Origin of the sequence: Iodobacter fluviatilis, from assembly GCF_900451195.1 — a bacterium.
Lineage (GTDB): Bacteria > Pseudomonadota > Gammaproteobacteria > Burkholderiales > Chitinibacteraceae > Iodobacter > Iodobacter fluviatilis.
Map to the genome: position 1 here is coordinate 1 of NZ_UGHR01000006.1, position 57,671 is coordinate 57,671.

Annotated in this window: 45 protein-coding genes and 3 rRNA genes (1 of these 48 running past the window's edge); 21 read left to right on the forward strand and 27 right to left on the reverse strand. The window is 49.3% G+C overall.

Annotation, left to right across the window (positions count from 1 at the left end; all coding sequences use genetic code 11):
• From DYD62_RS21725 to DYD62_RS21740, 4 genes are all read left to right on the forward strand, one after another.
• A 16S ribosomal RNA gene (locus tag DYD62_RS21725) occupies positions 1-1,525 on the forward strand; the annotation flags it as partial.
• 304 nt (positions 1,526-1,829) lie between these two features.
• Positions 1,830-4,719 (forward strand): 23S ribosomal RNA (locus tag DYD62_RS21730).
• Positions 4,720-4,867: 148 nt separating this feature from the next.
• Positions 4,868-4,981: ribosomal RNA gene (rrf, locus tag DYD62_RS21735) — 5S ribosomal RNA — on the forward strand.
• Between the two features lie 298 nt (positions 4,982-5,279).
• The gene (locus DYD62_RS21740) at positions 5,280-6,044 is read left to right on the forward strand and encodes a CHAD domain-containing protein (RefSeq protein ID WP_132038714.1); all 765 of its coding nucleotides are present in this window, start codon (positions 5,280-5,282) and stop codon (positions 6,042-6,044) included.
• 20 nt (positions 6,045-6,064) lie between these two features.
• Here the strand turns inward: DYD62_RS21740 and DYD62_RS21745 are convergent, their stop codons facing one another.
• Positions 6,065-7,081, reverse strand: coding sequence for a transporter (locus DYD62_RS21745; RefSeq protein ID WP_115230015.1), 1,017 nt, complete (start codon positions 7,079-7,081; stop codon positions 6,065-6,067).
• 215 nt (positions 7,082-7,296) lie between these two features.
• Between DYD62_RS21745 and DYD62_RS21750 the strand changes: the two genes are divergently transcribed.
• Complete coding sequence (locus DYD62_RS21750) at positions 7,297-8,655, forward strand: glycerophosphodiester phosphodiesterase family protein (RefSeq protein ID WP_115230016.1); 1,359 nt, start codon at positions 7,297-7,299, stop codon at positions 8,653-8,655.
• 109 nt (positions 8,656-8,764) lie between these two features.
• On the opposite strand, the gene fabI is transcribed toward DYD62_RS21750, so the two are convergent.
• From fabI to DYD62_RS21770, 5 genes are all read right to left on the reverse strand, one after another.
• Positions 8,765-9,472: an enoyl-ACP reductase FabI gene (gene fabI, locus DYD62_RS21755; protein ID WP_233702999.1), complete on the reverse strand. Its 708-nt coding sequence runs from the start codon at positions 9,470-9,472 to the stop codon at positions 8,765-8,767.
• Positions 9,424-9,552, reverse strand: a complete 129-nt coding sequence (locus DYD62_RS24280) for a hypothetical protein (protein ID WP_267896140.1) — start codon at positions 9,550-9,552, stop codon at positions 9,424-9,426. The genes fabI and DYD62_RS24280 overlap by 49 nt, the downstream gene beginning before the upstream one ends.
• 75 nt (positions 9,553-9,627) lie before the next feature.
• Complete coding sequence (locus tag DYD62_RS21760) at positions 9,628-10,809, reverse strand: acetate/propionate family kinase (RefSeq protein ID WP_115230018.1); 1,182 nt, start codon at positions 10,807-10,809, stop codon at positions 9,628-9,630.
• A 14-nt stretch (positions 10,810-10,823) separates the two neighbouring features.
• Positions 10,824-12,212, reverse strand: a complete 1,389-nt coding sequence (locus DYD62_RS21765) for a bifunctional enoyl-CoA hydratase/phosphate acetyltransferase (RefSeq protein ID WP_115230019.1) — start codon at positions 12,210-12,212, stop codon at positions 10,824-10,826.
• Positions 12,213-12,224: 12 nt separating this feature from the next.
• Positions 12,225-14,393 (reverse strand): DUF3141 domain-containing protein, encoded by a 2,169-nt coding sequence (locus DYD62_RS21770; RefSeq protein WP_115230020.1) that lies wholly within the window; start codon positions 14,391-14,393, stop codon positions 12,225-12,227.
• Positions 14,394-14,705: 312 nt separating this feature from the next.
• On the opposite strand from DYD62_RS21770, the gene pncB reads away from it, so the two are divergent.
• The gene (gene pncB, locus DYD62_RS21775) at positions 14,706-15,914 is read left to right on the forward strand and encodes a nicotinate phosphoribosyltransferase (protein WP_115230021.1); all 1,209 of its coding nucleotides are present in this window, start codon (positions 14,706-14,708) and stop codon (positions 15,912-15,914) included.
• Positions 15,915-16,034: 120 nt separating this feature from the next.
• Positions 16,035-17,378 carry a CDP-diacylglycerol--serine O-phosphatidyltransferase gene (gene pssA / locus DYD62_RS21780; protein WP_115230022.1) on the forward strand — a complete coding sequence of 448 codons (1,344 nt, stop codon included), beginning with the start codon at positions 16,035-16,037 and terminating at the stop codon, positions 17,376-17,378.
• 68 nt (positions 17,379-17,446) lie between these two features.
• On the opposite strand, the gene tyrS is transcribed toward pssA, so the two are convergent.
• The 6 genes from tyrS to DYD62_RS21810 all read right to left on the reverse strand — a co-directional run bounded on the left by tyrS (position 17,447) and on the right by DYD62_RS21810 (position 23,813).
• Positions 17,447-18,712, reverse strand: coding sequence for a tyrosine--tRNA ligase (gene tyrS, locus DYD62_RS21785; protein WP_115230023.1), 1,266 nt, complete (start codon positions 18,710-18,712; stop codon positions 17,447-17,449).
• 244 nt (positions 18,713-18,956) lie between these two features.
• A complete protein-coding gene (locus DYD62_RS21790) occupies positions 18,957-20,096 on the reverse strand; it encodes a 5-(carboxyamino)imidazole ribonucleotide synthase (protein ID WP_115230024.1) in 1,140 nt (379 codons plus the stop codon).
• Positions 20,097-20,100: 4 nt separating this feature from the next.
• Positions 20,101-20,361, reverse strand: a complete 261-nt coding sequence (locus DYD62_RS21795) for a hypothetical protein (protein ID WP_115230025.1) — start codon at positions 20,359-20,361, stop codon at positions 20,101-20,103.
• Positions 20,358-20,846 carry a 5-(carboxyamino)imidazole ribonucleotide mutase gene (gene purE, locus DYD62_RS21800; protein WP_115230026.1) on the reverse strand — a complete coding sequence of 163 codons (489 nt, stop codon included), beginning with the start codon at positions 20,844-20,846 and terminating at the stop codon, positions 20,358-20,360. The genes DYD62_RS21795 and purE overlap by 4 nt, the downstream gene beginning before the upstream one ends.
• Before the next feature lie 274 nt (positions 20,847-21,120).
• Complete coding sequence (msbA, locus tag DYD62_RS21805) at positions 21,121-22,863, reverse strand: lipid A export permease/ATP-binding protein MsbA (RefSeq protein ID WP_115230027.1); 1,743 nt, start codon at positions 22,861-22,863, stop codon at positions 21,121-21,123.
• Positions 22,864-23,096: 233 nt separating this feature from the next.
• Positions 23,097-23,813: a 16S rRNA (uracil(1498)-N(3))-methyltransferase gene (locus DYD62_RS21810; protein WP_115230183.1), complete on the reverse strand. Its 717-nt coding sequence runs from the start codon at positions 23,811-23,813 to the stop codon at positions 23,097-23,099.
• 364 nt (positions 23,814-24,177) lie between these two features.
• Here DYD62_RS21810 and DYD62_RS21815 point away from each other — a divergent pair, with 364 nt between their 5' ends.
• Genes DYD62_RS21815 through DYD62_RS21830 form a run of 4 tightly spaced genes read left to right on the forward strand, consistent with a single transcriptional unit; the run spans position 24,178 to position 29,469 of the window.
• Positions 24,178-27,267, forward strand: a complete 3,090-nt coding sequence (locus DYD62_RS21815) for an efflux RND transporter permease subunit (protein ID WP_115230028.1) — start codon at positions 24,178-24,180, stop codon at positions 27,265-27,267.
• 57 nt (positions 27,268-27,324) lie between these two features.
• Entirely contained in the window at positions 27,325-28,446 is a 1,122-nt protein-coding gene (locus DYD62_RS21820; protein ID WP_115230029.1) for an efflux RND transporter periplasmic adaptor subunit, read from the forward strand.
• Positions 28,447-28,504: 58 nt separating this feature from the next.
• Positions 28,505-29,224, forward strand: coding sequence for a hypothetical protein (locus tag DYD62_RS21825; RefSeq protein ID WP_115230030.1), 720 nt, complete (start codon positions 28,505-28,507; stop codon positions 29,222-29,224).
• Entirely contained in the window at positions 29,221-29,469 is a 249-nt protein-coding gene (locus DYD62_RS21830) for a hypothetical protein (RefSeq protein ID WP_115230031.1), read from the forward strand. The genes DYD62_RS21825 and DYD62_RS21830 overlap by 4 nt, the downstream gene beginning before the upstream one ends.
• 205 nt (positions 29,470-29,674) lie before the next feature.
• Here the strand turns inward: DYD62_RS21830 and creD are convergent, their stop codons facing one another.
• From creD to creB, 3 genes are all read right to left on the reverse strand, one after another.
• Positions 29,675-31,087, reverse strand: a complete 1,413-nt coding sequence (gene creD, locus DYD62_RS21835) for a cell envelope integrity protein CreD (protein ID WP_115230032.1) — start codon at positions 31,085-31,087, stop codon at positions 29,675-29,677.
• A gap of 421 nt (positions 31,088-31,508) precedes the next feature.
• A complete protein-coding gene (gene creC / locus DYD62_RS21840) occupies positions 31,509-32,942 on the reverse strand; it encodes a two-component system sensor histidine kinase CreC (protein WP_115230033.1) in 1,434 nt (477 codons plus the stop codon).
• Positions 32,942-33,625: a two-component system response regulator CreB gene (gene creB, locus DYD62_RS21845; RefSeq protein WP_115230034.1), complete on the reverse strand. Its 684-nt coding sequence runs from the start codon at positions 33,623-33,625 to the stop codon at positions 32,942-32,944. The genes creC and creB overlap by 1 nt, the downstream gene beginning before the upstream one ends.
• A gap of 192 nt (positions 33,626-33,817) precedes the next feature.
• On the opposite strand from creB, the gene DYD62_RS21850 reads away from it, so the two are divergent.
• The 6 genes from DYD62_RS21850 to DYD62_RS21875 all read left to right on the forward strand — a co-directional run bounded on the left by DYD62_RS21850 (position 33,818) and on the right by DYD62_RS21875 (position 41,088).
• Positions 33,818-34,804: a patatin-like phospholipase family protein gene (locus DYD62_RS21850; RefSeq protein WP_115230035.1), complete on the forward strand. Its 987-nt coding sequence runs from the start codon at positions 33,818-33,820 to the stop codon at positions 34,802-34,804.
• A 143-nt stretch (positions 34,805-34,947) separates the two neighbouring features.
• Positions 34,948-36,252, forward strand: a complete 1,305-nt coding sequence (locus DYD62_RS21855; RefSeq protein ID WP_115230036.1) for a hemolysin family protein — start codon at positions 34,948-34,950, stop codon at positions 36,250-36,252.
• A 273-nt stretch (positions 36,253-36,525) separates the two neighbouring features.
• A complete protein-coding gene (locus DYD62_RS21860; protein WP_165928754.1) occupies positions 36,526-37,914 on the forward strand; it encodes an alpha/beta hydrolase in 1,389 nt (462 codons plus the stop codon).
• Positions 37,915-37,990: 76 nt separating this feature from the next.
• Entirely contained in the window at positions 37,991-38,752 is a 762-nt protein-coding gene (locus tag DYD62_RS21865) for an ABC transporter ATP-binding protein (RefSeq protein ID WP_115230038.1), read from the forward strand.
• A 174-nt stretch (positions 38,753-38,926) separates the two neighbouring features.
• Positions 38,927-40,084: an ABC transporter permease gene (locus tag DYD62_RS21870; RefSeq protein ID WP_165928755.1), complete on the forward strand. Its 1,158-nt coding sequence runs from the start codon at positions 38,927-38,929 to the stop codon at positions 40,082-40,084.
• Between the two features lie 434 nt (positions 40,085-40,518).
• Entirely contained in the window at positions 40,519-41,088 is a 570-nt protein-coding gene (locus DYD62_RS21875; RefSeq protein WP_115230040.1) for a hypothetical protein, read from the forward strand.
• Between the two features lie 305 nt (positions 41,089-41,393).
• On the opposite strand, the gene DYD62_RS21880 is transcribed toward DYD62_RS21875, so the two are convergent.
• Positions 41,394-42,797, reverse strand: a complete 1,404-nt coding sequence (locus DYD62_RS21880) for a lysozyme inhibitor LprI family protein (RefSeq protein WP_115230041.1) — start codon at positions 42,795-42,797, stop codon at positions 41,394-41,396.
• A gap of 461 nt (positions 42,798-43,258) precedes the next feature.
• On the opposite strand from DYD62_RS21880, the gene DYD62_RS21885 reads away from it, so the two are divergent.
• The 4 genes from DYD62_RS21885 (at position 43,259) to DYD62_RS21900 (ending at position 45,958) form a co-directional block, all read left to right on the forward strand.
• Positions 43,259-43,711, forward strand: a complete 453-nt coding sequence (locus DYD62_RS21885; protein ID WP_115230042.1) for a hypothetical protein — start codon at positions 43,259-43,261, stop codon at positions 43,709-43,711.
• 80 nt (positions 43,712-43,791) lie between these two features.
• Entirely contained in the window at positions 43,792-44,283 is a 492-nt protein-coding gene (locus tag DYD62_RS21890) for a hypothetical protein (protein ID WP_115230043.1), read from the forward strand.
• 50 nt (positions 44,284-44,333) lie between these two features.
• Positions 44,334-44,711 (forward strand): DUF7674 family protein, encoded by a 378-nt coding sequence (locus DYD62_RS21895; RefSeq protein ID WP_115230044.1) that lies wholly within the window; start codon positions 44,334-44,336, stop codon positions 44,709-44,711.
• 530 nt (positions 44,712-45,241) lie between these two features.
• A complete protein-coding gene (locus DYD62_RS21900; protein WP_115230045.1) occupies positions 45,242-45,958 on the forward strand; it encodes an HNH endonuclease signature motif containing protein in 717 nt (238 codons plus the stop codon).
• A gap of 421 nt (positions 45,959-46,379) precedes the next feature.
• Here DYD62_RS21900 and DYD62_RS21905 read toward each other — a convergent pair whose 3' ends face one another.
• From DYD62_RS21905 to mraY, 11 genes are all read right to left on the reverse strand, one after another.
• Positions 46,380-46,565 carry a hypothetical protein gene (locus tag DYD62_RS21905; RefSeq protein WP_115230046.1) on the reverse strand — a complete coding sequence of 62 codons (186 nt, stop codon included), beginning with the start codon at positions 46,563-46,565 and terminating at the stop codon, positions 46,380-46,382.
• Positions 46,565-47,479: a UDP-3-O-acyl-N-acetylglucosamine deacetylase gene (gene lpxC, locus DYD62_RS21910; RefSeq protein WP_115230047.1), complete on the reverse strand. Its 915-nt coding sequence runs from the start codon at positions 47,477-47,479 to the stop codon at positions 46,565-46,567. The genes DYD62_RS21905 and lpxC overlap by 1 nt, the downstream gene beginning before the upstream one ends.
• Positions 47,480-47,635: 156 nt before the next feature.
• On the reverse strand, positions 47,636-48,814 hold the full coding sequence (gene ftsZ / locus DYD62_RS21915; protein WP_115230048.1) for a cell division protein FtsZ: 1,179 nt from the start codon (positions 48,812-48,814) through the stop codon (positions 47,636-47,638).
• 142 nt (positions 48,815-48,956) lie between these two features.
• Entirely contained in the window at positions 48,957-50,189 is a 1,233-nt protein-coding gene (gene ftsA / locus DYD62_RS21920) for a cell division protein FtsA (protein WP_115230049.1), read from the reverse strand.
• A 121-nt stretch (positions 50,190-50,310) separates the two neighbouring features.
• Complete coding sequence (locus DYD62_RS21925; protein WP_099397523.1) at positions 50,311-51,078, reverse strand: cell division protein FtsQ/DivIB; 768 nt, start codon at positions 51,076-51,078, stop codon at positions 50,311-50,313.
• 58 nt (positions 51,079-51,136) lie between these two features.
• Positions 51,137-52,045, reverse strand: a complete 909-nt coding sequence (locus DYD62_RS21930) for a D-alanine--D-alanine ligase (RefSeq protein ID WP_115230050.1) — start codon at positions 52,043-52,045, stop codon at positions 51,137-51,139.
• A 198-nt stretch (positions 52,046-52,243) separates the two neighbouring features.
• On the reverse strand, positions 52,244-53,647 hold the full coding sequence (gene murC, locus DYD62_RS21935) for a UDP-N-acetylmuramate--L-alanine ligase (protein WP_115230184.1): 1,404 nt from the start codon (positions 53,645-53,647) through the stop codon (positions 52,244-52,246).
• 8 nt (positions 53,648-53,655) lie between these two features.
• Positions 53,656-54,723, reverse strand: a complete 1,068-nt coding sequence (murG, locus tag DYD62_RS21940) for an undecaprenyldiphospho-muramoylpentapeptide beta-N-acetylglucosaminyltransferase (RefSeq protein WP_115230051.1) — start codon at positions 54,721-54,723, stop codon at positions 53,656-53,658.
• Positions 54,720-55,907, reverse strand: coding sequence for a putative lipid II flippase FtsW (gene ftsW, locus DYD62_RS21945; protein ID WP_115230052.1), 1,188 nt, complete (start codon positions 55,905-55,907; stop codon positions 54,720-54,722). Before ftsW ends, murG begins: the two co-directional genes overlap by 4 nt.
• Positions 55,908-55,997: 90 nt before the next feature.
• On the reverse strand, positions 55,998-57,383 hold the full coding sequence (gene murD / locus DYD62_RS21950; protein ID WP_115230053.1) for a UDP-N-acetylmuramoyl-L-alanine--D-glutamate ligase: 1,386 nt from the start codon (positions 57,381-57,383) through the stop codon (positions 55,998-56,000).
• Positions 57,384-57,561: 178 nt separating this feature from the next.
• Positions 57,562-57,671 carry the final stretch of a phospho-N-acetylmuramoyl-pentapeptide-transferase gene (gene mraY, locus DYD62_RS21955; protein ID WP_099397517.1) on the reverse strand. 979 nt of this gene lie beyond the right edge of the window, so 110 of the gene's 1,089 nt are visible here — the last part of the coding sequence; the start codon falls outside the window, past its right edge; its stop codon occupies positions 57,562-57,564.

A 57,671-nucleotide genomic window follows, 5' to 3' on the forward strand; every position in this document is an offset into this window, starting at 1 on the left:
AGAGTTGATCCTGGCTCAGATTGAACGCTGGCGGGCATGCTTTACACATGCAAGTCGAACGGTAACAGGGTGCTTGCACCGCTGACGAGTGGCGAACGGGTGAGTAATATATCGAACGTACCTAGTAATGGGGGATAACTATCCGAAAGGATAGCTAATACCGCATACGCCCTGAGGGGGAAAGAGGGGGATCGCAAGACCTCTCGTTATTAGAGCGGCCGATATCAGATTAGCTAGTTGGTGAGGTAAAGGCTCACCAAGGCCACGATCTGTAGCGGGTCTTAGAGGACGATCCGCCACACTGGAACTGAGACACGGTCCAGACTCCTACGGGAGGCAGCAGTGGGGAATCTTGGACAATGGGCGCAAGCCTGATCCAGCAATGCCGCGTGCGTGAAGAAGGCCTTCGGGTTGTAAAGCGCTTTTGTTCGGGAGGAAATCCTAGTGGCTAATATCCATTGGGGATGACAGTACCGGAAGAATAAGGACGGCTAACTACGTGCCAGCAGCCGCGGTAATACGTAGGGTCCAAGCGTTAATCGGAATTACTGGGCGTAAAGGGTGCGCAGGTGGTTGATTAAGTGTGATGTGAAAGCCCCGGGCTCAACCTGGGAATTGGCATTGCAAACTGGTCAACTAGAGTATGGCAGAGGGGGGTGGAATTCCGCGTGTAGCAGTGAAATGCGTAGAGATGCGGAGGAACACCGATGGCGAAGGCAACCCCCTGGGCTAATACTGACACTCATGCACGAAAGCGTGGGGAGCAAACAGGATTAGATACCCTGGTAGTCCACGCCCTAAACGATGTCTACTAGTTGTTGGGGAATTCGTTCCTTAGTAACGCAGCTAACGCGTGAAGTAGACCGCCTGGGGAGTACGGCCGCAAGGCTAAAACTCAAAGGAATTGACGGGGGGCCCGCACAAGCGGTGGATGATGTGGATTAATCGATGCAACGCGAAAAACCTTACCTAGCCTTGACATGTTGGAATCCCTGAGAGATTGGGGAGTGCCGCAAGGAACCAATACACAGGTGCTGCATGGCTGTCGTCAGCTCGTGTCGTGAGATGTTGGGTTAAGTCCCGCAACGAGCGCAACCCTTGTCCTTAGTTGCTACCATTTAGTTGGGCACTTTAAGGAGACTGCCGGTGACAAACCGGAGGAAGGTGGGGATGACGTCAAGTCCTCATGGCCCTTATGGCTAGGGCTTCACACGTCATACAATGGTCGGTACAGAGGGTTGCCAAGCCGCGAGGTGGAGCTAATCTCATAAAACCGATCGTAGTCCGGATTGGAGTCTGCAACTCGACTCCATGAAGTCGGAATCGCTAGTAATCGCGGATCAGCATGTCGCGGTGAATACGTTCCCGGGCCTTGTACACACCGCCCGTCACACCATGGGAATGGGTTTCACCAGAAGTAGGTAGGCTAACCGTAAGGAGGCCGCTTACCACGGTGGGATTCATGACTGGGGTGAAGTCGTAACAAGGTAGCCGTAGGGGAACCTGCGGCTGGATCACCTCCTTTCAAGAGAAGACTTTTGGATTGAGTACTCACACTCATCGACTGTAGGTTTAGGGATTGTTGATTAGGATTCAGAATTGATGTGATTTAATAAAGTCACATTTATTCTGGTTTCTAAAATCAGCAAGACAGTAACTTGATCTTTAAAAAAATAGAAGAAGTAATACTCAAATTTAGAAATAAATAAGGGTAGATTGTATCAAAATCGATTGTTCGAAGTCAGAACTGAATAATCGATGTCGCAAACAAAGCGAAATCAGATACTTCGAATTGTATTAACTTTGTTGATACGTGTTTGAGGTTATAGGATCAAGCGACTAAGTGCATCTGGTGGATGCCTTGGCGATGATAGGCGAAGAAGGACGCGTTAGCCTGCGAAAAGCACGGGGGAGCTGGCAAATAAGCATTGATCCCGTGATATCCGAATGGGGAAACCCGGCCCTTTTGGGTCATCCATGACTGAATACATAGGTCATGAGAAGCGAACTCGGCGAACTGAAACATCTAAGTAGCCGAAGGAAAAGAAATCAACCGAGATCCCAAAGTAGTGGCGAGCGAAATGGGAAGAGCCTGCATGTGATAAATCAAACTTTAGTGGAACAGTCTGGAAAGTCTGGCGACAGTGGGTGATAGCCCCGTACACGAAAAAGATTGGTTGGTACTAAGCATGCGACAAGTAGGGCGGGACACGAGAAATCCTGTTTGAAGATGGGGGGACCATCCTCCAAGGCTAAATACTCATCATCGACCGATAGTGAACCAGTACCGTGAGGGAAAGGCGAAAAGAACCCCGGGAGGGGAGTGAAATAGAACCTGAAACCGGATGCATACAAACAGTGGGAGCCCTTGCAAAATGGGGTGACTGCGTACCTTTTGTATAATGGGTCAGCGACTTACGTTCAGTAGCAAGCTTAACCGAGTAGGGGAGGCGTAGGGAAACCGAGTCCGAATAGGGCGCATAGTTGCTGGGCGTAGACCCGAAACCAAGTGATCTATCCATGGCCAGGATGAAGGTGCGGTAACACGCACTGGAGGTCCGAACCCACTAATGTTGCAAAATTAGGGGATGAGCTGTGGATAGGGGTGAAAGGCTAAACAAACTTGGAAATAGCTGGTTCTCCTCGAAAACTATTTAGGTAGTGCCTCATGTATCACTGACGGGGGTAAAGCACTGTTATGGCTAGGGGGTCATCGCGACTTACCAAACCATGGCAAACTCTGAATACCGTCAAGTGCGAGCATGGGAGACAGACTGTGGGTGCTAACGTCCATGGTCAAGAGGGAAACAACCCAGATCGCCGTCTAAGGTCCCAAATAATCAGTTAAGTGGAAAACGAGGTGGGAAGGCATAGACAGCCAGGATGTTGGCTTAGAAGCAGCCATCATTTAAAGAAAGCGTAATAGCTCACTGGTCGAGTCGTCCTGCGCGGAAGATGTAACGGGGCTCAAACTGATAACCGAAGACGCGAATATGCACGATGTGCATATGGTAGAGGAGCGTTCCGTAGGCCTGCGAAGGTGTCTTGAGAAGGATGCTGGAGGTATCGGAAGTGCGAATGCTGACATGAGTAGCGATAATGCGGGTGAAAAGCCCGCACACCGAAAACCCAAGGTTTCCTGCGCAACGTTCATCGGCGCAGGGTGAGTCGGCCCCTAAGGCGAGGCAGAAATGCGTAGTCGATGGACAACGGGTTAATATTCCCGTACCGATATAAAGTGCGATGGGGGGACGGAGAAAGGTAGGTCAGCCCACTGTTGGAATAGTGGGTTTAAGCGAGTAGGCGTGTGGCTTAGGCAAATCCGGGCTGCTTTAACGCTGAGACGTGACGACGAAGTCTTCGGACTGAAGTGATTGATCCTATGCTTCCAAGAAAAGCCTCTAAGCTTCAGCTTTATATTGACCGTACCGCAAACCGACACAGGTGGGTAGGAAGAGAATTCTAAGGTGCTTGAGAGAACTCAGGAGAAGGAACTCGGCAAATTATCACCGTAACTTCGGGAGAAGGTGAGCCCATATTAGGTGAAGGCCCTTGCGGCTGGAGCTGACATGGGTCGCAGAGAAATGGGGGCTGCGACTGTTTATCAAAAACACAGCACTCTGCAAAGTCGAAAGACGACGTATAGGGTGTGACGCCTGCCCGGTGCTGGAAGATTAAATGATGGGGTGCAAGCTCTTGACTGAAGTCCCAGTAAACGGCGGCCGTAACTATAACGGTCCTAAGGTAGCGAAATTCCTTGTCGGGTAAGTTCCGACCCGCACGAATGGCGTAACGATGGCCCTACTGTCTCCTCCTGAGACTCAGCGAAGTTGAAATGTTTGTGAAGATGCAATCTCCCCGCTGCTAGACGGAAAGACCCCGTGAACCTTTACTGTAGCTTTGCATTGGACTTTGAAGTGGTTTGTGTAGGATAGGTGGGAGACATTGAAGCATGGACGCTAGTCTGTGTGGAGTCGTCCTTGAAATACCACCCTGACCCCTTTGAGGTTCTAACCTTGGTCCGTTATCCGGATCGGGGACCGTGCATGGTAGGCAGTTTGACTGGGGCGGTCTCCTCCCAAATTGTAACGGAGGAGCTCGAAGGTCGCCTAGGTACGGTCGGACATCGTACTGATAGTGTAATGGCATAAGGCGGCTTAACTGCGAGACAGACAAGTCGAGCAGGTGCGAAAGCAGGACATAGTGATCCGGTGGTTCTGAATGGAAGGGCCATCGCTCAACGGATAAAAGGTACTCCGGGGATAACAGGCTGATTCCGCCCAAGAGTTCACATCGACGGCGGAGTTTGGCACCTCGATGTCGGCTCATCACATCCTGGGGCTGTAGCCGGTCCCAAGGGTATGGCTGTTCGCCATTTAAAGTGGTACGTGAGCTGGGTTCAAAACGTCGTGAGACAGTTTGGTCCCTATCTGCAGTGGGCGTTGGAAATTTGAGGGGGGCTGCTCCTAGTACGAGAGGACCGGAGTGGACAGATCTCTGGTGTACCGGTTGTCACGCCAGTGGCATCGCCGGGTAGCTAAATCTGGAAGAGATAAGCGCTGAAAGCATCTAAGCGCGAAACTCGCCTCAAGATGAGATTTCCCCAAGGCTTTAAGCCTTTTAAAGGGTCGTTCGAGACCAGGACGTTGATAGGTCGGGTGTGGAAGCGCAGTAATGCGTTAAGCTAACCGATACTAATTGCCCGTAAGGCTTGATCCTATAACCTGAAGCGCGTGTGTGCGACGGTATAATCTACCCAAGATTAGAGCTGAATTTGAGAAACAAGCAGTACAAAGTAATATATTACTTCTTCTATTGAACTGAACGCGTTGCAGAGTAGTAAGTGCAACGAGTTAACCCGTTAAAGTCTGGCGACCATAGCGAGGTGGTCCCACTCCTTCCCATCCCGAACAGGACAGTGAAACACCTTAGCGCCGATGATAGTGCAGATTACCTGTGTGAAAGTAGGTCATTGCCAGACACCCTAAGCCGTACCAAGACCCCCGTACTCGAAAGAGGCGGGGGTTTTGCTTTGCGCGGAAGAAATGCGCGCTGTAGCTTAATAAGCTTCTGTGGTTATCTGTCGGGATACCCAGTAAGTTGTGCAACTTTGGCAGGTCGGTGTGTTGTCCCTCGCTGAGTCCTTGCGCCGTGGCGACAAGTTCGACAAGTTTTATTGTTTGCTGTCGGTTTGCTTTTATCTCTCTTTTGCATTTTTGACATAGGTGGAGTTTTTAATACTTAAAATCGTGTAAGCTATTTGACGCTGATTTGTACTTGTGGAAGAAGGTGAGGAGATGGCGAGTCAATTTTTGCAGATTATTGCTGTTCAGTTAAGCAAGCTTAACGCTGGGCGTGAGCGTTTGTTGCTTGGGCAGCATAATAGTGCTTTACATGATTTTCGAGTTGCATTGCGTAGTTTGCGCTCTTTGCTGCCTATCGTACTTAAGCGTTCTAAATGCCTAGATGGCAGGGTTCTTGCTGCTTGGAAGGCTTTGGCTCAATTGACCAGCCCTGTGAGGGATGCTGAAGTATTGCTCTTACTTTTGGGTGGGAAAATGAGCGAGGTGGAGAGGATCAGGTTAGCTGACAGCCTTGATGAAGGTATGACTTCGATTCGGGAAGCTTTAGCGGGACCGGATTTTGCGGTGCTTGCGCAAATTACATTGCAGCAGTGTCGTTTAAGAATAAAAAATTGTGACAGCGGTGTTTTAAAACGCCGGATTAAGCGGCAGGCTAAGCGTTATTCAAGGTTATTGGATAAGGCAGCAAAAAATAAGCGGCCTTCGCTTGAAGAATGGCACGAGAGAAGATTGACTATTAAACACTTGCGTTATCTGTCTTTACTTGCCGCTCAATGGCTGCCGCAAAGAATCAGTGAGTTACAGTTGCCACTTAAAAAGGCTCAAACAGTCATTGGTAAATTACATGATGCAGAGTTAATTGCGCAATTTGTGGGTGAAAAGAAAATTAAAAAAACATTTCTGGAAAATGCACAGAATGCTTGGTTAACATTGCTCATTGTGAATAGAGCAATTTTGTAAATGGCAGAGGGCAGCTCTATTTAGTCTTTTTTCCGAAAGGCCCAAGCGGCGGCTAGAATTAGAATGAGTACAATGATACTTACGATTATCCAAAATCCATGTGGATGCTGAGCAAGCGGAATGCCACCCACATTCATCCCCATTAATCCTGCAATAATATTGACGGGCAGGGCCAGCACTGTGACGACAGTGAGAATATAAATGCTGCGGTTGGTTTGTTCATTGACCTTGGCGGCTATTTCTTCTTGTAAGAGTTTAATGCGCTCGACTAGGGCTGCAATATCGCTGAGAACGGCTGAAAACTCTTCGGTTGACTGGCGTAAATCTTGTATGTCGCGATGGCTGACCCATTCTGGAGGCCTGTTTAGCAGCCGGAAAAGAGCCGCTGGCTCCGGGGCCAGCAAACGGCAAAGGCGAACCAATACGCGCCGCAGCGCGCCCAAATCACCTAATTTTATTTTTGGACGGTTCGTGAGCAGGTTATCCTCTTCTTTATCTACTTTGATGGCTGCTTCCCGTACGATTTGCATTAAGACATCGGCTTGATCGCGTAATAGATTGACCATTAAATCTGCGGGTGAGCGAAACAGGATGCCTGCCCGCACGTGGTCGCGCAGTTTATCAATAGAGCGTAGTGGCTTGATGCGCGCCGTAATCAACAAATGCCGGTCTGCACTCATCCAGAGTGTTGATGTATCAGATGCATTAAAAGCAAAATCAAATAAAACATCATTCACAACGCCAATTAAGCTGCGATCTGCGTATTCAATGCGGGTAGATTGAGATCCTTCATGCAAGGTTTCAAAAAATTGTTCTGACAGTGCCAGATTAGATTTAAGCCATTTTTCTGTTGCGCTATTACTCAGATTAAAATGCAACCATAGATATTCTTCTGACATTTCATTAGATGCATTGGCAAGATATTGTTTGATTTGCCCGGACTCTATTTGCTTGCCGGGCAAGCCGGGCAGAAACAGATAGCCGCAAATCATGCCTGTTTGATCAGACCCATAATTGCCCACAAGATTAGTTGCCATTGCATCCGCTTAATATAAAGACAGGTTTGGGGAAGTGCCTTAATAAATATTAGCTTTTATTTATTGCATTAAAAATATGAAATGGGCCTCTATTCAAAGACTTGGCCCGTTGACAGACATGTATAAGAATTCATCTATACATCATGTAGGTGACTTAATACGGTAATGAATGGTTTATAAAATGGGTGTTTTATCTATCCGCAGATCCATACACCATGTTCAAACCTTCGATTCTGGCTTGTAGTCTTGCTCTGGCATTAAGCGCTTGTGGTGGTAGCGATGATGTAACTCCTGAAGCAGCAAAGCCTGCTTTATTAACGCTAGATGGCCAAGCGCCTCTGGTTATTGGTCATCGTGGTTTGCCGGGCTTATTTCCTGAAGAAACCAAGCCTGCTTACGAAGGTGCTGCAGATGCAGGCGCAGATTCTTTAGAGCTGGATCTGCATATGACGAAGGACTGTGTATTGGTGGCCCGTCATAACCCTTGGCTGAGTGACAATACCAATGTGGCGGATGTGGCTAAGAGCGTGCCGGAAGTCGCTGCTCGCAAGCGGACTACACCGGGTGTTTTAGTTAACGTGAAGTACGATGTGGCAAAATTTGGCGGACCTGCTCAATATTTAAGCGATTTAGTTGATCCTAAAGATCCTAAATCTGTACTGAAAGCCTTGGTTGTTGATGGCGAAAATCATATAAATGATTGGTCGATTACTGATTTTACTGCTGCTGAGCTGAAGAAATGGTTTGGTGGTACAAGCTATGATAATGCGGCTGAGCGTGTCCAAGCGACGGCTCAGAATGGAAAGTACCCTATCTTAACCATGCAGGAAGTGATCGATATTGCGAATGCCAAGGCCAAAACAAGTGGCCGTGCCATTAGTATTTATCCGGAATTAAAAAACCCAGTTTGGAATAATGCCCAGGCAAAGGCAAATGGTTGCGGCACTGGTGAACGGCCATTTGAAGATGCTTTTCTTAAGCTGATCAATGACAATAAGCTCAATAGCAAAACCGCCCCGATCTTTGTGCAGAGTTTTGAGCCAGGTACGCTCAAATACCTGCGTGCAGCAGGCATGACGGCCCGTTCGGTGCAGCTGATTGACGGTAACGATATCAACTACAAAACGGGTGAAGTGATTTATCTGCAGCCTGATGAATATAATTTTGTGGATGGCCGCCCGTATAGCTGGACCGTAGCAGGGGATGCACGTTACTTTGGTGAAATGCTCACGCCAGCGGGCCTCGCAGAAATTAAAACCTACGCAGATGGTATCGGCCCATGGAAGCCACAAGTGATGGCACACACGGTGGTGCCTTATGTTGAAAAGAGTGGCTTAGCAACGGTGACTAATGTTGCTCCGACCCGTGTGATTGCAGATGCGCATAAGGCAGGCTTGTTTGTGCATGTTTATACCTTCCGTGATGAAGCGAAGCGTTTGGCTGGCGTTTATAAAGGCGACCCGGCTGCTGAGTTTCTGGCTTATTACCGTGCGGGTGTAGACGGTGTTTTTGCTGATTTCTCTGGCACGGCCTTTGCGGCACGCGCGGCTTATCTGAAAGAAATGAAGCGTTAACTCGTTTTGCAGGATAGAAGGGAGCCTTAGATTTTATAGGCTCCCAAAAAAAAACGGCTTTGCTGTTATTGCAGCAAAGCCGTTTCACGTGGAACAGGGCCTTTATGCATCAGCCCATAATATGAAAGCCCCCATCAATATAGATCGTGCCACCAGTAATCAGTTTGGCGCTGTCTGAAGCAAGGCCAGCACAGGCTGCCCCCACGTCTTCGATGCTGACCAGTGAGCGGCTTGGAGCTTCGGCCGCCGCTTTGTCGAGCAGCTCATCAAACTCTGCAATACCTGATGCCGCACGGGTTTTTAGTGGGCCAGGGGAGATAGCGTGCACGCGAATCCCCTTTGGGCCCAGCTCTGCTGCGGTATAGCGGCAGACCGATTCCAAGGCTGCCTTTACAGGGCCCATGATATTGTAATTTTTGATTACTTTTTCTGCGCCGTAATAGCTCATGGCAAATAGCGTGCCGCCTTTATCCATCAGGGGCTCAGCAAGACGGGCCATTTCGATAAAGGAGTAGCAAGAGACTTTCATCGCCGTATGGAAGTCTGCTTCTGTAACATCGACGACACGGCCATGCAGGGCCTCTTTGGGGGCAAAGGCAATCGAGTGGATGGCAAAATCCAAGTGGCCCCATTTTTTGCGGACTTCTTCAAAGACGGCTTCCATTTGCCCCGGCTGCAGCACATCCAAAGGTAAAAAGAGTGAAGCACCAAGCCCGGTAGCCAGTGGCTCTACAAAGGGGCGGCCTTTGTCGTTGATATAGGTAATGGCTAGCTCAGCACCTCTTTGCTGAAAAGCTTTTGCGCAACCGTAGGCAATAGAATGCTGGTTGGCGATGCCGATAATAATTCCTTTTTTGCCTGCCAGTGTTTCATGGGGGAGATACTGAGTTGGGTCATCTTGCGTCCTTAATAGTTTGGTTCAGATGGGGCCAAGGCGATGGCAGGCTCTGGTAAATTGGTTTCGGCGCTCGGTCACAACCCTAGCTGGGTTCGAGTATGCCGGGCAATCATGAGTTCCTCATTACTAGGAATTAACCATGCAGTAGCGGGGCTGTCTATCGCACTGATACAGAACTCATGTGCTTCATTTGCGTGCTCATCAAGCTCTATACCCAACCACTGAGCCTGCTTGCACACACGCTGACGGATAAGCGCACTGTTTTCACCGATGCCTGCAGTAAAAACTAACGCATCCAGACCATTCATACATGCCGCTAGTGAGCCCAGCTCCTTGCTGATCCGGTGTACAAAATAATCAATGGCAAGTGCCGCTTGTGGCTCCGTGCTGTCGAGCAAAATACGCATATCACTGCTGATGCCGGAAAGCCCCAGCAGGCCAGAGCGTTTATACAATAGCTCTTCTACCTGCTGAACGCTGAGTTGTTCCTGTTGAAGTAAATACAAAACCACGCCCGCGTCTAAATTGCCGGTGCGTGTGCCCATCATCAGGCCATCTAGCGCCGTAAAACCCATGCTGCTGGCGACGCTTTTGCCATTTTGTATGGCACACATGCTTGCCCCATTGCCCAGATGAGCAATCACAACTTTGCCTGCAGCAACCTCCGGCTCTTGCTGCCTGAGCACAGAAGACACATATTCGTAAGAGAGCCCATGAAAGCCATAGCGGCGAATGCCGCGCTCGTAACAATTGTAGGGCAGGCCAAACAGCTGATTAATCTGATTCTGGCTGCGGTGAAAGGCCGTATCAAAACAGGCCACCTGAGGCAAATCCGGGCGTATTTCTGCAACTGCACGGATCGCTGCCAGATTATGAGGCTGGTGCAGGGGGGCAAGTGGCGCGAGTGCCTCCAGTGCGCTCATTGTGCCGGGGGTGAGCCGCAAAGGGGCTGCATAGTGAGCGCCGCCATGCACTACGCGGTGGCCAACACCGAGCAGCTTAAGATTGGCATATCTGCTGCGCAGCAGGTTGCCGATGGTTTGCAGGCAATAGGCATGATCAATATCACTGGCGGTTAATAGCTCATCAGCAAGGATTTGTTTGTGATGATCTTTAGCCACAAAGTGCGGTTTTATTCCTATGCCTTCAACCTGGCCTTGGGCCATCAGATGCAGATCACTGGCGGCTTCATACTCAAACAAAGCAAATTTAAGGCTGGATGAGCCTGCGTTCAAAACCAGAATGGCCTTCGTCATTGCTTTCATCCTTATCAGCAGGGAGGCGGGCTGTTGTGTGCATTGGTGATGATGCAGGCAATGGCACAGGAGGCGAGCTTAGTGCGGTCGTTATCCGCACGGCTGGTCAGTATGATCGGTACTCTTGCCCCTAATACAATGCCAGCAGCATCGGCATTGCTCATAAAGGTCAGTTGTTTCGCCAGAATATTGCCTGCTTCCAGATCGGGTACAAGTAAGATATCTGCATCACCTGCCACTATAGATTCGATTTTTTTGATACGGGCAGATTCAAAACTAATGGCGTTATCTAAGGCGAGCGGGCCATCGAGCGTTGCACCTGTGATTTGCCCTCTGTCGGACATCTTGCACAGGCTGGCCGCATCAAGCGTAGACAGAATTTTAGGATTAATGGTTTCTACTGCCGATAAAATCGCCACTTTAGGCTTAGCAATGCCAAGGACATGGGCAAGATCAATGGCGTTCTGGCAGATATCGAGCTTATCGAGCAGATCGGGGTAGATATTGATTGCGGCATCGGTTACCAACAGTGTTTTATGGTAAGTCGGCACATCCATAATGAAAACATGGCTGATGCGGCGCTCGGTACGCAGGCTGCTTTTTACGACGGCACTCATCAGCTCATCAGTATGTAGGCTGCCCTTCATCAGAATAAGCGCCTCACCACTAGTGACCAGCTCAACGGCCCTGCTGGCGGCGGCATGGCTGTGTGGTACATCTTCAATGCGTAAGCCCGCGATATTTAAACCATATTGCTCTGCTACGGCGAGGATTTTGTTTTTTGGCCCCACCAAAATAGGCTGCAACAGGCCCTGTGCCGCAGCATCAATGGCTACTTTAAGTGAGGATTCATCGCATGGATGGGCAATCGCCGCACTAAAGGTTGGCAGCTTGTCGCAGCGCTCCAGCAGCAGCTCGAATGCATTATGAGTCTGAACGCTTACAAGCCCAGCATCAGGGCGAACCAGCGTGATTTTTTCTGTGGGGGCAACGACCTTGGCGACGCCGGTCATAATCGTTTGACCATGCTGATTTAGGCAGAGGCAATCAAAGCTGATGATATGGTCTTCCGGAAATTTTTCCCGGACGGTGATACTGATTTCCAGCGTGTCGCCTAAAATGGCGGCAGTGTGAAACTGCAGACTTTGCCCCGCATAAACCGTTCCCGGCCCCGGTAACTGGCTGCCTAAAATGCCGGATACCTGCGCTCCCAGCCACATACCAGGCGCTGTGGCACCGCTAAACCCGGCATTGCTTGCAAAAGCGGCCTCAAGATGGGTGGGGTTGAAATCTCCGGCTACGGTGGCAAACAGCTGAATATCCCGCATGGCCAGTGTGTGCTGGATGCCGGCGTAGTCGCCAATTTCTATCTCATCAAAACAGCGGTTTTGTAAGGTGATCATGCGCTCATGCCTCTATGAAACTTTCTTTGCAGCTGTTTTTGCCCGGCTGGTCTTAACCCCCAGCAGCTCTTTCGCTTTAATGGCGAGCGGGGAGTTTTCATCTTCAAGCTCTGGTGTCAGCATAGTGACTGTGCCGACGATTTCCAGTGCGCGTTTACGTTCTGCCAAGGTTTTTAATAGTTTAGGAAGGGTGGCAAGGCTGCGTGCGCTATCTAGCGTAATCAGCAGCGTTTGCTCTTCAACTGCTTTACGCCACTGAGCGGGATCGATTTCTTGCAAGCTGGTTTTGATGGATTCACCAATCAGGAAAGAGCGGCGCTCTATCCCGCCGCTGTGGTGCATAGCAAGCACAAACAGACGGGCAAGGCCTTCTGTAAACCCGCCCGCTTCAAATTGAGGCCCGGCATCTGCTTTTAAGGTATCTAAGCGTTGCTCTGCAACTTCCCGTGTTTTTTCTTCAACAGGGGCTGCTGGCGGGAAAAATGCGCCTAATCCAAGAGGGCCATAAACTGTTTTAACAAAGCTGACCGTGGCAGCATTGCGTAAATCACGATAAGTATTCAGTGCGTCAATAATCAGCCCAGAGGTTTGCTTTTCTAAATTCAGGAAAATATTATCTGCCGATACCGGCTGGCGGTATTGCCTGATTTGACTGGCTTGCAAGGCCACACCGGCCATCAGCGGGTTAAAGTCGGAGTAAGCGTAGCGCTTTAAATTATCTGGGTTGAGCTTGCGCGACCATTCGCCCATTTCAGGTGTGATAAAAGCCTGTAAAACAGGGCGCAGGGTGTTTTTATAAATGGCATCATTGATCTCAGAAACCTGTGCCACCGTACTGAAAATGGCCTCATCTTCGCGGGTATCCGGATCCACCTGGCGTAGCTGCTCTATTGTTCGTGTTTCAAAGCTAACGGTGTAGTCGCCTTGCTCCAGCTCTGAATAGGGTAAATCAGCTGCTTTTGTATCAATGACCATTTCGTATAAACCCGGGGGCAGGGCTTCAACCATATCCATTACATTTACAAGCTCTGCATGCTGTTTGCGTGCCACTTTTCCGCCCACAAAAATCCCCAGATGCCCCACATCTTTATGCAGCAGATAAACAATAATCTGGCCTTCTTCCACAATGGCACTTTCGTGGCCGTAGAGATCGATAATCCAGTTTAAGGCCTGCGCAGGCGGGGTAATATCATCTCCCCATGAGGCGAACACTACAATGGGCGAGGTGATTTTGCGTAAATTCAGGCTGCTGCCATCAGGCGTTTGAATTTGCCCGCTGGCCAGTTTATTGCCGATAAAAAGCTGATTTACGATGGCTTCTATTTCACTGCCTGTCATCCGGAAATGCCCGCCCCACCAGCGCTCAAACTCTAAGTAGCGAGGGGCTTCGCTATCGATATTGGCGTATAAATGGTATGGCTTACCCCAGAGCGTATTGGCCGGATTCAGGTTTTCAAAGTTTTTAACCAGGTGCGCGCCATCAAATACTCCGCCTCCCAGATCTGCAGTTAATGCGGCCAGCCAAGAGCCACCATTAACGCCGCCAGCATAGCGCATAGGGTTTTGTTGATCAGAGCCTGCCCAGTAAGAAAGCGGCGCTCCATTGAGCACGATGGGCCCCATGATTTCCGGGCGTAAAGCGGCCAGCCCGGCAACGGCCCAGCCCGCTTGGCAGTTACCAATAATGCAGGGTTTGCCGCTTGCTTTGGGGTGGCGTCTGATCACCTCTTCGATAAAGAGCGCCTCGGCTTGCATAACGTCCCGCAGGCGCTGGCTAGGTACCGGATCAGGATAAAAGCCCACAAAATAAACAGGGTGTCCGGCCCGTAATGCCACGCCAACCTGAGAGTCGGCTTTAAAGCCGCCTATCCCGGCACCATGGCCCGCTCTTGGATCAATAATGACATAAGGGCGTTTTGTCTCATCCGTATTGATTTTGACGGGTGACAGTACGCGCAGCAGCATATAGTTGCATGGCTGGCTCAGATCCCGTCCATCAATGAGTAATTCATAATCAAAAGCGAGCAGGGGAGGTTTGCCATTCTGAGCATGGGCAATGGAGATATTGCCCCGCTCCCGCATTACATCAAGAAAAAGGGCAGAGCGCTGAGTGGTGTCTACACAATATTCCCATGCTTGTTCCAGCAGGGACAAAGAGGACGGAAAGGTCGTTTGGGTCATCGCACCACTCGCTGTAAGAAAATGTTGAAATAGGCTGTATTTGTAAGTTAATGATTAATAAGGTAAAGAAATGCCCGGCAGATAGTAAATAAGGATAAAGATACTGACAAGCTAAATGGAAAACATGACAGCAGTATGTATGCTTTAAACTGTGTATTTTTGTGCCGTAATAGAAAAAGAGTGTGATTTATTGCTGGCCGGGTATGCTTGACGCAGGCTTTAGTAACGTCGTTTACTGTGGCCTCTAGGGCTTATGATAAAGCCCACGCCTTCGATATTATTTAAATGGCTAGTTTCTGCAATGGAGTTTTCATGCGTGGCTTAGTGCCGGTGATCGAATCCTTATTGGATACAGATTTATATAAATTTACGATGATGCAAGAAATTTTGCATCATCAGCCAGAAACACAAGCTATTTACGCATTCAAATGCCGGAATACACCGGCATTACCTTTGGCATTGCTCAAAAATGAAATAGAAGCTCAGCTGGATCATCTCTGCTCTTTACGCTTTGGCGAATCAGAATTAGCCTATCTGGGTAAATTGCGATTTATTAAATCTGATTTTGTTGATTTCTTGCGTTTGTTTCAGTTGCAACGGCGGTTTATCAGTATCTCCGTTTCTGAATCAAATCCGGATCTTTTGGATATTCGTGTCGCCGGCCCCATGCTGCATTGCATGTTGTTTGAAATCTATGTGCTGTCGATTGTGAATGAAGTTTATTTCCGGCAGTTTCCGGCTGAGCCTGCCTTGGCGACGGGCCGGGCCCATTTGCAGGCTAAATTAGCAACATTAAAAAACCTTTCACAGCAGGCAATGCCAGCCAACCCGTTTGTATTTTTTGATTTTGGCACACGCCGCCGGTTTTCCCGCGTATGGCATGCAGAAATGGTTGGTTTACTGGTTAAAGAGGCCTGCCCCTATTTTCGCGGTACCAGTAATGTTTTATTGGCGATGCAATATGGTGTAACGCCCATTGGCACGATGGCACACGAATATATGCAAGCTTTTCAATGCTTTGGATCCCGCTTACGTGATTTCCAAACAAATGCGCTTGAGCATTGGGTGCGGGAATACCGGGGTGATCTGGGTATCGCCCTGACGGATGTAGTGGGGACGGATGCTTTTTTACGTGATTTTGATTTGTATTTTTGTAAATTATTTGATGGATTACGCCATGATTCAGGCGATCCGTTTGAATGGGGCGAGAAAGTGATTGCTCATTACAAAAAAATGAACATTGATTATGGCACCAAGCAATTAGTTTTTAGCGATGGCTTAACTTTAGATAAATCGATTGCCCTATACCGGCATTTTGCGCCGCGCATGCGTACGGGTTTTGGCATAGGCACGCATTTGTCGAATGATTGCGGGCAAAATCCTTTACAAATAGTGATGAAGTTGGTTTCATGTAATGGACAGCCTGTCGCTAAAGTGAGCGATACAGCGGGTAAAGGAATGTGTGAAGATGAAAATTTCCTTAATTACCTCTGTGATGTTTTCCAAATAAGCCGCCAGTAATCGGTATGCATTGAAATATGCTTGCTGGCAATTAATACACCTCCTTTCTTATAAAGCATAGTGCTAAGATAGCAGGCTTCAATCCGCTTGATAGGTCACTCTGCTTTTTGCAGATCATTTATGCTTTTTGAAACTAATCGTTCATATCTGGCTTCTTTGCCGCGCTTTGCTCAGGATCCGGCACATTTTCAAACCCTGCTGACAACGCACAGCTTTCGCGAAAAGCTGCTGGAGCTGATTGCTGGGGCACAAACCCGGATCTATATTGCCGCATTGTATTTGCAGCAGGATGAAGCGGGTGCTCAGATTTTAGAAGCGCTCTACGCGGCACGTGTGCGTTGCCCTGATTTAGATATCCGCATTTTTGTGGATTGGCATCGCGCGCAGCGTGGGCTGATTGGTGCGGGTGCGCAGGCGGGGAATGCCGCTTGGTATCAGCAAGAGCGCTTAAAGCATGATCTTAATCTGCCAATTTATGGCGTGCCCGCACAAACCCGCGAGCTATTTGGTGTATTGCATCTGAAAGGCTTTATTTTTGATGATGCCGTGGTTTATAGCGGGGCCAGTTTGAATAATGTGTATTTACATGTTGGCGATCGCTATCGTTATGACCGGTATCATGTAATTAAAAATGCTGCTTTAGCCGATAGTATGGTTAATTATTTGCAGACCGAATTCCTCAATAGCAGCGCTGTTTATCGCTTGGATTTAGACCCTATTCCAGGTACAAAACAAATCAGCCCGGATATTCGTCAATTCCGTCAGCGGCTTAAATCAGCCCATTATGCAACGCATCATGCGCAGGATGAGGTATCCGGGCTGGGTATTACTCCGGTGGTGGGGGTTGGAAAGCGTAATCCGCTTAATCGCCTGATTATTAAATTATTAGGTGCGGCAAAACATCATGTACAAATCTGTACGCCTTATTTTAATTTGCCCCGAACAGTGATTAAAGAAATAAACCGCTTACTGCAAAAAGGTGTAAAGGTCGATATTATCGTTGGCGAGAAAAAGGCCAATGATTTTTATATTCCTGAAAGTGAGCCATTTAAAACCATTGGCGCTTTGCCCTATTTATATGAAACGCATTTACGCCGTTTTGCCAAAGTGCATCAGCTAGATATACACCGTGGCCAGCTGAATCTGATGCTCTGGAATGACCCGGGGCATAGCTATCATTTGAAAGGGATTTGGGTTGATGACGATTATATTTTGCTTACCGGCAATAATCTGAACCCACGTGCCTTTAGCTTGGATTTGGAAAACGCACTTTTAATTCATGATCCAAAACATGAGTTAAAAGATCAATTGCAGCAAGAGAAAGCTGAAATTGCTAAAAACACCACGCGTATTGCCTATTATCGCGAGCTAGAAACCGTGCTGGATTATCCGCCGCCGGTTAAAAAACTGCTGACCCGCTTATCACGCTTCAGGGCCGACAGATTGATTTCCAGATTGCTGTAAATTACCTGCTCCCAAAAAAAACCACGGCTTGTTTGCCGTGGTTTTTTATTGCCTGAATATTATTCAGTTTATTTCCAGATCACCAGACAATGGTTTTTCTTACCACGGCGCAGCAGGGTGTAGTTGCCATAGCGGCGATCTGCATCGCTCATGTTATAAGCTACGTCGCTGATTTTGGCTCCGTTGATAATCACCGCGCCGCTCTCAATAAAGCCACGAGCCTGGCTTTTGGAAGTGGCCAGCTCGCCAGCTACCAGTGCATCCAGCAGGCCGGTCTGATCTTTATTGATTTCAATATGCGGCAGGCCATCCAGCGCCAGCTGTTCAAAATCGTCTTCTGTGAGTGAATTTTGATCTTCTGAAAACAGGCTTTGGCTGATGCGCTGTGCTGCAACTACGGCATCTGCACCATGCACCAAGGTGGTGACTTGTTCAGCCAGAATACGCTGGCCTTCCGGCTTACCTGCCGCAGCAATATCAGCGGCTTCGATGGCATCAATTTCAGTGGTGCTGAGGAAGGTGAAGTAGCGCAGGAACTTGTAAACGTCTGCATCGGCGGTGGTCAGCCAGAACTGGTAAAACTTATAGGGCGATGTTTTTTTTGCATCCAGCCAGATGGTGCCAGACTCAGTCTTACCAAATTTAGTACCGTCAGACTTAGTGACCAGCGGCATGGTCAGGCCAAACACCTGCTGCTGATTCATTCGGCGGGTGAGGTCGGTTCCCGCAGTGATATTGCCCCACTGATCAGAGCCACCAATTTGCAGCTCACAGCCGTGCTGTTTATTTAGCTCTACAAAGTCGTAACCTTGCAGCAGGCTGTAAGTGAACTCGGTGAAAGAGATGCCAGAATCGTCGCGGTTAATCCGCTGTTGCACGGCTTCTTTTTTGATCATGGCGTTCACGGAGAAGTGTTTGCCAATATCGCGCAGGAAAGTCAGCACGTCCATCTTGCCAAACCAATCATGGTTATTGGCCATAATAGCGGCATTGCTGCCTTCAAAATTGAGGAAAGGCTCAACTTGCTTACGGATTTTGCCCACCCAGCTGTCGATAATATCGAGGGTATTGAGCTTGCGTTCGGTGGCTTTAAAGCTAGGGTCGCCAATCATACCGGTGGCACCACCTACCAGAGCAATCGGCTTGTGTCCTGCTTCTTGGAAGCGTTTGAGTACCAGGATTGGCACTAAGCTGCCGATATGCAGGCTGTCTGCCGTGGGGTCAAAGCCGCAATAGAGGGTAATGGATTTCTCAGCCAGCCGTTTTTCTAAGGCATCGCCATCAGTCAGTTGGGCGATCAGACCACGTGCTTGTAAATCACTGATTAAATTCATTTCACTCTTGCTCCGGTTTATTGTATTTGGATCTGATATAGATTTCTAAACCCAAATCTTGAACTACGGAGTAAAGGAGAGCACGGAGGATCACGGAGAAAACCTTAAGGCAAACAATCAATTTATAGAATAAGCAAACTCAGCTACACATTGCTATTTCTTTGGTGATTGTCATTCCAATGGTTTTCTCCGTGGAGCTCCGTGTTCTCTGGTGCCTCCGTGGTTCAAGACTTGGGTTGTATAATTACAGTGTTTCTTTTAACGCCAAAGCCTGCTCTAAAGCGGCGTCCACATTGCTGGCCAGCACATTGTAATGGCCCATTTTGCGGCCGGCGCGGGCTTCTTTTTTGCCATAGAGATGTAGCTTGGTGTTCGGCGCTGTCAGCATGATTTCCCAGTTGGGCTCGCTGCCGTCATCATGCCAGACATCGCCCAGCAGATTGACCATTACCACCGGCGTGTGTAAATCCGGCTTGCCGGGGTAGAGGCCACACATGGTGCGTACTTGCTGCTCAAACTGGCTGCTAAAGGTGGCATCCAGCGTGTAATGGCCGCTATTGTGCGGGCGCGGTGCCATTTCGTTGATAACCAGCGAGTCGTCTTCCAGTACAAAGAATTCAACAGCAATCACACCGATATAATCGAGCTTTTCAACCAGCTGGATCGCCATATTGCGGGCTTGTTCAGTGATTTCTGTGCTGATGCGGGCAGGCACGATGGAGATATCCAAAATGCCATCGGTGTGGATGTTTTCTGCCGGAGGGAAACAGGCAATCTCGTTGGCAGCGCTGCGGGCCACAATCACCGAGACTTCGGCTTTCAGTGGCAGCATTTTTTCCAGCACACAGGGCTGATGCTTCAGTTCGGATAAGGCGTAGCGGGCTTCTTCTAGGTTTTTAATCCGTACCTGGCCTTTGCCATCGTAGCCATTGCGGGCGGTTTTTAAAATACCTGGTAAATAGGGGCTAAGGTCTTGTTCCAGATCGCCAGAATTTTCAATAATAAGAAAAGGTGCGGTGGCGAGGCCTGCATCCCGGATAAAGTTTTTCTCTTTCATCCGGTCTTGTGCAATAGCGACGGAATCACCGGACGGGCTGACTTTTACGCCTTGGCTGGCTAGCCAGCGCATGCTGTCGGCGTTAACGTTTTCAAATTCGGTCGTGACGGCCACGCATTGTCTGGCAAGTGCAGCCAAGGCTTCCGGATCGGTATAGGGTTTGCAAAGATGGATATCGGCGATCTCGGCGGCAGGTGCGGCCGGATCAGGGTCGAGCACGGTCACCCCATAGCCCATGGTTTTAGCTGCCATCGCAAACATACGGCCAAGTTGGCCGCCGCCCAGAATACCCAGCATTGCAGGTGGCAGAATTGGCTTAGTGGCCATCTTATCAATCCTTGTCTTGTCTTTGTTTTACGCCCTGCAGCAGAGCAACACCCCAGAGCCCCCAGCCAAAAATGGCGCCTAAAACTAAGGCTAAAGGGAGGATTTGAATCATGGCGGTGATAAATGATTTTTTTTCAAAAAAGCTGATAGCCAAAGAAAACAGCAGGCCAAAAGGCAGCCCCCAACAGAAGGCACCTCGGTAAAAAACGCTGAATAAAAAGCCTTTTTCTTCCAGCTCTGCCAGTAATTCTTTGGCGGGCTTCATACTACTTCAGGTAATTCCATCGCCAGAACGGTTTCTTTTTGCTCTGTTCTGAAAGCAGCCAGCTTGGCCGCCAGCTCTGGAATAGCGTTGGCAAGCAAAGAAATCGCAAACAGTGCAGCATTCGCAGCGCCAGCTTCGCCAATGGCAAAAGTAGCAACCGGAATACCCTTAGGCATTTGCACAATGGAAAGCAGCGAATCTTCGCCTCGTAAATATTTAGATGGAACAGGCACACCCAGCACAGGAATCGTGGTTTTTGCTGCAATCATCCCTGGCAAATGAGCCGCTCCGCCTGCGCCCGCAATAATGCATTGCAAGCCGCGGCTGGCGGCGGTTTCGGCGTATTCAAACAATAAATCAGGGGTGCGGTGCGCAGAGACAACGCGGCATTCAAATGCCACGCCAAAGGCTTTTAGTTGCTTAGCGGCATGCTGCATGACTTCCCAGTCACTATTGCTACCCATTACAACGCCGACTTGAATCATGGGTTTCCCCCGAGTAAAGAATGAATGTTACCGAAAAAATGAGAATAAGGGACAGTTTCAATCGCCCTTTCGCCCAAAGAGTACTGTACTTCATGGTGTAAACGGCTATTTGCAGATGAAAAATCGTGCTTTTTATCTAAATATTAGTAAATGCTAATAAATAGATTGACCCCTTATGCCTGCTAAGGCATTCTGCGCTCCGCGGTGCATGTACCGTGTAATTCGCAATGAATTTAAAACGCTGGAAGGCTTGCTTTCCAGCGTCTTTTTTTATCTAAGCATTTGCAAATTGTGCGGCATGCATTCTGCAATACATGCCATTGTTGGCCATCAGCGTTTGATGAGTGCCACTTTCAACAATCTTGCCCTGCTGCATGACAACGATACGGCTGGCGTTTTCGATGGTAGAAAGCCGGTGGGCAATCACTAGCGTGGTGCGGCCCTGCATCAGGTTTTCCAGTGCGTCTTGCACCTTGCGCTCGGATTCGGTATCCAGCGCGCTGGTGGCCTCGTCCAGAATCAGAATCGGCGCGTCTTTATAAATGGCGCGGGCAATTGCCAAACGCTGGCGCTGGCCACCAGAGAGGCGCATGCCGTTTTCACCCAGAAGGGTATTTAAGCCTTCTGGCATGGCATCGATAAACTCCAGCGCATGGGCGGCCTTGGCCGCCTGGCGTACCCGCTCCATATCAATTTCACTGCCGTAAGCAATATTGGCCGTCACGCTGTCATTGAACAGAACCACGTCTTGGGAAACGAGCGCAATTTGCTGGCGCAGATTGCCCAGCTGGTAGTCGGTGAGCGGCTGCTGATCAATCAGAATTTGCCCGCTGCTGACATCGTAAAAGCGTGGCAGCAGATTGGCCAGCGTGGTTTTCCCGCTACCAGAGCTACCGACAAGCGCAATCGTTTCACCAGGCTGGATATCGAGGCTAATGCCGTCTAGCGCCTGCTTGTCCTCATCGTCGTAGCTAAAGTGGATATCTTGCAGGCTGATCGCACCTTTAACGCGCGGGCTTTGCAGCTGGCCCTGATTGGGCTCGATGGGCTGATCCAGAATCGCAAAGACCGATTCACCCGCGGCCAGGCCCTTATGCAGGCTTTCGTTCACCTTGGTCAGGTTTTTGATGGGTTGTTGCAGCATCATCATCTGAATCATAAAGGCAACGAAGGAGCCTGCGGTTAATAGACCATCCTGAGCGCGTAGGCTGGCGTAATAGATGATGACGGCCAAAGTGACGCCAATCAAAAACATAATCAGGCCGGAATTCATGCTGGAAGTAATCGCCTGCTTAATGGATAGGCGGCGCACATTATTATTGGTTTGGCCAAAGCGGGTGGTCTCGTAGGAAAAACCGCCAAAGATTTTGATAATGCGCTGACCGGATAAGCTCTCATCCAGAATCTGCGTCATCTTGCCCATCGCAGCCTGCGTTTCGCGCGAAAGTCGGCGCTGGCGTTTGCCTGCCACGCTGATACTGATGGCTACGCCCGGTAATAAAATCAGGCAGAGCAGGGTGAGCTGCCAATCCAGCAGTAGCATGGAAACCAGCAGAAACACCAGTAGCAGCGAGTCTTTGACCAGCACGGTGAGCACCTTGGTCCCCGCATCCATGATCTGGTTGACGTCAAAGGTCACTCGCGACAGCAATACTCCTACCGAGGTTTGATCAAAATACTTCACTGGCAGGCTGAGCATACGGCTGAACATTTTGCTGCGCAGATCATGCATTACCCGGGAAGAAACCCAAGCCGTGGTGTATTCATTGCCAAAGTTGGAGATCAGTCGCAGCAGGGCAAGCCCCAGGATCTGCGCAGGTAAGAGCCAGGCCACATTATCTGTGAGGGTAGAGGGTTTTAAGTTTTGGTCTAACAGCGGTTTGAGCAGCAGCGGCAGACCGGCATCAACTGCGGCAGCGACAGCCAGACAGACGATAGAGATGGCGACCACATGCCAGTGTGGGCGAATTTCACCCAGGATGCGCAGATAAAGTGCTCGGTTACTCGTCGATTTCATGAGTATGCCTGAAGGTTGATACTGGAAAGGGGGCAAATTATACGCTGTATCATAGCGGGCAGTTGCAGGCTGGCATTGTTTAACAGTGCCCATCAATTGCAAAGAGCGCCTTGCATTTCAGGCGCTCTTTTTTGCAGCTCAGTCGCATTATTATTCGCCCTGTCGCAGCGCTATGTCAGTGAATGTTGGGCTTTGTTACATTTAGCTTTGTTTAAGTGCCAGCTAAGAAAAACTTACAGGTCGCCGTACTTGCTTTGCAGTAGTGCGGCAATAACCGGGGCAACCGTTTCGGTGCGGAAAATTCTGGGTCCAAGCATCAGTGGGGTGTAGCCCGCAGCAATAGCCAGTGATTCTTCTTGAGTAGAGAAACCGCCTTCTGGCCCAATCAAGACGGTGGCGCTGGCTGCCGTGGCGGGCAACTGCTCTTGCCGGATCGCGCCAATTGGGGATAGCAAGAGTTTTAGTTCGGCGTTTTGGGCCAGAGCCTGTTCAAATTTAAGAATCGGCAGGATGGTGGGTACGCGGGTGCGGCCACATTGCTCGGCAGCAGAAACGGCAATGGCCTGCCAGTGGGCAAGGCGTTTTTCGGCTCGCTCACCACTCAGGCGCTGTTGGCAGTATTCGGAAATGATGGGTTGAATCTGGCTTACGCCCAGCTCACTGGCTTTTTGGATGGTGTAATCCATACGATCACTGGCTGAAATGGCTTGTAGCAGGGTGAGTTTTAGCGGGGATTCCCGATCTTGCTCATCCCAAGCCAGCACTTCGACACTGACATGGCGTTTACCCATTTCGGTGACGCGTGCGGCGTATTCACCGCCCTGACCGTTAAATAAAATGATGTTGTCATCGGGCTGCAAGCGCAGCACTTGCACATGGCGGGCAACACTTTCAGGCAGGTTAAAGCCAAGGCCAGTGGCCAGTGGCATATCAAGGAAAAATCTGGGCATATCCACCTCGTGCATTGGAGGAGTTGGTATACCGCAAGGCGGCAGGGGATTCAAGTCCGAGCTTAGAGATGGAGCTTAGTCTGGCTGCTGATGTGGGGCAGCAAGGCCCGAATACTCGGGCATGAAGGGCGCAGTGAGGGTGGCGTTTTACGAATAATCATTGCGCAATATGATCGGCTTTAAACCATGCTGCGCCTTGAGCATGCGCTGTGTTTCGCTGTGATGTATTGATTAGGTACAAATTTAATACAATCTATCTAAGCCTCATGACATCAAATTGCAGCAGAATATGCTGACGGCCTGTATGGTTGTGGCATTATTCTTTTGCTTAATGTTTAACCCCTTTTGAAAGAAGCCTCTCTGTATGTGGATAACCAAGGTAAGTATCAAACATCCGGTATTTGCAACCATGGTGATGCTGGCGCTGCTGGTGCTCGGCATGGCTTCATATGGTCTGCTGCCGGTAGAACGCATGCCGCCGGTGGCCAGTCCGCAGGTGTTTGTGCAGCTGAATTATCCGGGTGCATCACCAGAGGCCATTGAAAACGATCTGATCAAGCCCCTAGAAGAGCAGATCAATACCGTGAATGGGGTGAAGCATATCTGGGCCACTGCACGTGAAGGCTCGGCCTTTATGTCGGTAGAGTTTCGCATGGATGCAAACTCGGCCAATGGCTTGCAGGAAATCCGCGATAAAGTGGCTTTGATTAAGCCTAATTTCCCAAAGGAAGCTAAAGATCCGCTGGTGCTGAAAGCAGATATCAGCGGCGAAGCTGAGCCTGTTGTGCAGCTGGCTTTGCGCTCGGGCACGCTTAGCCTGCGTGAGCTGAGCATGCTATCTGAGCAGGTGGTAGTGAAGCGTTTACGCACAGCCCCTGGCGTGGGCAGCATTAACAGTAATGGTTTGGTGAATCGCCAGATTCAGCTGCGTTTGCGCCGCGATGCACTCAATAGCTATGGTCTTGGGGTGGATCAGGTGATGGATGCGGTACGTGAGGCCAACCAAGACGTACCAGCAGGGCGGATCGTGAATGGCGATCATGAGCAGTTGGTGCGCCTTGAAGGCAAGATTAAAGACCCTAAGCAATTTGGCAAAATTATTGTGGCCCGCCAAGCTAATACCCCGGTTTATCTGGAGCAGGTTGCCGATGTGATTGATGGCGAGCAAGAGCGCACTTCGATCTCGCGCCTTGACGGCCAGTCGGTGATCAGCCTCGAGATTTTCCCGATTCAGGGCAGCAATATTGTTGAGCTGGGTGATGGCGTAAAGGCCGTGGTAGAGAAGATGCAATCTTCCTTACCCGCAGGTGCCGAGCTGACTATCGTGCAGGCTAATTCTGATGAAATTAAAAGCGCGCTGAATCACACAAAGACCACCATTTTAGAAGGCGGTATTCTCACCACGCTGATTGTATTTATGTTTTTGCACTCATGGCGCAGCACGGTGATAACGGCTTTAACCTTACCCATCTCGGTGATTGCTACTTTTGTGGTGGTGCACGCCTGCGGGTTCTCTTTAAATATGCTGACATTGATGGCGCTAAGCCTATCCATTGGCTTATTGATTGATGACGCGATTGTGGTACGGGAAAACATTGTCCGCCATTTAGGCATGGGCAAAAATCATTTCCAGGCAGCCCATGACGGTACGGAGGAAATTGGCCTAGCGGTGATGGCCACAACCTTTGCGATCGTAGCGGTGTTTGTGCCGGTGGCGTTTATGCACGGCATTATCGGGCAGTTTTTCTTTCAATTTGGGATTACCGTCACGGTGGCGGTATTGGTTTCACTGTTTGTCAGCTTTACGCTCGACCCGATGTTGTCTTCTATCTGGCACGATCCTGAAGGCAATCGTTTTAAAAATTGGCCACGTATGGGCCGGTTTATGGCGGCTTTTGAGCACAAGATCGAATATCTGCATGAGATCTATGGGCGTTTTCTGGCGTGGTCATTGGGCAAAAGAAAAACAGTATTAGCCGCTGCCTGCGTGTTTTTTCTAAGCAGCCTGTTTTTACTTCCGTTTATTGGTACAGAGTTCGAGCCAAAACAGGATTTGGGCTTAGTTCGTATGCAACTGAATACGCCGATTGGCTCAAGCCTTGCGTATACCGACGATAAGGTGAAGCAGATTGAAGCATCTTTAAAATCATTTAAAGAAATTGCTTCGGTGCAAACAACTGTGGGCGTGCAAAGCAGCAAAAACATGGCTGAAATAACGCTTAAGTTGGTTGAGCGTAAAAAACGCCGCTCGCAAGACGATATCGAAAAAGAAATACGCAAGGTGGTTGGCCGGATCGCAGGCGTAGAGCTGTCGGTGGGGGGCTGGAAGCCGATCTTTATTACGGTATTTGGCCCGGATCCAAGCAAGTTGACCCAGATCACCGGCGATTTAATGAAGAAAATTGCCAAAATTCCGGGTGTGGTCGATCTGGAAAGCAGTGAAAAAGCTTTTACCCCAACACTTGCGATCAAAATTGATAACGAAGCGGCTAATGATCTGGGCCTGAATAATGCCCGGATTGGCAGCGCACTACGTGCATTGATTTCGGGTGAAACGATCAGTCATTACTTGGCCAGCGACGGGCAAAATTATGATGTGGTGGTGCAGCTGGCCGAACAAGACCGCCGTACTGCAGCAGACTTGGGCGATTTGTATTTAAGCAGTAGTAAAAGCAATAGCGACGGCTCGCCCAAGCTGGTGTCTTTGCGCCAGGTAGCCAGCTTAGAAAAAAGCACCAGTGCCCAGCAATTAAAGCGCCTCGATATGCAACGCCGTGTTTCGCTTTACGCCAATGTGCAGGGCCGCCCAAGCGGCACGGTCAGTGGTGAAGTACAAGCGCTGCTGGATAAAACCGAATTGCCCGCTGGCTATCATTTTGGCGCGGGCGGGCAGCAGGCCGAGATGCAAGAAGCTTTTGCAGCGTTCGTGGGGGCCATTGGCCTGGCGCTGATCTTTATTTACTTTGTTTTAGCGTCGCAATTTGGCAGTTTTTTACAGCCTTTGGCGATTATGGCTTCCCTGCCGTTTTCTCTGACTGGCGCTTTACTGGCCTTATTCCTGACCGGCACCACCATTAATTTATTCTCCATGATCGGCTTTATGATGCTGCTCGGTTTAGCCGTTAAAAACGCGATTCTTCTGGTGGATTTTGCCAACACCGCCAAGCGGGAAGGGCTGGCGGTCAAAGATGCTCTGCTTTCTGCCGGACAAGTACGTCTGCGTCCCATTTTGATGACCACCGCTGCGATGATTTTTGGCATGTTGCCGATGTCGCTGGGCCTAGGTGAAGGCGGTGAAACACAGGCGGCCATGGGCAGGGCGATTATCGGCGGTGTGATTTCTTCCACCGTGCTGACCTTGATTGTGGTGCCGATTTTATACGCCTATCTGGATGGCTGGGCCGCCAAGCGTAAAGCGCGTAAGGCGCTGAAACTGGCGGTCGTTTCTGCATAAATTGTAGCGTTCAAAGATGATTGACCTTGCTCTCATCATTAATCAGGAATAAATGCGATGACTGTATTTAAAAAAAGAAGTATTGGCCTGGGCTTATTGTTTGTGGTGCTGGCTGCGGGTGGCGTGGCGTTTACTCAGGGCAAGGCGAAAGAGCCTAAAGCAGAAGACAAAAATACCCCGCGTAAATTGGAGTTTGCCGCAGCAGATTTAGCGGTGGTGACGTTGCGCCCTTTGGATCAGTCCATTCCTATCAACGGGGCTTTGCAGGCTGTGAACCATGCATCGCTGCGCTCAAAAGTATCGGCTCAAGTCGATCAAGTTTTGGTGCGTGAAGGCGAGGAAGTTAAAGCGGGGCAGATCCTGGCGCGCTTTGACGCCAGCAATATTGTGGCGCAATTAAACGAGCGGCAAAGCAATTTGGAAATGGCCAAGGCTGAGCTGAGCCTAGCCGAAAAAACGCATGGCAAAAACCAGACCTTGCAAAAGCAGGGTTTTATTTCTGGTAATGCCTTTGACAGTAGCTCCAGCACACTGGCCGTTAGTCTTGCCAAATTAAAGGCGATTCAGGCACAAGTGGCCGTGGCCAAAAACGCCATGGACGATATGGTGCTGCGTGCGCCCATTGGCGGGCAAATCAGTAAGCGCTCTATTCAACCAGGTGAAAAGGTTGATCAGAATTCCGAGCTATTTAATATTGTTGATTTATCTGCCATGGAGCTGCAAGTGGCCGTGCCCGCCAGCCAGATCGCCCATGTATCGGCAGGGCAGCAGGCCGAGTTTCAGGTCGATGGTTTTAACGGCAAATTATTTAATGGCACCGTGCAGCGCATTAACCCAGAGGTCGAGAAAAACTCACGAGCTATTACTGTGTTTATCGCGGTGAAAAACCCGGCTGGTGCCTTACGCAGCGGTATGTTTGCCAAAGGCCTGCTCGCCCTTGGGCAATCGCAAGCCAAGCTCACCATCCCTAATAGCGCCGTACAGGGCGGCTCAACTGATCCTTATGTTTACAGCCTGGAAAACGGCAAAATCGCCCAAAGAAAAGTCAGCCTAGGCAGTAATGACGAGCGCAGCGGCTTAGTAGAAGTCACCACCGGCCTGAATGCGGGTGTCAAAGTGCTGGCTAGAAAAATGGATGGCATCAAGCCGGGGATGGTAGCGACTGCGGTGGGTGGATGAGTAGTGGACAATGGTTTCTACCGTTTGAATTTATCCTTTTAATTATTTATGGGTGGATATGCAGAATAAAAATACCAATGTTTCGGAAATTAAAAAAACGCACGCAACTGTTTCTTATATTTCTCGGAGAGAAATTTACAGGCTTGCTTTGCAGTCACAAAGCTTAGAGCAAGATTTTTATTTGTCACAGAAAAATAGATTAGAAGTATATTTGAATGAGGTGTTTGATGAATTTGATGTTATTTTACAAAAAGCAACTACTCCTGAATCAAGGTATTTTTTTCGTGAATTGACCGATGCAGGGGTTGATTATCAATTTTTGAAAGCGTGGTATATAGGCTTTAAGGCGAAGAGGGATTGTTTGCTGCAAGGCAATATTTTGAATGATAAATTAAAAACAGCAAAAGAAAGTTTGTCGAGAGTTAGTACAGGTATTTTCTTTAAAAGTGCATTGAAAGGGAGGGAGTCTGACTTTGATTCATTAACCGCAGAGGTTAAGTCTCTTCAGAATGAGATTTATAACTGTGAGCGAAAAGGTAAAGAAGACTCTTTAAATTTTATTAAAGCTTATGATAATCTTTTAAGAAATATGTTGCGTCATGTTGACGTAATTTCTTTGAAACCTTTTGCAAGAAAGGTTGCTGAAATTGTTCGTTACTTCCAATTGAAAGCTAATGAGGAGTCAGAAGTATTTTTAAAAAAGCAAAATGAATTGATTGATTTGATGTACAGCCGAGCTTCTGAGTTAGGACGTTTATATGAAAGGGATAGATTATGAATGAATTTCAAGAAGCGAAAAATAATATTATTAAACAAGTGCTTGGTAGCGTGGAAGTTCCTCCTAAAGATTTTAGTCGTGATTATGATATGACCTCTGGGCTGATTGGTGCTGCCGTTTCAGGCAGTATTGGAGCAATGTTAGGGTCTAGTATTGGTATCGCTGCATTTGGGACTGCAATTTCTGGAGGATGGGTTCTTGTTCCTGTGTTTGCTGTGTTTGGTTTGTTAGCAGGGAAAAAATAATATTTTAATGGTATTGAAGATAAGGGGTGCAATGCCCCCTTACATATTTGTCCGATGTTCTCTTTATTAATGCGGTGATTAAAAATATTTTAATGCGTGTTTTGTTGTTTGATTGAGGTTGAGGATCCTGTCAGTGAATGGTTCTTTTGCCCATGAGGTTAGAGTGTGGGTTGAGATTGCTTTGTTACCCACACTCTGTATATCTTTAAGCCACAGTCTCTGCATTCGCTGGCCGTAATGCCTGCCAGTCTATTTTACGGGTAAGAATCATCACGCAGCTGAGTAAGGCAAACAGCGTGATACTTCCCATCAGCAGCGCCATATCTTCTGATTGCAAGATGCCGTACAGCAGGCCATAGAGCGCTGTTAATACCACGGCAAATCCTACCCCCCGTTGCCATGCGGCCAGTACAAAACTCACGTAATAGCCAAGCAATAACACTGATGCCGCTGCGGCGCTCCAATAGGCTTTGGCAAAGCCTAGGTGTTCAGATAGCGATAATGTCAGCAGGAAAAACAGGGCCAAGGCTGCGCCGACGAGGGCGTATTGCACGGGGTGAATCTCGATTCGCCTCATCAGCGCCATTAAAAACACAGCGCCAAAAATCACCAGTACAAATAATTCGGCGTACTTAATCGTGCGCTCATTTAAGACATATCTATCTACAGGATCAACAAGGCGTAATCCCAGCGAGGCGGAAGAGCACTCTGAGCTGCTGCATTTGCTGGTTTGAGCGCCGCCTGTAGCCAGCTGGCTGGTTTGCCAGCGTGCGCTAAAGCCCTGAGCGGTGACACTGCGCTCTACCGGTGCAAAATTGCCGCTAAAGCTGGGGTGTGGCCAGTTGCCAGCAAGGGCGACATGGCTTTCTTTCCCCACTGGCTCGATCAGTAATTGTGTGGTGCCGTTCAGTTTTAGATGGAGTTTGAAATCCAGTGATTGCTCGGAATCAGCCAGCTTAATCATGGCATGCACACCATTGCCCAGATTTGTGGCGGGTGCTGCCACGGCAACGGCTGCAGCGCTGTCTTCTGCTGTGTTTGTCGTGGCATGAATTGCTGATTGGGCCGTGCCCGGCTCAAAGTTCAGTGTGTCGGCGGCCAGCGTGCCACCCATATTTTGAATCCCACGTACATCCGACAGGCTCAGCACCAGATAAGGCTTGCCCCAGCGGCTGCTGATTTTTTCACGGCTGGAGCCAGGATGCTGCTCATAGCTATTGAGCGGTGCTACGGCAAAACGCCCGGAGAGGATTAAATCACTGCGATAAATGGGCGCTTCAAAAATGCCGCGTTTTAGGCTTTCAACTGCCAATTGCCCCTTGGCCGAAAATTGCTCGGGGCTGATGATGATATTGCGGCTGCTGGTACTGTCTTCCCATGCGCTTATTTTTCCCTGCGGCGTGGTTTGCTCAACGAGTTTGCTGGTGGTTTCAGTGAGTGGCAACACTAAGAAGGGCCCTTTTACGGTTTGTTCGCCAGCGCTGAATTGCGAAATCTCTTGCCGCACTTCCTGAGCACGCTGCTGCCGCTCAAAAACCAGATGTCGTACCATATTTAAAACCACAATCATCCCCAGCATCAGCAGGCCGATGGTGATGATTTTCCACTTTAACTTCATGATATTCCCCTATGCGTTGGTGTGATGGGGGCATTGTGAGGCGCTGATGTGGAGGGAAAATGCGGGGAATGTGGAGATTGTGTGGAGACGGGAGGTTTTGTTTTCGATGCGAAATGCTTCAAATTTAGTCGTACTTTTTGTAAGCAGTGTCTTCGGCACATTGATTTTGGAGCGGTAGCCACCGCGGGGGCCTTCCTTTCTTGAACGGCCAATAAACGAAGCCAAGCCGCAACCCCCAAAGCACGAAGGCCCCGCCCCGCTTGTTCCTCGCTTCGGCGTGCTTCAGGGGGATTTAAAGTCCCGTGCTACGAATTACGATATAAACCCAGATCATTGAATTTGGAAATACTCAAAGCGCAAAGACAAATAGCTTAATTCAAGAAAATGCTTTCCTCCTCATGATTTGGGTCTCTGCCATTTGTTAATCCAAGGGCAAACAAACCCTTGCTACGACTCCAGCTTCAGCATGATTCGCAAGGCTCACACTTCCACCATGTAATTCCAGCATGGTGCGGGTGAGTGCCAGCCCCAGACCGGTGCTTTTTTGGCCGGTGGCGGGTCGGGGTAGGGAGTAGAAGCGCTCGAACAGGCGGGGAAAGGCGTAGTCGGGGATAGGCTCGCCCTGGTTGTGGATGGCTATTTGCAAATTTTGCGCTTCAATTTTCAGCTCGATATGGATCTGGCCGTGCTCGGGGGTGAAATCCAGCGCGTTTTGCAGCAGATTTCTGATGGCTTGGGCGAGTAAAAAGGCTTCGCCTTGGATGATGATGCTGGGCCATGGCGCGTGCAGTATTTGCCGTGTACCGGCTTGCGGTGTGAGTGCGTTGATGGCTTCGTCCAGCAGCTTAGCGATATCTACCGGCCCGGCGTCTTTCAGGCCGTGCCTGGCTTCTAGCGTGGCGAGTTGCAGTAGGCGGTCGACAATTTGCTGCATGCGTGCGGTTTCTTGGCGGATATGGCCGGTAAAACGGCTGTGATCGCTCTCTTTAAGTGCCTGTCCTTCTTCAAATAAAATTTCTGCCGCACCGCGTATGCCTGCTAGGGGCGATTTCAGCTCGTGGGTCAGGTCGTGCACATAGTTTTCAATATAGGCCTTGCCTTCCAAGCGCTCCCGCATAGTGCCGAGTGCTGTGGCTAGGGTGGTGAGCTCGCGATTGGCGGTGAAGGTGGGCACGGGCACGGTTTGGCCATCGCTCACTGCCAGCGCAAAGCCGGTGAGTTTGTTAATGCCTCGGCTTAGCCACCATGAAAACAGCGCGCCAATGACTAGGCCAACGGCCAGCAGCAGGAGGCCTGCCCGCCAGAGTTTATTTTCGCTGCGATCGATAAAGGGCTGCATGGCCCAGTTGGGGCGGGCGACGGTGAGTACGCCCACGATTTCTTTGCCCTTGGTAATCGGGGCGGCGACGTGCATCACGGTGGATAGCTCATTTTTTGGATCGGCTAGCGAGCTGCGCGCACCATATTGGCCGCGTAGTGTGAGGTAAACATCGCGCCACTGGCTATAATCCTGCCCTAGCGCCTGGCCGGTGGAATCCATCATCACCTTGCCTTTGGCATCGGTCACATAGACGCGTAGAAAGGTTTTATCGCGTGGTACGCCCCACACTTTGGCTTGCGGATTTCTTTCGGCAAACAGTTTAATTGCTTTGGCAAAGCGGCCCGCATCGAGTCGCCCGGCCACAAAATCAGGCTGGATCAGCTCGGCCAGCAGATTGGCGGTATCGACCAGCACTTCTTCGCTGGATTGACGTACCGCAGGTTTGATTTCATCTCTGACTAGGCTCAGTACATAGGCGGCCAGCAGGCTGACCAGCAAAAAGTAGCCAAAGAAAATCCGCAGTGAAAAGCGCATTAAACCTGCTCCAGCGCATAGCCAAAGCCACGGTGGGTGGCGATAGGGTCTAGATTGGGCCGTACAACTCGCAATTTAGCGCGCAAGCTTTTGATATGGCTGTCGATGGTGCGCTCAAAGCTGTCTTCGGCGGCTTCGCCAAGTGCATCCAGCAATTGGGCTCGGCTGAATACCTGGCCAGGATGGGCGAGTAGGGTGATGAGCAGCCGGTATTCTGATGGTGTGAGCGTGAGATTATTGCCCGCGTATTGCACCCGTTTGGCCGCGGCATCGTGCACAAACAGCCCGTTATGGATGGCGGAATGGCTGATGATGGCGGCTGGGTTGCTGCGCTTTAAAATGGCTTTTACCCGGGCGGCGACTTCGCGCGGGCTAAAGGGCTTAAGCACATAATCATCTGCGCCCAGCTCCAAGCCTAAAATCCGGTCGAATTCCTCGCTTCTGGCTGTGAGCAGCAGCACCGGCAGCTCGCTGTAGCGACGCAGGCGTTTAAGTACTTCTAGGCCGCTATCGTCGGGCAGGCCGATATCTAAAATTAGCAGATCGGGCTTTTGCGCCTGAATCGCCGCTTCGCCTTCTCTTGCCAGACTGTAGCAGCTCACGCTAAAGCCTTCCCGCTCCAGCGCAAAGCGCAGCGTATCGGAGATGGCCGCTTCGTCTTCGATCAGAATGATGGATGACATAAGTGAGATCGCTCTTATTGGATGGCCTTGATTGTAAGTGACTTTGTGGCACGGTTGTCAGCGTATTTCCTGCTATGCTGCATTGCAGCATAATTTTAATCTCTCTGCTTTAAGCTGCGGCTTATGGGTCTGCATCAAACACTGGCGGTTTGAGCTCTGCATTTGCAAGGTTCACGCCGCAGAGGGCTGGCTATGACTAAAAAAGTGATTAATCTTGCTTTGCAAGGTGGCGGTGCGCATGGCGCATTTACCTGGGGCGTGCTGGATGCCTTGCTTGAAGACGGGCGTATTCAGTTTGAAGGGGTGAGCGGCACTAGTGCAGGAGCGATGAATGCGGTGGTGCTGGCTCAGGGTTTGATGGAGGGGGGAGCGAGTGGGGCTAGGTTGGCACTGGATCAGTTCTGGCAAGCGCTGGCGGGGAGCATGCCGGGGGATTTAGGCCAAGGCGACGGTGCGGGCATCAGCTCGGTGACCAAGGCAATGCAGCAGTGGACGCGTTATTTGTCCCCCAGCCAAATGAATCCTTTTGATTTAAATCCTCTACGTGATTTGGTTGTAAAACAAATTGATTTTGCCGCTTTGCAAACGCAGAGCCCGGTTAAATTATTTATTGCCACCACGCATGCTAATTCAGGCAAGTTAAGAATTTTTCAGAATCATGAAATGAGTGCCGATGTCATTTTGGCCTCTGCCTGTTTGCCGACGATGTACCGCAGTGTATTAATTGATGGCGAGCCTTATTGGGATGGTGCTTATTCGGCCAACCCGGCGGTGTACCCATTATTTGATTACTGTGGTGCCTGCGATATTTTGCTGATTTTATTGCAGCCTTTAAGCTTGGACGCTACGCCTGATTCTGCCAGAGAGATTCAAAGCAGGATTCTGGATATTACTTTTCAATCGGGCTTTTTGCGTGAAATGCAAATGTTTACACGGCTTAAAGCGCGCCGGCCACTTTTTGTTTGGTCCAAATTAGACAGGCATATTGCCCGTACCCATTTTCATCTGATTGAGGCGGATTTAGCGCAATTTGATGCCGAATCTAAATTAGCCGTGAATCTGAAGTTCTTTGCCACGCTCAAAGATCTGGGAAGGGAGGCGGGGCAGAAATGGCTGGCAGCTCATCATCTTCAGTTAGGTAAGTCATCCAGCGTGAATTTGGCTGAGGTATTTGCCTGATTGTCGGATTGAACTGAATGGGTGGGAGATTTGTGCCTAATTTTGCTATTTGCCTAGGCAATGCGGCGAAAGTAGCCGTGTTGCTGCATAATGTGCATTAACTCAACAACAAAAAAGGATAGGAGTTTCTTGAAACTCCGGATATGGGTAGTAGTATCTTACTGATTATTCTCGCTTTTCTGCTTGTGCTTCTTAACGGCTTTTTTGTGGCCGCAGAGTTTGGTTTAGTTAAATTACGCTCTACTCGTGTCAAAGCCATTGCCAAAACAATGGGCTGGCGCGGGCGCATTTTACTGAAAGTGCATGGCGATTTAGATGCCTATCTTTCAGCTTGTCAGCTTGGTATTACCCTTGCATCCCTTGGTCTTGGCTGGATTGGTGAGCCTGCTTTTGTGCAGCTGCTGCAACCCATTCTGGGCGCGCTGGGTATTGTGAACGAAGCACTGGTACATTCTATTTCCTTTGCTGTTGCCTTCTTTATTATTTCTTATCTGCATATTGTGGTGGGCGAGCTGGCCCCCAAATCCATGGCGATTCGTATGCCTGGCAAAATCAGTATGTGGACGGCCGTACCGCTGTATTGCTTTTACTGGCTGATGTATCCCGCCATCTGGATGCTTAATCACAGTGCTAACTGGGTGCTGCGTAAAGTGGGCCTAGATGCCGCGCCCGGCCACGACAGCCATTATTCCTCAGAAGAGCTGAAGCTGATTCTGCGTACCTCGCAGTCTGATGATCAATATAGCGAAGATGATTGGCGTGTACTTGCGCAGGCCTTGGATTTCCGTGATCTGGATGTTGCCGATTTAATGCACCCGTTCAGCGAAGCCGTGGCTTTGTCGGCCAGTGCCGATATCGAAACCAGCTTGGATAAAATTGTTCAGCATCGTTATAGCCGCTACCCCTTGCTGGACGAAAATGGCCATGTGCAATCGGTGGTCCATTTAAAAGATATTTTCTTTGCCATGCGTAAAGGCGAGATGCCTGAGCGATTGGATAAATTGGCGCGTCCGGTGCAAACCGTTTCGCCGCGTTTATCTGCTTCTGAATTATTTAAACGTTTCCAGCATGGCGCGCCGCATTTTGCCGTGGTGGCTTATCAAGATGGCCAGCCGCTTGGTTTTATCACCTTGGATAATTTGCTCGGCGCTTTGGTGGGCGAGATTCGAGATGAATTCCGCCAAGCGCAAAATGAATGGTCCAAGCTGGATGATGGCTCGATGATAGGTAAAGGCAGCTTAACTATCTTTACCCTTGAGCGCGCCTTGGGCATTGATATCGAAGACACCGATGTGGATTCGGTAGGTGGCTTGATTATGCAGCAGCTGGGTGATTTACCTAGCGAAGGCCAGCGTATTCAGTTTGAGCATTTTGATGCCGTTGTCAAAAAAATGAATGGGCCAAGAATTGTGCTGGTGAGAATTTATCCACGGGAAACGGTGAGCTGATGGGGGCTAGGGGGGATTTAAGTCCTGTGCTTTGATCCGCGAGGAAGATCTATGATTACTGAGTTTGAAAATACTTAAAACCTAGAGTACGCAGGGTTACTTCAAGGCTATTTTTTTCCGTGAAAAGCCGTGTTCTCTGAGGCCTCCGTGGTTCAAGATTTGGGTTTTGTAATGCCATACCGTTTACGTTTAGCTTATTAGCTCGCACCCGTCCTAGACTTCCCCACGTTTCTTTGACATGCTTGCATCAATCTTATTAATCTAAAGATGCCGATGCAAGCATTTGTCTTTCTGCTGTTTCTTGGCTTACTTTCCTCAGCACAAGCCGCTACCAAGCCCTGCCGTATCGATGGATTTCCTCAGGAAGTGCAATGTGGGCAGATTGCTAGGCCGCTTAATCCGGCCGAACCTCAGGGTAAGCAAATCCAGATTCATTATCTGGTGCTGCGTGCGCAGGATCGTAATCAGCTGGCGGATCCGATTTTTTTTCTGGCTGGTGGGCCGGGGCAGAGCGCGATCAATGTGGCGGGCTGGGCTGAGCATCTGTTCAATAAATTGCAATTACGCCGTGATGTGGTTTTTGTAGATCAGCGTGGTACGGGCCGCTCTGCACCTTTGGAATGCCCAGAATCGCAAGATTTAAGCAAGCTGACTGATAGCGAGGGTGCGCTGCGTGAAATCAGGCACTGCCAGGCCGCCTTGCAAAAACTGCCCTATGGCGATCTGCGCTTTTTTACTACTTCGATTGCTGTGCAGGATTTAGATGCCGTGCGTAAGGCTGAAGGCTATCCGGCGATCAATCTGGTTGGCGTTTCCTACGGTACTCGGCTAGGGCTGGAGTATTTACGCCAATATCCGCAAGCAGTGCGGCGAGTGGTGCTCGATGGCGTGTTGCCGCCTGATTACGCCATATCAGGCAGCGATATACAAAAGGCGCTGGACAGCCTGTTTGCCGATTGCCGTAGCGATGCACGTTGCCAAAGTACTTATCCAAACCTAGCGCAGAGCTGGCGCGATTTGTTGGCCAGTACGCCTAAAGCCACGATTCTCAAACACCCCCGTTTAAATACTGAAGCCAATGTGACCATCAGCCGCAACAGCGTGCTGGGCATGGTGTCGGCCGTGCTGTATTCACCGGTGAATAGCTCAGGTCTGCCTTTTGCCATTACCGAGGCTAGGGCAGGACGATTTAACCCCTTGCTGGCGCTTAGCGGCCAGACGGCTTTGCCCAATGCGGGCAAGATTTTTGCAGGTATGCATTATTCAGTATGGTGCGCTGAGGAAGCGGGGCGCTTGCCAGTGCTCGATGATGATTTTGGCCGTTTTCGCAGCGAAACCTATCGAAAAATATGTGGTGAGTGGCCACGCGGCAGCGTGCCTGCAGCTTTTTATACCCTGCCCAAAAGCGCATCCCCGGTATTGCTGTTGAGCGGCGGTCTGGATCCGGTGACGCCACCTCAGCATGCGACACACGTTGCCAAAGCGCTGGGAGACAAAGCCAAGCATGTGGTGCTGGGCAAATCCGGCCACGGCATGCTGACGCAAAGCTGTGTGGATGATCTGGTTTATCGCTTTATAAACGCTGAAGATGCGCAAAAAACAGACCTAAGCTGCGTAAAACCCATTCCAAGGCCTGTGGTGTGGGTCTTGCCTAAAGGTTAAGCCAAACCCAAATCTTGAATTCTGTGGCTCAAGGTTTGGCTTCTTAAAGGAATGATTCAATGTTGGTGATCACACCATGATTATTGTCGAGCAATTATCTAAGCAATTTGTCCGTGAAGCGGGCTTGGGCTGGCGGCGTTCTAAAAGTGTGGTTCAGGCCGTGAAGGATATTCACTTTAGCGCGGCAGATGGCATGGTCACTGGCTTATTGGGTGCCAATGGCGCGGGCAAAACCACGACATTGCGTATGATTGCCGCGTTGCTAGCCAGCGACACTGGGCAGATTTTGGTGGATGGCGTAGCGGTTGAGGCGGGTAAGCAGGCCACACAAGCGCGGATGGGGGTGTTGTCTGATGCGCGGGGTTTGTACCCAAGGCTGAGCGCCCGTGAAAACATTGCTTATTATGGTGTGCTGCATGGCATGAGCCATGACGAGGCCAATGAGCGCGCAACGGCACTGGCCGATGCGCTGGATATGCGTGCCTTGCTGGAGCGGCGCTGCGAAGGCTTTAGCCAAGGTGAAAAAATGAAAACGGCACTGGCAAGGGCGCTGGTGCACGATCCGCAGAATATCATTCTGGACGAGCCCACCAATGGCCTCGATGTACTGGCCACTAGGGCGCTGCGTGAGTTTCTGGCATGGCTGAAATCGCCAGCTGGCGGCAGCAAATGTATTTTGTTTTCGACCCATATCATGCAAGAAGTAGAGCGGCTTTGCGATCATGTGGTGATTGTGGCTGGCGGCGAAACCGTCGCACAGGGCACGGTAGCCGAGTTATTAGATCAGGCAAAAGAAAGCAATTTTGAAGATGCTTTTGTGAAACTGGCCTTTGCTTGAAGCATTCAAAAATGCGGATTACTTAGGTGTGCAAATAAAACCCAAATCTTGAAACACAGAGAATACGGAGAAAATCATTTTATGTTTTGGTTTACTCCGTGGCCCTCCGTGTTCTCCTTAACTCCGTGGTTCAAGATTTGGGTTTTAAATATAAAATCAACTGGATATGATCGCATGATGATTTGGGAAATATTTAAAAAAGAATGGGTCGATTCATTAAGAGACCGGCGCACCATGCTGGTGGTGATTTTGTCTTCTTTAATGGGCATGCCCTTTTTTTTATTTATTAGCTCTGAAGCGTATTCCAGAATGGATGAGCAAAAGCGCTTTATTCGCGTAGTCGGGGCTCAATATGCGCCGGAGTTAATCAATTATATTGCCCGGCAGGGTTTTGAAATTAAAACCGCAGGGCCAGATTATGCGAATAAATTACACAGCAAAGAATATACCGAGCCGGTACTGTTGTTGCCGCAAGATTTTGCCCGTCAATATGCATCAGGGATTGCACCCAGGGTAGAGATTGTCAGTGATCTGGCGAATAAAGATACCCAAATGGGCGTGCGGCCAATTAAGGTGTTATTGCAAGGCTTTATGCAAGAGCAAGCGGTTTTAAATCTAAGCATGCGTGGTGTTTCTGCAGAAATATTAACGGTGTTAAAAGTAGAAGAGCGTCATTTAAGCCGTGCACAAAATCAGCAGAGTGCAGGGCTTAAAGAAATGCTGCCCTTTATGTTTATCATGACGCTATTAGGCGTGGGCATGTATGCGGCGATTGATACTTCAGCAGGGGAGAGAGAGCGTGGTTCTTTAGAACCTCTAATGATGAATCCCATATCGAGCTGGCATTTCGCTTTGGGCAAATGGGCCGCGGTAGGCACACTCACGGTGTGTGTATTGTTTTTTAATGTGATGAGTATTTTTCCCTCGCTATTATTAATTAAAAACGAAGTATTAAAAATCGCTTTTCAATTTTCAATTAAAGACGCTTTTGTGTTTTTGGCCGTGCTATGCCCGCTGGCACTAGCCATTGCCGCCCTGCAAATCGCCGTGGCGATGAATGGTAAAAGCCATAAGGAAGCGCAGGCCAGAAACTCCATGCTGATGCTGCTGGCTCCACTGGCTTTGGTGATTGGGATGTTGAAGCAAGGCGCTGATCCCGTCTGGTTTTCCTGGGTGCCACTTCTGGCACAAAACCAGCTGATTATCAAAATTCTCAACGGCGAAACCCTGAGCCTTGCAGAAGTGCTCATCCCCGTATTGGTTTGTGTGTTGATCTTGTTGGCAAGCCTGAGCTATACCGCGCAGAAAATGCGGCGGGTGGTGATGCAGTAGTTTTGAGTGTGATTGGGCCGTATTTTATTGAGCTGATATTACGCAGCAACACCCAAATCTTGAATTACAGAGAGCATGGATTTTCACTGAGAAAAATAAAGCTTAATTTGGGTTGTTTTGTAGATTTTAAGTGTTTTAAAACCCAGTAACTAGGGTAAGTAAAGCAGCTTGTGGCGCAGGGCTTAATCTCTCTTTGAAACACGTCGGAGCGAGGAACAAGCTGAGCGGAGGATCTCTTGGTGCGGTATCTTGTTCAATTTATCCACTCAAATTCGCATTGACCACAGGCAGTAAACTTACCAATTTAGTCATCAGCAAACATAGGTCAGTGCTTAGTAAAAACGGCTGAGTTAGACTATGCGAGAGGCCGCAGTCGGCCAGAAGCGGTCACTCAGTAGCGCTTTTTTTTTATTTTGCCTGCACTAGGAGAGCCAATGTTTCGCTTCACGTTAATGATTTCATTCTGTTTATGTTCGCTTGCAGCCAATGCAGGATTAGACATCATCGCTTATGAAAAACTGAGTATCGTTTCAGCGCCGAAATTTGACAAAGATGGGCGGCCACTGGGAGAACAGCAGGTCAAATTGGCTCCCGTTGAATTTGCGGAGCGCTTTACTGGTCTGATAGCCGGAAAAGTGTATAAGTATCAATCAGCTTTCAGCTTTAGGGCTGGCTCCTACTCAGGTTACAACGATTGGCGGAACGAGTTGGCAAAGCTCGCGGGCTATGCTCAGACACCCTACCAATCGCTTAATGGCGAAATAGCGCAGCGATATGATGTAACAGTCTGGAATGTGAAGAAGGGTCCATTCTGGGAGTTGATTGACTTCTCTGACTCCGAAGGCGTAATCGGTCCTGTAGTATGTAAACGCATTTCTAAAGATTTTATTCAGTATCAATCTGCCGCGTCCAAGCATCCCGATAAGTCATTTCGCAACGCTTATGAAGGCTGGAAGAAGGCATTTTCCATGTGTGCTAATAGCGGAGCTATAGCCTTTTATTGATGCTGAGTTAAAGGCGACCTTGTCAGGTGATCACCTTGCGCGCTCGAGGTACAACTCACTATTTGAATCGTTGTAAATTTATTCATGGTGTTGTACGTAGCGAGTCATGTTGCATTTTTCGTATCCTGCGATTTCCTATAAAAGGACTGCTTTGGCCGAACAGCACTGGCACAAGTCAAAAGTATTGAAGGCCGCAACCAGATGGTTAGCGGCCTTTCAATTTTATAGCCTAGGCATCGACACCTCGGCCCAAACAGACCATCCGCGCAATCTTGTTTGGTGGCCAAACTCCGTAAGACACTACACTAATTCACTTCATCACCATCAAACAAAGCAACTGCGGTTGTAATGCCAATGATGTGGCGCACGCCATTCACGTCAAAGATTTGTTCTTCCTCCGTTTGTGGTTTTCGCATCCATAATTGAGCTGATAAGCCCCCTTTGGCAGAGTAAAACCCAAACCAATTTATAACTTGGGCAACATAGCACTGACCTTTCAGTTTTACCGGAATGTCCGCAACAATTTCAAACGTATAATGTCCTCGTCCAAACCCGTAATAAGCACCAAGATCTTCTTCTTTGACCGATTCAGGAATCGGACACAAGGGTTGCTCATTTATACCGTATCGACTCGATTGCTTATCCACATGAGTCAGCGAACGGGATAATGCGGCATGCAAATCCTTATTGAGCTGCCAAGTTGTGCCATTCTCACGCTTTTGAACTTTAGGAATTAAGAATTGATAACGGTAGTTCAGAGTTAAAGTGGGCACTTTACCAACAGGCTTTAGCGCCCTGAGTAAATAAAGGCGATCTGAACCATAGTGACCACTGCGGTAGGCAAAGTAAGTCCGCTCGCGCAAACGAATCAAACTCGCGTCTTGATTCGATCCACGACCATTGAGTGAATAAAGGTAAGAGCGTTGATTTTCATCCTCGCTAGCAAATGAGTTCGCCGATGTATAAGCACCAACAAACTTACCACCACTTTGCTGCAGCACACTGATATACGAATATAAGCCAGTACCACCAAGATAGGAGTCGATAATCAAATCGCGATGCCCATCCGCATCAAGATCTACAAGGGTATAGCTAGCATTGCCATTCTCACCGCCACCCTCGATATTTGCAGCCACTAATGCACGCCACTCTTCAACACTGACGCCTTTGGGCTTTACTTTCGGAAAGCGCTGTTCTGCAAATTCTTCTATATCATCCTTTTGATTGGTAAATTTGGTGCTCTGATTTTTAATCGTTAACGATTTCAGCGTATGTTCTAAAGCAAACTCTGGGTCAATTTTGCTTCGAGCTTGAATCATTTTCTTTAAATCCAAAATGGCCAGCTTATCAATTTGATCGGGTTGATAAGCAGTATTCACATGAAGTAAACCTTGTAGGAACAGAATTTGCGTTTGGTAACTAGTCGTAATACACGCGATATCGCTCTTGCAAAGATCAAGCTTTTTTAGCCAGTTCTTTTGCGATTGCCGATAGCTGGCACGCTCAGGAAATTGAAGGACTTGATTAAATAAGGTCGATAAAGCTTGATCCAATTGCAGCAATGATGGATTGGTGCAAATCGTTTTTTCCGTGTCACTACTTGCTTGAGGACAAGCGATATCTTGCGCATTGGAAACACCCGAAACAAAGATGAATGCGAAAATTAATGTGAGTCTAGCCAAAAATTGGTGTTGCAAAGAAGTCCCCATTTAGAGCGCCGAGCAGCTCTAAAAAGCTATATCAGTTATTGTCGCCGATGAATTACTATATCAACTGTCGGTATACGACTAACCTACACCAAAATCCAAACCCAAGATAGACTGCAATTGACTCCAAAGTGTGCCACTCTAGGTAGTATGTAGTGGCACGCTGATTTTGACTACGGAAAAAGAAGGAATGATTATCCGCTTTGGCCGAACAGCTTCGGCAAACATCCGAAATGAATAAGGCCGCAACCCAATGGTTAGCGGCCTTTCGTTTTTCAGGCTATGGCATCGACAGATCGGCCTTAGCGGTCACTCAGGGACTTCTACAACCACATTGGCCATCTTACTTTTGCATCAGCTTCAGCTTAGGGTGACAATCAACAGTCAGTTGGCGGTAGTCGGCCAGAAGTGGACCTCTTACGCCAGCAGATAAAGAACCAATGAAATTGAGCAAAGATTAAAACGTGAACTTAGAAAAAGCATTAGAAGAAATAGGCGACAGCAAAAAAGAATCAATTTTCTTTCTGCTTGGCATTGCTAAAATTGCAGCTAAATTACTACCCTCAGGGGCTCGAATAATTGCCAACGAGGCAATTTCTTTCGCATCAAATGCGCTTGCAGGAGGGGATTTTGGCTCCAAAGAACTGTATGATTTTGCTAATCAAGCAAATGCACGTTCCTTGGCTTTTGAGGAAGAATATCTTCAATCAAGTAGCGAAAAGTCTGCAATAGCCATTGTTGTAATGGCATATTATTTTCTAATATGGATAACTTCTGAGAGTGAAGGCCAAAGTGTGCCTGAAGATGTGGAGCTAATTAAGGATTTTGGCTTTATTGGGGTTGTAGATTATGCACGAAGCAATGGTGTTGTTGATAATAAATCCCTAATGTCCCTAATAATTTCAATGAAAGAATAGCGCAACATGTAGGCTGCTTTGGGTCGATAACAGGCGGTAGTCGGCCATGAGCGGAAGTGTCATATAGGAAGACATGAACAATGAACACGCACGTTCAATCAAAAAATGTGACGGTCACAAAGTATGACAAGCTATTTGCTGTGTTTGAGGAGTTAACTAAGCAGCTTCAGTTAATTCCAGATGAAAAGCTTCAGGTTTACGTCGGCTTTTTAATTCAGATGCATGAGCAATTAAATAAAATGCTAGCGTCAAACAGAGGTGTAACCAAGTCAAAAATGGCGACTGGATTAGAGCAAGTGCTTCGAGAAGTGCCAGAATTTTTTTCGAATTTAAAACCTGCAGTCCGACTGAGTGCCATTAATGCGTGGAACGCGTCAATTCAAAAAGAATTTCCAGAATTTGCAGAGAAAAGCAAAGAAAAAATTGCAAAGATATTAATCAGAGGCCACATAAAAAATGAGTCTGAATATTACTTAGTACGCAGTGAGGTGGATGCACTTGAAAGTGTTGAGACACAAGATTCAGTACTTAAGCAATATTATTCGCTTATAGATAAATTTGAAGTTAAATAGTTATGTTGATTTACAATGAAAGACAAAGCCTTCATTTGCGGATATTTTAGATGTATTCAATCGTAGACTTTTATCAAACTATTCATCATAAATTTCCAGATATATCAAAAAAAGCAGATTTATTGTTTATGAATGATTGGGGGCAATTTCTTCCAGAGTACGCATACTCTTGGTTTGAAAAACTTGCTTACGCATTGAATTCAGAAATGAAAAATGGAGTGTCTTTTTTAGTTCACAAGCCCTTGTTTGACTTTTTAAATGACATTTTACAAAACGCAAATGACGAAATAAAGGCCTGCATAGATGTTGCATTTACAGAAAACCTGTTCTGGCAATTGCCAGAAGATAAGTCGAGTCTGTATTGGATTCATCTTCCTGAGTCAATAAAATGTCTCTATTTAGCTTTTCATGGAAGGCCACCCATTTAAACGATTTACTTCCGATTTGGGTCGATTCCAGGCAATGCAAAGGTAATGACGTGAGATTAAAGTTAAGAACTAAAGAAATATTTATTTATTATTTTTACTGGTCGACGCTTTGGCTTTGTTTGTCAGCTGCGAGTTCTTTTATTTATAGCAATGCAGAAACGTCAATATCAGCCCACATTATGCTGTGCATAACGGGATTTCCATTGGCGCTGGCTTCTTTATACTTTCCAAATGGGACAATTGAAGCCGTGGCTATTGCTGGCGCTCTGGGTTTAATACAGTGGACTTCGCTTTCACTTTAAACAAAAAGTCTGCTTTGGGTTGGGAGCTGCCAGTGGTTGCAACTACGTGTGCATTTCGAGCATGATATAGGTCACTGGCGGCAGTCGGCCAGTAGCGGAAGTAATATTGCGTTTGTTCATATCAGAATAAGCGTCAGCAACCCTTCAAATTGCAGACGCAAGTAGTTCGGTTGATGCGTTAGGCCTCAATGAGTGAGGCTTACCTAATGGTTATAAGGAATATCGACAATGAGCACATATCAGTCCGATAGGCCAGCGATTCAGACGAATCTTAGGCGGGAAATTGAGGTAGAAGCGGGACATGAATGCTCAGTAACAGGATGCACTGAACATACATATCTCGAAATCCATCATATCAATCAAAACCGAGAAGATAACCGAAAGGAGAATCTAATTCTTCTGTGTGATAAGCATCATAAAATGGCACATGCTGGAGTAATTGATAGGAAAGCTCTGCATAATTATAAGGAGGCTCTTAGGGCTCGCTTAAATAGCAATGAATTTGTGAGGGGGCAGGAGGGCGATAGAGTAAATCGCTTTCTAAATATTGTGACAGACCTACTTTCATATAATGATTGTGGTGAGATTTCATATGTAGGCTCTGAAACGGGGTATTGGTTTGAGCAAGATGTATATATCAAGTTGAGTAACTTTTTTGCGAGCATACATATTTATAATTTTGAGCTTAGGTCTTATGATCGAAGCGTAAGAGATCGGCAGGATCGAATAGTAGATCTAATGCAGCAGGTTCTAAATATTAGAGAACAGGGTAATTACCGTTACAACGGCAGCTATTGCGCAACATTCATTCCAAAACATGCTATTGGTACTCCCGAGTATGATAGAGAGATATCTGCACAGAAAAAACTTGTTGAAGATAAGCTGCTGGAAATACAAAAATTAGCATCCGAGTTATGGGACTATGTAGGGAATAGGTTAGCCTAGTCTTCCTTATAACAAGTCATTCAACCAAACCCAGAGTCACGGCAGCTTCACATCAATTGCCAGTCATTCATTGTGCCGATGGTTGAATGTCAGCAGTGGGTCGGGAGTTGTCTCTCAAGACCTCCTGACAAATGCGAAGGCGCGGGTGGCGAAATCCGATAAGAGCGGGTGGGTAAATTGATAAGAATCTGCGCTTGGGAGCGAGGAACGGGCCAATCTCACCCGCCGCCGACTCGCTTGTCCGCAGCGCAGGGGCCTTCGTTTTTTTGAGGTTGCAGCTTTGGTTTTTTTTCTTGGCCGTTCAAAAGAAGCATGTCCCCACGGTGGCTACCGCTCCTAAATCAACGAGCCGAAGGCACTAAAAAGAAGATTTCTACGTAATATCAGTTATTAAGTTAGCTTTTTAGTGATGCCCATCGTATTACCCCACCCACAGCCTCTCTATTACCAGCCCTAAGAAAAAAATCACCAGCAAGCCCAGCGTGGAGTAGAGAATCCATTTGATGATGCGCAGCCAGCCCGGGTCTTGGCTGCGCTGGTATTTGAACGCGCAATAGGCGATGCCAAGTACGGCAAGTACAAATAACAGGCGCAGGACAATAAACATCAGATTCCTAAGGCAGGCAGATCGTGGAATGAGCTGGGGACGTCGTCGCGGTTTTCAAAGCTGACAATCTCGTAGGAGGATTCGTCGTCGAGCAGGGCGCGCAGCAGTTTGTTATTCATGGCGTGGCCGGATTTATAGCCTTCAAAGGCGGCAATCAAAGGGCGGCCAAGGATGTATAAATCGCCAACCAGATCGAGCACTTTATGGCGGACAAATTCGTCTTCAAAACGCAAGCCACCGTCGTTGAGCACGCGGTATTCATCAATCACAATCGCGTTATCCATGCTGCCGCCACGGGCTAAGCCGTTCATGCGCAGGTATTCCACTTCATGGATAAAGCCAAACGTGCGGGCACGGGCAATTTCGCTGACATAATTCGTGTCAGCAAAATCGAGCTTGATGGTTTGGGCTGATTTTTTAAATGCGGGGTGGGCAAAGTCGATGGTGAGCGCTACTTTATAGCCGTCATGCGGGAGCAGGCGTACCCATTTATCGCCTTCAGATACTTCTATAGGTTTCAGCACGCGGACAAATTGCTTGGCCGCATGTTGATCCACAATGCCTGCTGATTGCAGCAGATAGATAAAAGGCGCTGCCGATCCATCCATAATCGGCATTTCCGGGGCGTCGACTTCAACAATCACATTGTCGATGCCTAACCCCGCAAATGCAGACATGATGTGCTCGATCGTGCCGACACGTACGCCGTCTTTGACGAGCGTAGAGGAGAGCCGCGTGTCGTTGACCAGAGCGGGCGTAACTCTGAATGGCGTCGACTCGGGCAAATCGACGCGTTGGAAAACGATCCCGCTATTGACCGGGGCCGGTTTTAGGACGAGGGTAACCCGCTCGCCAGAATGCAGGCCCACGCCAACGGCGCGGATAGTCGTCTTCAGAGTGCGTTGCTGAAACATATTGGTCTCTTTAATCAACAGACCTCAATCTTACCAGCACCGGGTAGTGTGCTGGATTGATCTTTGCAATCTTGCCAATAGGCAATGCCTTTATCTCCGTCTGAAACACTCAATGCGGGCAGGCCAGGCGGTGCCCGACCTGCTCTGCTTTCATGATTAATCTGCCTGACGGCGTAAGAAAGCAGGGATATCCATATCCACATTAGAAGTTGTGCTGCGGCTTACGGTGGCTACATCGCCTGCAGAGCCACGCGCGCTGCGGTTATTCGGACGGAAGCCCGGTGGCAAATCGTAAGCGCCCCAGTCTGGCTCGCCAGAGTGATTGTCTGTGCCCGTTTTAAGCTGCGGTGTTTGTACGACAGACAGCTGTGGCTTATTGGCGTTATTGCCCATACCGGTAGCAATAATGGTAATGCGGATTTGCTCACCTAGGCTTTCATCGTAAACCACACCGTGTTTAACCATGGCATCTTCTGCCACATGCGATTGGATGATTTCACGGGCGCGGGTGATTTCGCTTTTCTTCAGGCTGGCACGGCTGGCGCTGATATTCAGCAGTACACCACGCGCACCCTTGAAGTTGATATTGTCCAGAAGCGGGCAGCTGATGGCTTCTTCGGTGGCGCGGATAGCGCGGTTTTCGCCTGCAGCAAAGGCGGAGCCCATCATGGCCATGCCTTTTTCCTGCATCACGGTCTTAACGTCGGCAAAGTCCACGTTGATCAGACCAGGATACTGGATGATTTCTACGATAGAAGCGACGGCATTACGCAGTACATCGTCAGCAGCGCGGAAGGCTTCGTCTACGGTAACGTCTTCACCGAGTACTTCTTCCAGTTTTTGGTTGGAAACAATAATCAGTGAATCGACCGAGCGTGAAAGCTCATCGATACCAGCCTGAGCCACTTTCTGGCGCGAGCCTTCGTCAAGACCAGGCTTGGTGACTACGCCCACGGTGAAAATGCCTTTTTCACGGGCAATTTGTGCAATCACAGGGGATGCGCCCGTACCTGTACCGCCGCCCATACCTGCGGTGATAAACAAGAGATTTGCACCATTGATCAGCTCACCAATGCGCTCGCGATCGGCTTCGGCTGCTTCGCGGGCAACTTCAGGATCGCAGCCTGCACCAAAGCCCGTCGTGCCCAATTGCACAACATCCGTAGCTTTAGAGAGTTTAAGCACCTGAGCATCGGTGTTGGCAGCAATAAACTGCACCCCATTCAATGCGTGCTCAATCATATTGTTGATCGCGTTGCAGCCTGCGCCGCCCACACCGATCACTTTAATATTGACGTGATGTGCAACTTCTTGCACTTCAAAAGTTAATGCCATGTTGCTCTCCTTGCGTTGCCCGATTTAAACAGCGTGGGGATGTTTCCCCTTATCGCTGATCCTTACCCGAATTTAAAAGGTGTTTTGAAACCAAAACGTCATAACAGCTAAAATATCCCCTGAGCCGTTATTTTTTCCCTGATTAAAATGTGTTTTGAAACCAAGATTTCATGCGGCCAAAAATATCCCCTACACCGCCGTCTTTGCCCCGGTTTACAGGGTTCTTTAGTAATTGTTCACGTGCAATTAACAGCAAACCCACCGCTGTGGAATAGCGCGGGTTTTTTACCACTTCGGCAAGGCCACCCACGTATTTCGGTGTGCCCATGCGTAGCGGCATATGGAAAATCTCTTCGCCAAGCTCAACCATGCCGGGCATCATTGCGGCTCCACCGGTAATCACAATGCCGCTGGACAGGCGCCCTTCAAAACCAGAGCGGCGTAACTCCTGCTGAACTAGGCCATACAGCTCTTCAACGCGCGGCTCAATCACTTCCGCCAGAGTATGGCGGCTCATTTGCCGTGCACCGCGCTCACCTACACCCGGCACTTCAATCATTTGCGCCGGATCGCTCATATGGCGCAGCGCTACACCATGCTGCAACTTAATGGTTTCGGCTTCTGAGGTTGGCGTACGCAGCGCCATGGCGATATCGTTAGTCACCTGATCGCCTGCAATCGGAATCACGGCGGTATGGCGAATGGCGCCGCCAATAAAGATGGCCAGATCGGTGGTGCCGCCGCCAATATCTACCAAGCAAACACCAAGGTCTTTTTCATCTTCAGTTAGCACTGAATAAGATGAAGCCAGTGGTTGTAACACCACTTCTTCGATCTCCAGCCCGCAGCGACGCACACATTTGGTGATATTTTGTACCGCGCTGACTGCGCCACTGACGATATGCACGTTGACATGCAAACGCACGCCCGACATGCCCATCGGCTCTTTCACGCCCTCTTGGCCGTCTATCATGTATTCCTGCGCCAGAATGTGCAGAACCTGATGGTCGGTGGGGATATTAACCGCGCTGGCCGTTTCAATCACACGGTCTACATCGGCCGAGGTGACTTCTTTATCCTTGATCGCCACCATGCCATCAGAATTAATGCTCTTGATGTGGCTGCCGGCAATACCGGTAAAGACCTGGCTGATTTTGCAATCGGCCATCAGCTCGGCTTCGCCCAGTGCGGACTGGATGGCCGCGACGGTTTTTTCAATATCAACGACCACACCACGTTTCAAACCGCGCGATGCAGCCGAGCCCAGACCAATCACATTGAGTGTGCCGTCTTCTTTGATTTCGGCGACAACAGCCACCACCTTGGATGTGCCAATGTCCAGCCCGACAATGATGTTTTTGCTATCTCTGGTCACCTGACAACCTCTTTACTCAATGTCTTACTTTTTAAAAACGATTTGATATCAAAATCGTATCGCTGAATTTTCTGTTTGCAGCAGGTTTTACCTGCCTTACCATTTTTCAAAACCGTCATGGTTATGCCGGTTTGGCTACTGCGGGCTTGGCCGGTACTGCTGGCTTTACCACGGGCTTACTTTCTACTGGCTTGTACTCTGGCAATCTGACTGCAAAGCCATTGGGATAACGTAAATCTACATATTCAAAAGGCTGCTTCAGCAAAGCCAGCGAATTGGGGTAGGCCGTTACAAACCGCGCCGTTCTGGCTACCGGCTCATCTCTGCCTACTTCAATAATCAGCTGGTGATCCAGCTCAAAGCGCCATGCTCTTCGTTCGGAAAGCCAGACATGGGTGGCTTTTTTCCCCAATGGCTGCAAGGTTTTATGCAGCTCTGCAAAGCCATCAATCATGACCTTTTCTGTGCCTTCCGGGCCTTCCAGAATGGGCAGCTGATCGTTGGATGCCGCATCAAAACGCTCACCATAACTATTAAGCAGGGCCACCGAGCCCCAGCGTGCAACTGCCTTGTGCTCTTCTACCCTGACCTCTACCCGGTCTGGCCAGTGCCTGCGTACCGTCACTTGCCTTACCCATGGCAGCTTTTCAAAGGCCTGCCGCGTCTTATCCAAATCCAGGGTAAAAAACGTTCCTGTCAGTTCGTGCTTAATAACGTATTGCAATTGCTCGCGTGTAACGTGAACTAAATCACCATCCACTTTGATTCTTTTAATTGGAAACAAAGGCGAATGCACGGTTAAAAACAGTAAGGCGTAAAACAAAAGCAATAAAGCTAATGCAGTCAGCAAATTGGCAAACCACATTAAAAGCTGAGGTTTATCCCACATGGGCGAACCTCGCTGCAATGGTTTGTGGGCTGAAATGGCTGAATAAAATCACCGATTATTATTCCAGCGTGCTGTTTAATACTTGCAAAACTAAATCCTCATAACTTAAGCCGGCTTCTCTTGCTGCCATAGGAAATAAACTATGTGAAGTCATGCCTGGCGCGGTATTGGCTTCTAATAAATAAGGCTTACCCGCTTCATCCATTAAGAAATCGATACGCGCCCAGCCCCGGCCTCCCAACGCCCAAAAGGCTTGTTTCACGTAAGCGGTAATTTGCTCGTTAAGCTGTGCAGACAAACCCGCAGGACAGCGGTAAACCGTGTCATCGCGGATATATTTGGCTTCGTAATCGTAGAATTCTGTAGCAGGCTCGATCTTTACAAACGACAGCACTTGTTCACCCAGTACAGCGGCGGTGTATTCTCCCCCACCAATGAACTGTTCTGCAATCACAATCTTGTCATACTTGTAAGCTTCTTCGAACGCAGCGGCAAGTTCCCCGGTATTTTTTACTTTGCTCACGCCAATACTGGAGCCTTCGCAGGCTGGTTTTACAAATAATGGCAGGCCAAGTTTTTGCTCAATCGCAGCAAAATCGCTGTTTGCATTCAAAATTTCAAAAGCTGGAATCGGCAGGCCAAGCGCTTGCCAGATTAACTTGCTCCGCAGCTTATCCATACCCAGCGCCGAGGCCAATACACCACAACCCGTGTAAGGGATGCCCATCACTTCAAGCGCGCCCTGCAAAGTGCCATCTTCACCAAAAGGGCCGTGCAAAATCAGAAATGCACGGTCAAAACCTTCTGCTTTTAACGCTTCAAGAGGCTTTGTTGCAGGATCAAAAGCGTGCGCATCCACGCCGCGTGCCTGCAGGGCTTCTAAAACACCTTTGCCGCTCATTAATGACACTTCACGTTCTGCCGAAGTGCCACCCATCACGACCGCTACTTTTCCGTATTTATTCATTTTGCGTACTCAATCAAGCTGTTGTTTTTCGCGTGGGCACAATGCCCATCCTACAAATTTCAAACCCAAATCTTGAACCTCAGAGTAAAAGGAGAGCACGAAGGGCCACGGAGAAAAGCAAAAGATGCTTCGTCTTTGTTTTAATTAGATTTTCTCCGTGAAACGCTGTGTTCTCCGTGCCTTTCCGTGGTTCGAGACTTAGGTTTTGTTATTTAAAATTGCAGCAACCTTGCCAGGAACGCCGCCTATCGTGCCTGCGCCCATGGTGATGATGACATCGCCGTCTTTGGCTGCGGCCATAATGGCTGCGGGCATTTCCTGGATATCGGCTACAAATTGCGGCTCCACCTTGCCAACTACGCGTACCGCGCGGGCTAGGCTGCGGCTGTCTGCGGCCACAATCGGGGTTTCGCCGGCGGCATACACTTCGCCAAGCAATAGGCCATCAACCGTGGATAACACTTGTACAAAATCTTCAAAGCAATCGCGGGTGCGGGTGTAGCGGTGTGGCTGAAATGCCAGCACTAAGCGGCGGCCCGGAAATGCACCCCGTGCAGCGGCAATGGTGGCAGCCATTTCAACCGGATGGTGGCCGTAGTCATCCACCAGCGTAAAGCTGCCGCCTGTTTCAAGCGCTATTTCGCCATAGCGCTGGAAGCGGCGTCCTACTCCTTGGAAGCTTGCTAATGCCGACTGAATGGCAGCTTCATCTGCACCAATTTCAATCCCCACGGCAATGGCGGCTAGGGCGTTCAGCACATTGTGCATGCCTGGCATATTCAGTGTGATGGGCAGGCGGCGGGATTCGCCGTTTTCCCAAACTGCATCAAATTGCATACGGCCATCAAGGGCGACGATATTCTCGGCGCGCAGCATGGCGTCGGAGCTGACGCCATAGCTGGTAATCGGGCTGGTGACCTGTGGCAGGATCTCACGCACATAAGGATCATCAATGCACAACACGGCGCGGCCATAGAAGGGCAGGTGCTGCAAGAAGGTAATAAAAGCCTTCTTCAGATTATTAAAGTCGTGACCATAGGTATCCATATGGTCCTGGTCGATATTGGTCACCACCGAAATAACCGGGGTGAGCAGCAGGAAAGATGCATCGCTTTCATCGGCTTCGGCCACTAAAAAGTCGCCATGGCCTAAGCGGGCATTGCTGCCAGCAGCGTGTAATTTGCCACCAATCACAAAGGTAGGATCTAAACCTGCGGCTTCTAAAATAGAGGCGGTGAGGCTGGTGGTGGTGGTTTTTCCGTGCGTGCCGGCAATGGCGATGCCTTGCTTTAAGCGCATTAGCTCGGCGAGCATTTGGGCGCGTGGCACCACCGGTATTTTACGATTACGTGCTTCGATGACTTCCGGGTTATCGTCTTTGACCGCGCTGGAAATCACCACCACATCTGCATTGGCCACATATTCGGCCGCATGGCCTAAATGGACGTGTGCGCCGTTTGCAGCAAGGCGCTGGCTGGTGGCATTACTGCCGAGGTCTGAGCCACTGATCTCAAAACCAAGGTTGAGTAAGACCTCAGCGATGCCGCTCATGCCAACACCGCCGATACCTACAAAATGGATACGTTTAACTTTGTGTTTCATCATCGTTTCTACTTGGCTAATTCTTCAATCACCGATACCACTTGCATCGTGGCATCCGGTTTTGCCAGACCGCGTGCTAGCTTGGCGATGCTTAAGCATTGTCCGCGGCTGGTTTGGGTCAGTAATTGGGCAAACGCGGCGGCGTTAAATTCTTTTTGCGCGATTAAAAGGCCTGCACCGTTCTCACTTAAATAGCGTGCATTGCCGGTTTGGTGATCATCAACTGCGTGCGGAAAAGGCACCAGCACCGATGCGGCGCCTACACAGGCCAGCTCGGCCACGGTCAGCGCGCCGGCACGGCATAAAATCAAATCGGCATTGGCGTAGGCCTCTGCCATATCGCTGATAAATGCCACGCAATCTGCGCTGACATCGGCGGCGGCATAATTGGCCCGCAAGGCTTCAATATGTTTTTCGCCCGCCTGATGAATCACCATCGGGCGCTGATCAGCAGGCATTAAGGCCAGTGCCTTGGGAACTTCTTCGTTAAAGACTTGTGCGCCTAAGCTGCCACCAACAACCAGCAGCCTGAGCGGGCCAGTGCGCCCTGCAAAGCGGGCCTCAGGCAGCGCTAGATTTTGGATTTCTGCCCTTACCGGGTTGCCAATGCAGCCTTCAATTCCTGGAAATGCACTTGGAAAAGCAAACAGTACGCGGTTGGCAATCTTAGACAGCACCTTATTCGTGAGCCCTGCTACCGAGTTTTGTTCGTGGATTACCAGTGGCAGCCACAGCATGCGCATGGCTACGCCGCCAGGGAAGCCGGTAAAGCCGCCAAAGCCAATGGCCACATCAGGCCTATGCTCAAAAATGGCTTTAAATGCGCCGCAAAGTGCCTTGAGTTGTACCCAAGGTTGGCTGAGTTTTTTCAGCAGCCCTTTGCCGCGCACGCCATCAATTTTGAGGGTGATCAGATCAATGCCATGCTCAGGCACGATGCGGGTTTCCATACGGCCCGCAGCGCCCAGCCAGATGATTTTCCAGCCGCGTGTTTTTAGCTCATTAGCTACCGCAAGAGCAGGGAAAATATGCCCGCCTGTGCCGCCTGCCATTACGAGAAGGGTACGTTTACTCATGCACGGTACCCCCTGATCAGCTGGCGGTTTTCGTAATCAATCCGCATCAGAACGCCTAAAGCAATTAAATTTGCAACCACGCCAGAGCCACCAAAAGACAGCAGCGGCAGGGTTAAACCCTTGGTGGGCATCAGGCCCATATTTACGCCAATATTGATAAATGACTGTACGCCCATCCAGATTCCTACGCCTTGAGCGGCTAAAGCTTGCCAGTGGCGCTCCAGCTTGGCGGCTTGTACGCCGATCATAAATGAGCGAAAAATCAGAAAAGCAAACAGCAAAATCACAAGGGCTACACCGATAAAGCCAAACTCTTCGGCAATAATTGCCATTAAAAAGTCGGTATGCGCTTCGGGCAGGTAGGAGAGTTTTTCTACGCTAGCCCCAAGACCCACGCCGCTCCATTCGCCCCGGCCAAAAGCAATTAGCGAATGGCTAAGCTGATAGCCCTTGCCGTACGGATCTTTCCACGGATCTAAAAACCCCAGTACGCGTTGCATACGGTAAGGCGAGCTGACCACCAGCCCCACAAACGCCACGCCCAAGAACATAAACAGGCCGGCAAAGAGCTTCCAGTTAAAACCGCCTAAAAAGAGTGCGCCCATGGCGATTGCTGTAATCACGGCAAAAGCACCAAAGTCTGGCTCCAGCAATAAGAGTGCGCCCACCAGCGCCATCACCATAAACATGGGGAACAGCACTTTGCTTACGCTTTGCATAAATGAGCCTGTCATGCTGATGGCTTTGCGTACGGTGTAATCCGCGGCATAAAGCACAACAAATAGCTTCATCAACTCGGACGGTTGCAAGTTAATTACCACCAAAGACAGCCAGCGGCGGCTACCGTTTACTTCGCGCCCCACGCCCGGAATCAGTACCAAGAGCAGCAAAATCATGCCAATTAAAAACAGGGTGGATGAATACTGCTGCCAGGTTTTGGTAGAAATAGAAAAGGCAATAAATGCACCTGCAATGCCGACGACCAAGAAAATCACATGGCGAATCAAAAAATAGTTAGAGCGAAAGCCGGTGTCTTTATCTACTTCGGCCATCGCAATTGATGAGGAATACACCATCACCAAACCAATCGTCAGCAGCAGGGTAATGCACCAGAACAGCGCCTGATCATAGGCCGCCATATTGGGGCGCAGCCGTTTGATAGCTTGTGAAAATAGCTGGCGCATCAGGCCTCCAAACCTTTTGGGAGCTTATCTTTATGCCCACTCATCGTTGGGCATACCCGAATGGCGGTTTGAGAAAATAGTTGGGGCATATCAGCTCGCTAAACCTTTAACCGCAGCGATAAATACTTCGGCGCGGTGGTGGTAGTTGCGGTACATGTCGAGGCTGGCGCAAGCAGGGGAAAGCAGCACAACATCGCCGCTTTCGGCAAAGTTGCTGGCAAACTGCACTGCCATTTCCATATTGGGCAGTTGCAGGACGGGCAGCAGATGTTCGTTATCAGAATCTACAAATTGTGATTGGGCTTCATTGAGCGCTTCGGCCAGAATGGGCGCGTCGCGGCCGATCAGAATTACCGCGCGGCAAATGCGTGCGCAAGCGGCTTTAAGCGGGCGGAAATCCTGGCCCTTGCCATCGCCGCCAGCGATCAGCACAACTGGGCGGGTCATGCCTTTGAGCGCAGCTTCGGTTGCGCCTACATTGGTGCCTTTGGAATCATCAAAGTAATCAACGCCCTGCACCGTGGCCACATACTCCACCCGGTGGGCAAGGCCAGTGAATGATTTCAAAGCGGCCAGCAGCGGGGCTGTTTCTAAGCCAATGGCTCGGCAAAGCGCGATAGCGGATAGCGCGTTCACCGCATTATGTAAGCCTGCCACGGGCAACTCTGTCGCATTGAGCAGCGCTTCATCCCCAAGGCTTAAGGTGAATTCGCTCCCTTTCAGGCCGTACTCATCAGCGGCACGCGGCGCATCGGCACCAAACCAGACAATCTGGCGGGATTTCAGCTCTGACGCCATGGCGAGGCAGTGGGCGTCTTCACGGTTTAAAACAACCGTGCCTGTACCGGCAAAAATAGCGGCCTTGGTGGCGGCGTAATGCGCCAGATTTTTATAACGGTCTAAATGGTCTTCGCTGATATTCAGTACGGTGGCGGCATCGGCATTCAGTGAGGTGGTGGTTTCGAGCTGAAAGCTGGACAGCTCCAACACAAACACATCGGCATCCGGTCTGGCGGTGAGCGCATCAAGGACCGGCAGGCCGATATTGCCAGCCATTACGGCTTTTAAACCGGCGGCTTCGCACATCTGGCCAACCATGCTGGTAACGGTGGATTTACCGTTGGAGCCGGTGATGGCAATTACTTTAACGGCAGTGCCGGCAATGGCCTGAGCAAATAATTCCACATCGCCCAAAGCAGGCACGCCACGGGCCACGGCTGCTGCAATGGCCGGGGTGGCAAGTGGCACACCGGGGCTGACAATCAGCGCACCGGCATCTGCAAATGTGGTATCGCTGAATGCACCTAAGCGCAGTTCAATATCTGGGTGGGCAGCATGCAGCAGTTCTAGGTTTGGAGGCGTGCTGCGGCTGTCTGCCACCGTGACGCGCGCGCCCTGAGCGGCCAGCCACTTAGCAGCAGAAAAGCCCGATTCGCCTAAACCTACAACGATGCAATGTTTGCCTTGGTAATTCATTTTCTATCTCAGTGAAATGCTTAAATTTCTAAAAAAATCTGAAAGTCTGTAGACACAGAGCACACAGAGAAAACCTTATAAAAGTGGGCGATTTCTTTACCCGTTTTTAATCCTCATGGTTTTCTCTATGTGCTGCTTTTCCTCTCTGTGTTCTCTGTGTTTACAGAACTTTTAAGGTTTAACGCAGCTTCAGCGTGGCTAAACCCGCTAATACCAACAGCATGGTGATAATCCAGAAGCGCACGACGACCTGCGTTTCTTTCCAGCCTTTGAGTTCGTAATGATGGT

Coding starts and splice junctions, on each gene's coding strand:
- DYD62_RS21865 (WP_115230038.1), top strand. CDS start 37,991: ATGATTATTGTCGAGCAATTATCTAAGCAATTTGTCCGTGAAGCGGGC.
- DYD62_RS21900 (WP_115230045.1), top strand. CDS start 45,242: ATGAGCACATATCAGTCCGATAGGCCAGCGATTCAGACGAATCTTAGG.
- DYD62_RS21850 (WP_115230035.1), top strand. CDS start 33,818: ATGACTAAAAAAGTGATTAATCTTGCTTTGCAAGGTGGCGGTGCGCAT.
- DYD62_RS21825 (WP_115230030.1), top strand. CDS start 28,505: ATGCAGAATAAAAATACCAATGTTTCGGAAATTAAAAAAACGCACGCA.
- DYD62_RS21750 (WP_115230016.1), top strand. CDS start 7,297: ATGTTCAAACCTTCGATTCTGGCTTGTAGTCTTGCTCTGGCATTAAGC.
- creB (WP_115230034.1), bottom strand. CDS start 33,625: ATGTCATCCATCATTCTGATCGAAGACGAAGCGGCCATCTCCGATACG.
- lpxC (WP_115230047.1), bottom strand. CDS start 47,479: ATGTTTCAGCAACGCACTCTGAAGACGACTATCCGCGCCGTTGGCGTG.
- DYD62_RS21765 (WP_115230019.1), bottom strand. CDS start 12,212: ATGATCACCTTACAAAACCGCTGTTTTGATGAGATAGAAATTGGCGAC.
- creC (WP_115230033.1), bottom strand. CDS start 32,942: ATGCGCTTTTCACTGCGGATTTTCTTTGGCTACTTTTTGCTGGTCAGC.
- DYD62_RS21855 (WP_115230036.1), top strand. CDS start 34,948: ATGGGTAGTAGTATCTTACTGATTATTCTCGCTTTTCTGCTTGTGCTT.
- DYD62_RS21870 (WP_165928755.1), top strand. CDS start 38,927: ATGATGATTTGGGAAATATTTAAAAAAGAATGGGTCGATTCATTAAGA.
- DYD62_RS21895 (WP_115230044.1), top strand. CDS start 44,334: ATGTATTCAATCGTAGACTTTTATCAAACTATTCATCATAAATTTCCA.
- creD (WP_115230032.1), bottom strand. CDS start 31,087: ATGAAGTTAAAGTGGAAAATCATCACCATCGGCCTGCTGATGCTGGGG.
- DYD62_RS21770 (WP_115230020.1), bottom strand. CDS start 14,393: ATGACCCAAACGACCTTTCCGTCCTCTTTGTCCCTGCTGGAACAAGCA.
- tyrS (WP_115230023.1), bottom strand. CDS start 18,712: ATGAATTTAATCAGTGATTTACAAGCACGTGGTCTGATCGCCCAACTG.
- DYD62_RS21890 (WP_115230043.1), top strand. CDS start 43,792: ATGAACACGCACGTTCAATCAAAAAATGTGACGGTCACAAAGTATGAC.
- DYD62_RS21795 (WP_115230025.1), bottom strand. CDS start 20,361: ATGAAGCCCGCCAAAGAATTACTGGCAGAGCTGGAAGAAAAAGGCTTT.
- DYD62_RS21830 (WP_115230031.1), top strand. CDS start 29,221: ATGAATGAATTTCAAGAAGCGAAAAATAATATTATTAAACAAGTGCTT.
- DYD62_RS21930 (WP_115230050.1), bottom strand. CDS start 52,045: ATGAATAAATACGGAAAAGTAGCGGTCGTGATGGGTGGCACTTCGGCA.
- murC (WP_115230184.1), bottom strand. CDS start 53,647: ATGAAACACAAAGTTAAACGTATCCATTTTGTAGGTATCGGCGGTGTT.
- pncB (WP_115230021.1), top strand. CDS start 14,706: ATGCGTGGCTTAGTGCCGGTGATCGAATCCTTATTGGATACAGATTTA.
- murD (WP_115230053.1), bottom strand. CDS start 57,383: ATGAATTACCAAGGCAAACATTGCATCGTTGTAGGTTTAGGCGAATCG.
- DYD62_RS21880 (WP_115230041.1), bottom strand. CDS start 42,797: ATGGGGACTTCTTTGCAACACCAATTTTTGGCTAGACTCACATTAATT.
- msbA (WP_115230027.1), bottom strand. CDS start 22,863: ATGAAATCGACGAGTAACCGAGCACTTTATCTGCGCATCCTGGGTGAA.
- DYD62_RS21745 (WP_115230015.1), bottom strand. CDS start 7,081: ATGGCAACTAATCTTGTGGGCAATTATGGGTCTGATCAAACAGGCATG.
- purE (WP_115230026.1), bottom strand. CDS start 20,846: ATGATTCAAGTCGGCGTTGTAATGGGTAGCAATAGTGACTGGGAAGTC.
- DYD62_RS21815 (WP_115230028.1), top strand. CDS start 24,178: ATGTGGATAACCAAGGTAAGTATCAAACATCCGGTATTTGCAACCATG.
- DYD62_RS24280 (WP_267896140.1), bottom strand. CDS start 9,552: ATGACCCAACTCAGTATCTCCCCCATGAAACACTGGCAGGCAAAAAAG.
- DYD62_RS21875 (WP_115230040.1), top strand. CDS start 40,519: ATGTTTCGCTTCACGTTAATGATTTCATTCTGTTTATGTTCGCTTGCA.
- DYD62_RS21925 (WP_099397523.1), bottom strand. CDS start 51,078: ATGTGGGATAAACCTCAGCTTTTAATGTGGTTTGCCAATTTGCTGACT.
- DYD62_RS21820 (WP_115230029.1), top strand. CDS start 27,325: ATGACTGTATTTAAAAAAAGAAGTATTGGCCTGGGCTTATTGTTTGTG.
- DYD62_RS21790 (WP_115230024.1), bottom strand. CDS start 20,096: ATGGCCACTAAGCCAATTCTGCCACCTGCAATGCTGGGTATTCTGGGC.
- ftsW (WP_115230052.1), bottom strand. CDS start 55,907: ATGCGCCAGCTATTTTCACAAGCTATCAAACGGCTGCGCCCCAATATG.
- DYD62_RS21860 (WP_165928754.1), top strand. CDS start 36,526: ATGCAAGCATTTGTCTTTCTGCTGTTTCTTGGCTTACTTTCCTCAGCA.
- murG (WP_115230051.1), bottom strand. CDS start 54,723: ATGAGTAAACGTACCCTTCTCGTAATGGCAGGCGGCACAGGCGGGCAT.
- ftsZ (WP_115230048.1), bottom strand. CDS start 48,814: ATGGCATTAACTTTTGAAGTGCAAGAAGTTGCACATCACGTCAATATT.
- DYD62_RS21905 (WP_115230046.1), bottom strand. CDS start 46,565: ATGTTTATTGTCCTGCGCCTGTTATTTGTACTTGCCGTACTTGGCATC.
- pssA (WP_115230022.1), top strand. CDS start 16,035: ATGCTTTTTGAAACTAATCGTTCATATCTGGCTTCTTTGCCGCGCTTT.
- DYD62_RS21760 (WP_115230018.1), bottom strand. CDS start 10,809: ATGACGAAGGCCATTCTGGTTTTGAACGCAGGCTCATCCAGCCTTAAA.
- DYD62_RS21810 (WP_115230183.1), bottom strand. CDS start 23,813: ATGCCCAGATTTTTCCTTGATATGCCACTGGCCACTGGCCTTGGCTTT.